This window comes from Entomohabitans teleogrylli (genome assembly GCF_001484765.1).
In the GTDB taxonomy this organism is placed as follows: domain Bacteria; phylum Pseudomonadota; class Gammaproteobacteria; order Enterobacterales; family Enterobacteriaceae; genus Entomohabitans; species Entomohabitans teleogrylli.
The window spans coordinates 1-57,671 of record NZ_LLXO01000031.1; the positions used below are offsets into that span (position 1 = coordinate 1).

General features: G+C 53.4%; 53 protein-coding genes and 1 pseudogene (1 of these 54 running past the window's edge). 20 read left to right on the top strand and 34 right to left on the bottom strand.

Going from position 1 to position 57,671, the window contains the following annotated elements:
- The 3 genes from AQ981_RS22455 to fos all read right to left on the bottom strand — a co-directional run.
- On the bottom strand, nucleotides 1–876 hold an 876-nt coding region (locus tag AQ981_RS22455; protein ID WP_058914003.1), incomplete at its 3' end, for an Rpn family recombination-promoting nuclease/putative transposase.
- 73 nt (nucleotides 877–949) lie between these two features.
- Nucleotides 950–1,120: a hypothetical protein gene (locus AQ981_RS27770; protein ID WP_154675974.1), complete on the bottom strand. Its 171-nt coding sequence runs from the start codon at nucleotides 1,118–1,120 to the stop codon at nucleotides 950–952.
- A gap of 186 nt (nucleotides 1,121–1,306) precedes the next feature.
- On the bottom strand, nucleotides 1,307–1,729 hold the full coding sequence (fos, locus tag AQ981_RS22460) for a fosfomycin resistance glutathione transferase (protein WP_058914004.1): 423 nt from the start codon (nucleotides 1,727–1,729) through the stop codon (nucleotides 1,307–1,309).
- A 206-nt stretch (nucleotides 1,730–1,935) separates the two neighbouring features.
- Between fos and AQ981_RS22465 the strand changes: the two genes are divergently transcribed.
- Complete coding sequence (locus AQ981_RS22465) at nucleotides 1,936–2,799, top strand: MurR/RpiR family transcriptional regulator (protein WP_058914005.1); 864 nt, start codon at nucleotides 1,936–1,938, stop codon at nucleotides 2,797–2,799.
- On the opposite strand, the gene AQ981_RS22470 is transcribed toward AQ981_RS22465, so the two are convergent.
- The 5 genes from AQ981_RS22470 to AQ981_RS22490 form a co-directional block, all read right to left on the bottom strand.
- The gene (locus AQ981_RS22470; protein WP_058914006.1) at nucleotides 2,796–3,404 is read right to left on the bottom strand and encodes a 2-dehydro-3-deoxy-6-phosphogalactonate aldolase; all 609 of its coding nucleotides are present in this window, start codon (nucleotides 3,402–3,404) and stop codon (nucleotides 2,796–2,798) included. The genes AQ981_RS22465 and AQ981_RS22470 overlap by 4 nt on opposite strands.
- Nucleotides 3,391–4,266, bottom strand: coding sequence for a 2-dehydro-3-deoxygalactonokinase (locus AQ981_RS22475; protein WP_058914056.1), 876 nt, complete (start codon nucleotides 4,264–4,266; stop codon nucleotides 3,391–3,393). The genes AQ981_RS22470 and AQ981_RS22475 overlap by 14 nt, the downstream gene beginning before the upstream one ends.
- 5 nt (nucleotides 4,267–4,271) lie before the next feature.
- Complete coding sequence (locus AQ981_RS22480) at nucleotides 4,272–5,762, bottom strand: sodium:solute symporter family protein (protein WP_058914007.1); 1,491 nt, start codon at nucleotides 5,760–5,762, stop codon at nucleotides 4,272–4,274.
- 210 nt (nucleotides 5,763–5,972) lie between these two features.
- Nucleotides 5,973–6,365: a RidA family protein gene (locus AQ981_RS22485; RefSeq protein WP_058914008.1), complete on the bottom strand. Its 393-nt coding sequence runs from the start codon at nucleotides 6,363–6,365 to the stop codon at nucleotides 5,973–5,975.
- Between the two features lie 14 nt (nucleotides 6,366–6,379).
- Complete coding sequence (locus tag AQ981_RS22490) at nucleotides 6,380–7,816, bottom strand: N-acyl-D-amino-acid deacylase family protein (RefSeq protein ID WP_058914009.1); 1,437 nt, start codon at nucleotides 7,814–7,816, stop codon at nucleotides 6,380–6,382.
- Between the two features lie 202 nt (nucleotides 7,817–8,018).
- Between AQ981_RS22490 and AQ981_RS22495 the strand changes: the two genes are divergently transcribed.
- Nucleotides 8,019–9,239, top strand: a complete 1,221-nt coding sequence (locus AQ981_RS22495) for an amino acid deaminase (RefSeq protein WP_058914010.1) — start codon at nucleotides 8,019–8,021, stop codon at nucleotides 9,237–9,239.
- A gap of 96 nt (nucleotides 9,240–9,335) precedes the next feature.
- Here the strand turns inward: AQ981_RS22495 and foxA are convergent, their stop codons facing one another.
- The 5 genes from foxA to AQ981_RS22520 all read right to left on the bottom strand — a co-directional run bounded on the left by foxA (nucleotide 9,336) and on the right by AQ981_RS22520 (nucleotide 15,917).
- Nucleotides 9,336–11,438 carry a ferrioxamine B receptor FoxA gene (gene foxA / locus AQ981_RS22500; RefSeq protein ID WP_058914011.1) on the bottom strand — a complete coding sequence of 701 codons (2,103 nt, stop codon included), beginning with the start codon at nucleotides 11,436–11,438 and terminating at the stop codon, nucleotides 9,336–9,338.
- Nucleotides 11,439–11,580: 142 nt separating this feature from the next.
- Nucleotides 11,581–12,537: a helix-turn-helix transcriptional regulator gene (locus AQ981_RS22505; protein ID WP_058914012.1), complete on the bottom strand. Its 957-nt coding sequence runs from the start codon at nucleotides 12,535–12,537 to the stop codon at nucleotides 11,581–11,583.
- 184 nt (nucleotides 12,538–12,721) lie between these two features.
- A complete protein-coding gene (locus tag AQ981_RS22510; protein ID WP_058914013.1) occupies nucleotides 12,722–13,108 on the bottom strand; it encodes a hypothetical protein in 387 nt (128 codons plus the stop codon).
- A gap of 68 nt (nucleotides 13,109–13,176) precedes the next feature.
- Entirely contained in the window at nucleotides 13,177–14,598 is a 1,422-nt protein-coding gene (locus AQ981_RS22515) for an MFS transporter (RefSeq protein WP_058914014.1), read from the bottom strand.
- 161 nt (nucleotides 14,599–14,759) lie between these two features.
- Nucleotides 14,760–15,917 (bottom strand): M20 aminoacylase family protein, encoded by a 1,158-nt coding sequence (locus AQ981_RS22520; protein ID WP_058914015.1) that lies wholly within the window; start codon nucleotides 15,915–15,917, stop codon nucleotides 14,760–14,762.
- A gap of 204 nt (nucleotides 15,918–16,121) precedes the next feature.
- Between AQ981_RS22520 and AQ981_RS22525 the strand changes: the two genes are divergently transcribed.
- Entirely contained in the window at nucleotides 16,122–18,449 is a 2,328-nt protein-coding gene (locus AQ981_RS22525; protein WP_058914016.1) for a helix-turn-helix domain-containing protein, read from the top strand.
- Between the two features lie 47 nt (nucleotides 18,450–18,496).
- Here AQ981_RS22525 and AQ981_RS22530 read toward each other — a convergent pair whose 3' ends face one another.
- Complete coding sequence (locus AQ981_RS22530) at nucleotides 18,497–19,273, bottom strand: GntR family transcriptional regulator (protein ID WP_058914017.1); 777 nt, start codon at nucleotides 19,271–19,273, stop codon at nucleotides 18,497–18,499.
- Nucleotides 19,274–19,423: 150 nt separating this feature from the next.
- Nucleotides 19,424–19,687, bottom strand: a complete 264-nt coding sequence (locus AQ981_RS22535) for a hypothetical protein (protein ID WP_058914018.1) — start codon at nucleotides 19,685–19,687, stop codon at nucleotides 19,424–19,426.
- A gap of 234 nt (nucleotides 19,688–19,921) precedes the next feature.
- On the opposite strand from AQ981_RS22535, the gene AQ981_RS22540 reads away from it, so the two are divergent.
- The gene (locus tag AQ981_RS22540) at nucleotides 19,922–21,214 is read left to right on the top strand and encodes an MFS transporter (protein ID WP_058914019.1); all 1,293 of its coding nucleotides are present in this window, start codon (nucleotides 19,922–19,924) and stop codon (nucleotides 21,212–21,214) included.
- A gap of 80 nt (nucleotides 21,215–21,294) precedes the next feature.
- On the opposite strand, the gene AQ981_RS27775 is transcribed toward AQ981_RS22540, so the two are convergent.
- Nucleotides 21,295–21,630, bottom strand: coding sequence for a hypothetical protein (locus tag AQ981_RS27775; protein ID WP_154675975.1), 336 nt, complete (start codon nucleotides 21,628–21,630; stop codon nucleotides 21,295–21,297).
- 455 nt (nucleotides 21,631–22,085) lie between these two features.
- On the opposite strand from AQ981_RS27775, the gene AQ981_RS22545 reads away from it, so the two are divergent.
- The 10 genes from AQ981_RS22545 (at nucleotide 22,086) to AQ981_RS22590 (ending at nucleotide 31,178) form a co-directional block, all read left to right on the top strand.
- A complete protein-coding gene (locus AQ981_RS22545; protein ID WP_058914020.1) occupies nucleotides 22,086–22,592 on the top strand; it encodes a LuxR C-terminal-related transcriptional regulator in 507 nt (168 codons plus the stop codon).
- 667 nt (nucleotides 22,593–23,259) lie between these two features.
- A complete protein-coding gene (locus AQ981_RS22550; RefSeq protein ID WP_058914021.1) occupies nucleotides 23,260–23,790 on the top strand; it encodes a fimbrial protein in 531 nt (176 codons plus the stop codon).
- 66 nt (nucleotides 23,791–23,856) lie between these two features.
- Entirely contained in the window at nucleotides 23,857–24,381 is a 525-nt protein-coding gene (locus AQ981_RS22555; RefSeq protein WP_058914022.1) for a fimbrial protein, read from the top strand.
- An 87-nt stretch (nucleotides 24,382–24,468) separates the two neighbouring features.
- Entirely contained in the window at nucleotides 24,469–26,955 is a 2,487-nt protein-coding gene (locus tag AQ981_RS22560; protein WP_058914023.1) for a fimbria/pilus outer membrane usher protein, read from the top strand.
- A 42-nt stretch (nucleotides 26,956–26,997) separates the two neighbouring features.
- Nucleotides 26,998–27,738, top strand: coding sequence for a fimbrial biogenesis chaperone (locus AQ981_RS22565; protein ID WP_058914024.1), 741 nt, complete (start codon nucleotides 26,998–27,000; stop codon nucleotides 27,736–27,738).
- A gap of 33 nt (nucleotides 27,739–27,771) precedes the next feature.
- A complete protein-coding gene (locus tag AQ981_RS22570) occupies nucleotides 27,772–28,359 on the top strand; it encodes a fimbrial protein (RefSeq protein ID WP_058914025.1) in 588 nt (195 codons plus the stop codon).
- Nucleotides 28,359–28,865, top strand: coding sequence for a fimbrial protein (locus AQ981_RS22575; RefSeq protein ID WP_058914026.1), 507 nt, complete (start codon nucleotides 28,359–28,361; stop codon nucleotides 28,863–28,865). Before AQ981_RS22570 ends, AQ981_RS22575 begins: the two co-directional genes overlap by 1 nt.
- Before the next feature lie 46 nt (nucleotides 28,866–28,911).
- Nucleotides 28,912–29,670, top strand: coding sequence for a fimbrial biogenesis chaperone (locus tag AQ981_RS22580; protein WP_071608988.1), 759 nt, complete (start codon nucleotides 28,912–28,914; stop codon nucleotides 29,668–29,670).
- Nucleotides 29,671–29,715: 45 nt separating this feature from the next.
- Nucleotides 29,716–30,237 carry a fimbrial protein gene (locus tag AQ981_RS22585; protein WP_058914028.1) on the top strand — a complete coding sequence of 174 codons (522 nt, stop codon included), beginning with the start codon at nucleotides 29,716–29,718 and terminating at the stop codon, nucleotides 30,235–30,237.
- Between the two features lie 32 nt (nucleotides 30,238–30,269).
- The gene (locus AQ981_RS22590) at nucleotides 30,270–31,178 is read left to right on the top strand and encodes a hypothetical protein (RefSeq protein ID WP_058914029.1); all 909 of its coding nucleotides are present in this window, start codon (nucleotides 30,270–30,272) and stop codon (nucleotides 31,176–31,178) included.
- A 115-nt stretch (nucleotides 31,179–31,293) separates the two neighbouring features.
- Here the strand turns inward: AQ981_RS22590 and AQ981_RS22595 are convergent, their stop codons facing one another.
- Entirely contained in the window at nucleotides 31,294–31,923 is a 630-nt protein-coding gene (locus AQ981_RS22595) for a LuxR C-terminal-related transcriptional regulator (RefSeq protein ID WP_082683253.1), read from the bottom strand.
- Between the two features lie 505 nt (nucleotides 31,924–32,428).
- Between AQ981_RS22595 and AQ981_RS22600 the strand changes: the two genes are divergently transcribed.
- From AQ981_RS22600 to AQ981_RS22610, 3 genes are all read left to right on the top strand, one after another.
- The gene (locus AQ981_RS22600; protein WP_058914031.1) at nucleotides 32,429–33,265 is read left to right on the top strand and encodes a winged helix-turn-helix domain-containing protein; all 837 of its coding nucleotides are present in this window, start codon (nucleotides 32,429–32,431) and stop codon (nucleotides 33,263–33,265) included.
- A complete protein-coding gene (locus AQ981_RS22605) occupies nucleotides 33,262–33,744 on the top strand; it encodes a hypothetical protein (RefSeq protein WP_058914032.1) in 483 nt (160 codons plus the stop codon). The genes AQ981_RS22600 and AQ981_RS22605 overlap by 4 nt, the downstream gene beginning before the upstream one ends.
- Before the next feature lie 168 nt (nucleotides 33,745–33,912).
- Entirely contained in the window at nucleotides 33,913–34,674 is a 762-nt protein-coding gene (locus AQ981_RS22610; protein WP_058914033.1) for an IclR family transcriptional regulator, read from the top strand.
- 12 nt (nucleotides 34,675–34,686) lie between these two features.
- Here the strand turns inward: AQ981_RS22610 and AQ981_RS22615 are convergent, their stop codons facing one another.
- The 4 genes from AQ981_RS22615 to AQ981_RS22630 all read right to left on the bottom strand — a co-directional run bounded on the left by AQ981_RS22615 (nucleotide 34,687) and on the right by AQ981_RS22630 (nucleotide 40,915).
- Entirely contained in the window at nucleotides 34,687–36,303 is a 1,617-nt protein-coding gene (locus AQ981_RS22615; protein ID WP_058914034.1) for a glycoside hydrolase family 43 protein, read from the bottom strand.
- A 10-nt stretch (nucleotides 36,304–36,313) separates the two neighbouring features.
- Nucleotides 36,314–37,693, bottom strand: coding sequence for a glycoside-pentoside-hexuronide (GPH):cation symporter (locus tag AQ981_RS22620; protein WP_058914035.1), 1,380 nt, complete (start codon nucleotides 37,691–37,693; stop codon nucleotides 36,314–36,316).
- 329 nt (nucleotides 37,694–38,022) lie between these two features.
- Nucleotides 38,023–39,990: a YjhG/YagF family D-xylonate dehydratase gene (locus tag AQ981_RS22625; protein ID WP_058914036.1), complete on the bottom strand. Its 1,968-nt coding sequence runs from the start codon at nucleotides 39,988–39,990 to the stop codon at nucleotides 38,023–38,025.
- Between the two features lie 16 nt (nucleotides 39,991–40,006).
- Complete coding sequence (locus AQ981_RS22630) at nucleotides 40,007–40,915, bottom strand: dihydrodipicolinate synthase family protein (protein ID WP_058914037.1); 909 nt, start codon at nucleotides 40,913–40,915, stop codon at nucleotides 40,007–40,009.
- A gap of 468 nt (nucleotides 40,916–41,383) precedes the next feature.
- On the opposite strand from AQ981_RS22630, the pseudogene AQ981_RS28235 reads away from it, so the two are divergent.
- Nucleotides 41,384–41,535 (top strand): annotated as a pseudogene (locus tag AQ981_RS28235) (helix-turn-helix transcriptional regulator); the annotation flags it as partial.
- 22 nt (nucleotides 41,536–41,557) lie between these two features.
- Here AQ981_RS28235 and AQ981_RS22635 read toward each other — a convergent pair.
- The 3 genes from AQ981_RS22635 to AQ981_RS22645 all read right to left on the bottom strand — a co-directional run bounded on the left by AQ981_RS22635 (nucleotide 41,558) and on the right by AQ981_RS22645 (nucleotide 45,294).
- The gene (locus tag AQ981_RS22635) at nucleotides 41,558–42,085 is read right to left on the bottom strand and encodes a YbaK/EbsC family protein (protein ID WP_058914038.1); all 528 of its coding nucleotides are present in this window, start codon (nucleotides 42,083–42,085) and stop codon (nucleotides 41,558–41,560) included.
- A 106-nt stretch (nucleotides 42,086–42,191) separates the two neighbouring features.
- Nucleotides 42,192–42,722 (bottom strand): P-loop nucleotide/nucleoside kinase family protein, encoded by a 531-nt coding sequence (locus AQ981_RS22640; RefSeq protein ID WP_058914039.1) that lies wholly within the window; start codon nucleotides 42,720–42,722, stop codon nucleotides 42,192–42,194.
- Nucleotides 42,723–43,206: 484 nt separating this feature from the next.
- Nucleotides 43,207–45,294 (bottom strand): GmrSD restriction endonuclease domain-containing protein, encoded by a 2,088-nt coding sequence (locus AQ981_RS22645; RefSeq protein WP_058914040.1) that lies wholly within the window; start codon nucleotides 45,292–45,294, stop codon nucleotides 43,207–43,209.
- A 624-nt stretch (nucleotides 45,295–45,918) separates the two neighbouring features.
- Between AQ981_RS22645 and symE the strand changes: the two genes are divergently transcribed.
- Nucleotides 45,919–46,257, top strand: a complete 339-nt coding sequence (gene symE / locus AQ981_RS22650; protein ID WP_058914041.1) for an endoribonuclease SymE — start codon at nucleotides 45,919–45,921, stop codon at nucleotides 46,255–46,257.
- A 173-nt stretch (nucleotides 46,258–46,430) separates the two neighbouring features.
- The gene (locus tag AQ981_RS22655; protein WP_058914042.1) at nucleotides 46,431–46,814 is read left to right on the top strand and encodes a hypothetical protein; all 384 of its coding nucleotides are present in this window, start codon (nucleotides 46,431–46,433) and stop codon (nucleotides 46,812–46,814) included.
- A 221-nt stretch (nucleotides 46,815–47,035) separates the two neighbouring features.
- Here the strand turns inward: AQ981_RS22655 and AQ981_RS22660 are convergent, their stop codons facing one another.
- The 10 genes from AQ981_RS22660 to AQ981_RS22705 form a co-directional block, all read right to left on the bottom strand.
- Nucleotides 47,036–50,284 carry a type I restriction endonuclease subunit R gene (locus tag AQ981_RS22660; protein WP_058914043.1) on the bottom strand — a complete coding sequence of 1,083 codons (3,249 nt, stop codon included), beginning with the start codon at nucleotides 50,282–50,284 and terminating at the stop codon, nucleotides 47,036–47,038.
- Entirely contained in the window at nucleotides 50,281–51,660 is a 1,380-nt protein-coding gene (locus tag AQ981_RS22665) for a restriction endonuclease subunit S (protein WP_058914044.1), read from the bottom strand. Before AQ981_RS22665 ends, AQ981_RS22660 begins: the two co-directional genes overlap by 4 nt.
- Nucleotides 51,660–54,020, bottom strand: coding sequence for a type I restriction-modification system subunit M (locus tag AQ981_RS22670; protein WP_058914045.1), 2,361 nt, complete (start codon nucleotides 54,018–54,020; stop codon nucleotides 51,660–51,662). Before AQ981_RS22670 ends, AQ981_RS22665 begins: the two co-directional genes overlap by 1 nt.
- Before the next feature lie 424 nt (nucleotides 54,021–54,444).
- Nucleotides 54,445–54,687 (bottom strand): hypothetical protein, encoded by a 243-nt coding sequence (locus tag AQ981_RS22675; RefSeq protein WP_249226372.1) that lies wholly within the window; start codon nucleotides 54,685–54,687, stop codon nucleotides 54,445–54,447.
- A gap of 141 nt (nucleotides 54,688–54,828) precedes the next feature.
- The gene (locus AQ981_RS22680; RefSeq protein ID WP_058914046.1) at nucleotides 54,829–55,203 is read right to left on the bottom strand and encodes a TA system toxin CbtA family protein; all 375 of its coding nucleotides are present in this window, start codon (nucleotides 55,201–55,203) and stop codon (nucleotides 54,829–54,831) included.
- Nucleotides 55,204–55,252: 49 nt separating this feature from the next.
- The gene (locus AQ981_RS22685) at nucleotides 55,253–55,612 is read right to left on the bottom strand and encodes a type IV toxin-antitoxin system YeeU family antitoxin (RefSeq protein WP_058914047.1); all 360 of its coding nucleotides are present in this window, start codon (nucleotides 55,610–55,612) and stop codon (nucleotides 55,253–55,255) included.
- Nucleotides 55,613–55,634: 22 nt separating this feature from the next.
- Nucleotides 55,635–55,856 (bottom strand): DUF987 domain-containing protein, encoded by a 222-nt coding sequence (locus AQ981_RS22690; RefSeq protein ID WP_058914048.1) that lies wholly within the window; start codon nucleotides 55,854–55,856, stop codon nucleotides 55,635–55,637.
- 13 nt (nucleotides 55,857–55,869) lie between these two features.
- The gene (radC, locus tag AQ981_RS22695) at nucleotides 55,870–56,352 is read right to left on the bottom strand and encodes a RadC family protein (RefSeq protein ID WP_047058008.1); all 483 of its coding nucleotides are present in this window, start codon (nucleotides 56,350–56,352) and stop codon (nucleotides 55,870–55,872) included.
- A gap of 240 nt (nucleotides 56,353–56,592) precedes the next feature.
- Entirely contained in the window at nucleotides 56,593–57,072 is a 480-nt protein-coding gene (locus tag AQ981_RS22700) for an antirestriction protein (protein ID WP_082683255.1), read from the bottom strand.
- 79 nt (nucleotides 57,073–57,151) lie between these two features.
- Nucleotides 57,152–57,671 carry the 3' portion of a DUF932 domain-containing protein gene (locus AQ981_RS22705; protein WP_058914049.1) on the bottom strand. 302 nt of this gene lie beyond the right edge of the window, so only the last 520 of its 822 coding nucleotides appear in the window; its start codon lies off the right edge, out of view; the stop codon is at nucleotides 57,152–57,154.

Here is a 57,671-nt window from a genome sequence, read left to right on the forward strand (position 1 = left end):
CGCGGCAATTTTCAGCGCTTCTTCCTGACGCCCCTCCTCACGCCCCTCCTCACGCCCCTCCTCACGCCCCTCAGCCCGCCCTTTTTTCTCTCCCAGTTGCATTCCTTTTTCCCATCCTTTTTGCTCCAGATACTCTGCAATGGTCATCATCGTCTCCTCATAATCTGGCGCCCGGCGAGCCAGTTCGTGAAGAAAGGCTTCCGGTTCAGCGGTATTGCCAGTCTGCAGCATCCAGTTCAGCAGCGCCGACACCTGTTCGTTGCCAGTGTACCCGTCCAGCAATAATGTGACCAGTTGGTTGATCAGCTCCGCCATATCGCGCTGGCGGGCGTGTTTCAGCAACAGTTCCAGCATCGCCATCCGCCGGTGAGTCATGATGTCGTCATCAGCCAGCGCCCCGACATCCACCAGTGGAAAATTCCCGCTGTACAGCTGGCGCGCCGCCTCCGGTTCACTGAACAGTTCTATCCAGTTCAACGTCCCACGCCACGGGCTGGCGCGCCCATGGCAGAACAGTACCGGAATCACCAGTGGCAGTTGTTGGTGGCCGTTCTCCAGGTGACTGTGCATGGCGGCTACCGCATAGCGTAACAACCGAAAGGCCATCAGCTTATCCGGGCTGCTCTGATGCTCCACCAGACAATATACGTATCCGTCGCCGCGCGTGGTTTTCAGGGAGTACAGCACATCAGCATAGTAGGCGCGCAGGTTCTCTTCGATAAAAGAGCCGGACTCCAGTTGCAGGGTATTGAGATCGCAGATCTGCCGCAGTGCGTCAGGCAGGTGGATATCAAGAAAATCCCGGGCGGTATCCGGATGAGTGAGAAAAGTTTTAAACAGCCCGTCATGGGGAAGCGGAGCGGCAGATTTCTTCATCGTCCCTGATTCCGAAAGTCAATCTGCGCGCACTGTAGCACGCCACCAGGCTGGCCGGACGGCTGTCTGCCGGCTAAATCTTCAGCGCGGAATACAGCTCGCAGAGGGTATGCAACTTGCCCGCCAGTCCCTGCCATGGCGTGGAACCAATGCACACCCGGCTCCCTGACTGCCTATCCCGGGCATTCACGGTGACCGTATCAGGCTCGGTGAGCACAATCGACAGCGCCCGGGCGCTGTCCATCGGTAACCAGAAATGGTGTCAACATACTCACCCGGGAAGAAGAGGCGCCGTTCGCCGCGCAGCAGGTCATCAGCGCCGTGGAAAAGCTACGCCAGCTGTGGGAGATGCATCAGGCAGGTGTCGATATCAGCGCCGTAGAATGGCACGCCCATTAATCCCTTAGCGCAGGCCGGGTAACGGACGGGGCTATTCCTGGTCGTAAAACACCATCCCCGCATAAGGCGCTGCCCGACAGGCCGCCAACCGCTGGCGCAGATCGCCGACGTGTACCTCCAGCTTATGGCCGTCCGGATCGAGGAAATAGTACGAATCCCCTTCGCTTTTGTTGTCTTTCCACGCGCTAATGCCGGCCTGCGTCAGGCGATCGACAAAGGCCTGAAAGTCCGCGGCCTCGAGGGTAAAGGCGTAGTGGGTATAGTCAACGTCCCGCGCCCGCTGCGGCTGACGCGCCGCATCCTGCGACAAACACAGCCACAGCGACCCGCAGCTCAGATAAGCGCCGCCGTCCCAGCGGGCATGGGCGGTCATTCCCAGCACATCGCGATAAAACGCCAGACTACGCGCCACATTGCTGACCGCCAGCGTCAGATGATTAAGCCCTTTGAGCATATTTCCCCCGCAATGATGACTCCTGCCAGCGCTCACCTTACACTGAATAGCCGCCGCTGGCGCGACTATCTGTCTGTCGCTATCCGCCACGGCCCGACGGCCGGCTGGTCGCGCCATCGGACAGCCCGTCAGCGTTTCCCCTCTGTCCCGCAGGCGGAGCTTATGGTACAAAGTACCAATTCCGTCCATCACTTCTGGTACCGCACATGGCGTACTCTATTGATATTATCTCCTGCATTACCGAGCGCTTTGTCGCTCTGACCGCCACGGAAAAACGTATCGCCCAGTTTATTCTCGACGATGTCGCCGCCGCCGCGGCGCTGCCGATCGCCGAACTGGCGCAGCTCACGGATACCAGCCAGGCCTCGGTGACACGCTTTGCCCGCGCCGTCGGTTGCAAAGATGTACGCGAGCTGAAAGTGCGGCTGGCCCAGTCCCTGGCGGTAGGTCAGCGTTTTATTCTGGACGTGCCGGATCTCGAAGGCGTACAGGGGATTTACGAATCGATCATTAGCGTGCTGGACATTAACCGCCGGGCGCTGGACGCCAGGGCCCTCAGTCAGGCGGTCAACTGGCTGGGCGGGGCACGACAAATTCTGGCCATCGGTATGGGCGGCGGTTCAACGATCTGCGCCCAGGAGATCCAGTACCGCCTGTTTCGTCTCGGCCTGCCGGTTGTCAGCCAGAGCGACGGGCTGCTGGTGAGAATGATGTGTTCCGCCGTCGCGCCGCAGGATGTGGTGCTCGCCTTCTCGCTGGGCGGCTTTACGCCGGAAATCTGTGAAAGCGTGGCGATTGCCCGCCAGTACGGAGCGAAAGCTATCGCTATCACCCCGCCGGAAACCCCGCTGGCCCAACAGGCGGATCTGGTGCTGCCGCTACTGGTGCGGGAAAACGACTATATTTTTAAGCCCAGTACGTCGCGCTATGCCATGCTGGCGATGATTGACGTGCTGGCCACCGAACTGGCGATGGCCAACAAAGGGCAGGCGAAGGATAAAATGCGCCGCATCAAGCTGGCGCTGGACAGCCACCGCGGCGGTGTCGATCGCCAGCCGCTCGGCGATTAAAGCAATGCCTCCCGGGCGGCGATAAAGCGCCGCGCCTGACGGCGGGTACGCTCCACCGTCTGGCCGGCCCGATATAGATCGCTGCCCAGTCCCGCGCCGGCGCAGCCGGCCCGCAGCCAGTCCCTCAGATTGTCCGGCGTCACCCCGCCCACCGCCAGTACCGGCACTGAAGGCGGCAGCACAGCCTTCAGCGCCGCAATGTACTGCGGACCAAAGGCCGAGGACGGGAAGATTTTCAGCCACCGGGCGCCGGCCTCCAGCGCGTTGAACGCCTCGCTGGCGGTCGCGCATCCGGCGCACACCAGCATCCCGGCCTCCACCGCCCGGGCGATCACCCGCGGTTGCGTATTTGGCGTCACCACCAGTTTTGCCCCCGACCGGGCCAGAAAATCTACCTGTTCCACGGTCAGCACAGTACCACCGCCAATCATTGCCTGGCTGCCATAGCTGGCGACCATTTGCGGAATGCTGGTCTGCCAGTCCGGGGAATTGAGGGGAATTTCCAGATAGCGAAAACCTTCCCCGATAAGTACCCGCACATGGGCGCTGGCCTCGTGGGGACGGATACCGCGTAAAATGGCAATCAAAGGTTTAACGTCCTGCATCAACAATACTCCTTATCCCCTGCTGAAAAGCATCGTCGCCGGCCAGAGTGGTTGCGGCAACATCAATGGCGTTAAAAGCGCGCCGGTAGCGATCGTTCAAGGCCGCGCCGGCCACCAGCGTCACAGCGCGGGCGCGATAGCGCTGATGCAGCGCCCGGACCTCGGCGCCAATCAGCAGCCCCGACAGCCACTCGGCGACATGCTGCGCCGCCAGTTGACCCAACACCCGGGCCGCCCGGGCCTCGAACAAACGTTCAATACAGGACGGTGTTTCCAGCCCCTGGGCGAGCCCGCGGGCAAACACCTCATCGTGCGGTTGCTGGGGCGGTAGCCCACGGCCAATCAGGGAGTTGGCCATCAGCAGATGGTGCAGTTCGCCGGTCATGGCGGTATCAAAACCGCGCACTACGCCATCGTCCACGGCCACCCATTTGCAGTGGGTGCCCGGCAGCACGTAGCAGTCAGCCGGCGCCAGGCGCATCGCGCCGAGGATCTGGGTCTCTTCGCCGCGCATGACGTTGCAGCGGCCATCGCGTTCGGTTTTCAGCCCTGGCACAATCCACACGCCTTCCGCCAGCGCGTGCAGCCTGCCGCTCAGCACCTGCGGCGACACCGGGCATGGCAGGTAATCGACCGCATAACCGCCGGCATCGCTGCCAATCATTCCGGCCATCACCACAGGTATCTTTTCCTGCCTGCGCCATGGAGCGATATGGCGGTCGAATACCTCATCACAGCGCAGCTCGCCGAGCTGGCCGATCCCCAGCGGCAGGGATAGCGCATCCACGCACCGCCCGTGATGCCAGCGCCAGGCCCGCAGATGGGTGGACCCCCAGTCCACGGCAATATAGCTATCGACCATTCCCATCACCCCGCGTCCCGGGACACGACGATACTTTCGCTTGTGGCCGCATTTTCCGGTTGGTTTTCGCGTTCCCGGGTAATCAGCGCCAGCGACGCTTCGCGGCTCAACTTGCTGGCCGGCGTCACCAGGGTCACCACCACCGCCAGCGTCAGGCTCCCCAGCACCGATGGAATACACGGATTGCCCCAGTAAGCCAGCCAGCCTTCGTGCATCAGCACCGCTGCGGAGACCGCCATGCCGCTGAACAATGCCGCCAGCGCTCCCTGCCAGTTAAAGCGTAACCAGAAACGCCCGAGGATAGAGCAGACAAACAGGCCGGACATCAGCATTGAGATCATCTTCGTGATATAGCTGATGATGTCATTGGAAGTCAGCGCGAATACCAGCGCCAGGCCGATCACCACCACCAGCATCCAGCGGGAGAGGGTAATCGCCCGGTGCGCGGGGGGCATTCTGCCGGTCACCAGGGTATACAGATCGCGCATCATGATGGCAACGGCGGCGATAGCGTCAGAGCTGGCGGAAGACATGGTGGCGGACAAACCGGCTATCAGCACCACCAGACCGAGGATTGCGGGCAGAAAGCTGGTGGCGAACAGGAACGCGTAATTACTGTTCTCCAGATTCGGGTTCATGGTAAAGGCCGCCATACCAATGATCGCCGGCAGTACCGAGAAGAACAGATACAGGACGCCGGTATAGACAAACGAGCGGCGCACCGACGGCACGTCTTTACCGGAGTAGATACGCTGGCGGTAAGAAGGCGTGGCCAGTACCCCGACGCCGATAACCATCGCCAGAGACAGGGCCGGAATCACCCCCAGCTTATCCACGGCAAACAGGCTCATCGCCCGCGGGTCCATCGACTGTTCGATGGCCGACCAGCCGCCGACGTGCACCACCGCCAGAATCGCCATCAGAATAAAGCCAAAAAACAGAATCAACGCCTGGATAGTATCGGTCCACACCACGGCGGAATAACCGCCGATAATCACATAGATCGCAAAAGCCAGGGCGATAATTATTTTCGCTACCGTGAGATCAATTCCCGTCGCCCAGGCGAGGTACATACTGCCGCCCAGAATATGCGCCCCCAGCCAGCCAATGGATGCGATAAATATCAGCAGACCAACAATATTTTTAATTAAATGACTGGCGCCGGTGTAATAAGAAAGTTCTTCACTCATGGTCATAAAGCGCAGTTTCCGCACCGGCGCAAACCACCACGCCACCAGCAAAATACCCACTGCGCCGCCAACGCCATACAGCATACCGGCCCAGCCATTGCTGTAGCCAAAGCCGACCGCCCCCATGCTGGAGCCGGTCCCCACCATGGTCGCCACCGTGGAGCCAAGGGTCAAAAACATCGGCAGCGAGCGCCCGCCGAGCAAGAAGTCGTCACCATTTTTCTGATGACGCGAAACATACCAGCCGAGCCAAATCATGGCGAGGGCGTAGATAATAAAGCCGATCAGGAAGACATGACTGTTCATAACTCACATCCTGTTAGTATTTACACCCTGTGTGGCTGGCCGGCTGCGGGCCGGATACCGGGGTGTAGAGGGTAAGAAAGATAAAATAAATTCCGCCTGCCCGGCAGGCCGGAATAATGCACGCAATGGTGTTTATTTCCGGCGAACAGTGCGCCGCCGGTTTATTGTGATTAATTCAGATGGCATCAGACGTCTCTGAAGCCAGCCCGCTCACCGGCGGGCAGCATTAAAACAGGTAATATCGACCTCCACTTTGCAATCGACCACCAGGTCGGCGACACAGCACACCCGGGCCGGAGGATGGTCGGCGAAAAATTCGCGGAACACCTTATTAAACGAGCTGAAATAGCGGGCATCGGTGAGAAACACCTTTACATGCACCACATCCTCCAGCCCATAGCCGGCCTCCGCCATAATGTCGAGGCAATTGCGGATAGCCAGCCGGGACTGGTCGATAATCCCGCCGTCCACCACTTCTCCGTCGGTCATCGGCGTCTGCCCGGAAACATACAGCCAACCGTCAGCCTGAACGGCCCGGGCGAAAGGTAAATGCTGTCCTCCGGTCCCGGTACTGCCGGCCACGCCATAACGCTTAATGCTCATTTACCACTCCTTCTCTATGACTGGCGACGCAGGAAGCGCCCTGCCCGCCCGGTGATCTGTCCGTCCCCGGTGTAGCTCATCACGCCGTTAACCATGACCCGCTCAATCCCCTGCGCCGGCTGTTTGGGATCGGTAAAGCTGGCGACATCGCGCACGGTGGCCGGATCGAACAGCACCAGGTCGGCGTAATAATCCTTTTTCACCCGTCCACGCTGCGCCAGCCGGTAGCGCGCCGCCGACATGCCGGTCATTTTGTGAATCGCCACCGTGAGCGGGAAAAGCTGTTCATCCCGGCAGTAATGGCCCAGCACACGGGGAAATGCCCCCCACAGCCGGGGATGGGGCATCGGGTCGTTGGGCAGCCCGTCGGAGCCGACCATGCTGGCCGGGTAGCTCAGCACCCGCCGGACATCCTGTTCATCCATGTTGTAGTAGATTGCGCCGGCAGGCATCAGCCGCTTGCCGGCCTCTATCATGCTCATCCCCCAGCCATCGGCGATCTGTTGCAGCGTTTTCCCCGCTTCTTCAGGATGCGCTTCCGACCAGGTAATCACGATGTCAAACTCGTCGGTGATTTGTTTCAGATCGAGGGTGGAGGAGCTGGCGGAATAGGGGTAACAGTCGCAGGAGATATCCTGCTGCTCGCGCGCCTTATCAAAGAACGCCAGTGTTTCCACGGTGCGCCCCCAGTTCTTCGCGCCGGCGCATTTGTGGTGCGACACCACCACCGGCACCTGGCCGTGACGGCCAATACGGAACGCCTCATCCAGGGCGTCCAGAATCGGCTCAAACTCAGAGCGCAGATGGGTGGTGTAAATCCCCTGTTGCGCCGCCAGCTCTTCCGCCAGCGCCATCACCTCTTCGGTGGTCGCGGCAAACGCGCTGGCGTAAGCCAGCCCGGTACTCAGACCCAGCGCCCCTTCCTGCAGCGCGGCGCGCAACTGGCGGCGCATGGCGGCGATTTCATCCTCCGTGGCGCTACGCAGCAGGGAATCCATATGGTTGTTGCGCAGCGTGGTATGGCCGATCAGCGTGGCGACATTCACCGCCGGCCGGGCCGCTTCCACGGCGTGCGCGTAGGCGGAAACCGTCGGGTAGACGAAGTGCTGCGCCTCCCCCAGCAGATTCAGCGGGTCCGGCACTTCGCCGCTGATGTCGGCGGTCGCCGCGCTAATACCGCAGTTGCCGACAATCACCGTAGTGACGCCCTGGCTGACTTTCGGTAAGTACGCCGGCATACGGATGACGTTGGTATCGTCATGGGTATGTACGTCAATAAATCCCGGCGCCAGCACTTTCCCGGCGCCATCAATTTCGCAGTCCGCCGCCGTAGTGATGCGCGGAGCGATTTCCGCAATACGTTCGCCGCTGACGGCAACATCAGCGCGATACGCCGCACCGCCGCCGCCGTCAATCACCGTGACATTACGGAACAGATAATCAAATGCCATCTCTGGTTACTCCCTTTGTGACCTGACTGAAAGTTAACCATTTACAAGCTGCTAAAACAGTGGAAAACTACGCAAAAATCGCACACAAAAATGATACTTTTATTCAAAAAATAAAACAAAAAACAATAAAAACAATATTTATTAAATATTTATAAGTGATACCAGAAAAGTTTTACGCTGAATAACCTAAAAGGAATCTGTTATGAAATACCAATTCACTACCCTTGTTTCCCACAAAGCGGCGCTGATGTGCTGGCCCGCCCGGGTACTCAATGAAGAGGTTTGCCTGCCGGCGGCGGTGATTAAAAAATCGGCGCTGGAAAACAATATCCTGTGGATGCAGCGATATGCCGACGCCCGCGGCGTCTCTCTGGCGCCCCACGGCAAAACCACCATGACGCCGGGGATTTTTCGTCGCCAGCAGGAGGCCGGCGCCTGGGCTATCGGCGTCGGTACCCCGTGGCAGGCGGGCGTGGCGCTGGCCAGCGGAATCCGCCGCGTCCTGATGGCCAATCAACTGATCGGAGGCGCCAACATGCTGCTGGTCTCGCGGCTGAAACAGCATTACCGGCAAGCGGACTACCTGTGCTGTGTGGATAGTCTGAGCAACGCGCAAACCCTTTCCGCCTTTTTTACGCAGCGCGGCCAGACGCTGGATGTACTGGTGGAGCTGGGAGTGGCGGACGGTCGCTGCGGATGCCGCACCGCGGAGCAGGCGTTGACGCTGGCGGAAGCGATATCCCGGCTGCCGGGCTTGCGGCTGCGCGGGCTGGAGCTGTACGAAGGGGTACTGCACGGCGACAATCCACAGCCCGCGGTAGAGGCGCTACTGGCCGACGCCGCCCGACTGGCCTGCCGGATGGCGGAGCTGGTCGACGGCGAGTTTCTGCTCACCGGCGCCGGCTCGGTCTGGTATGACGTGGTCTGTAATGTCTGGCTGGCGGCGACAAAGCCGGATAATTGCCGGATCGCCATTCGCCCCGGCTGTTACATCACCCTCGACGCCGGTATTTATCAGCAGGCACAGCAGGCGCTGGTGGAACGGGACCATATTGCCGGCGATCTGGGGGGCTCTCTTGCCAGCGCGCTGGAGCTGGTGGCGCTGGTGCAGTCAGTACCGGAAGCCGGCCGCGCGGTCGTGAACATCGGTAAGCGCGACAGCGCCTTTGATGCCGGTCTGCCGCAGCCCGTGGCGCACTATCGCGCAGGGAAAGCGCTGCCGTTAACGCCCGGCAGCGTCGCCAGCGTGGGGATGATGGATCAGCACTGTATGTTGACCTTCCTGCCGGGCAGCGACCTACAGGTTGGCGATATTCTGGTCTTCAGCACCTCGCACCCCTGCCTGACATTTGATAAATGGAAAACCCTGCTGCTGGTGGACGATGACTATTGTGTGATTGAAGAGCTGGAGAGCGCCTTTTAGCGCGCTGTCAGATACTGGCAGCTCCCGGGAAATGGGGGTTGCGCAGGTCAGCGAATAAGCCCGCCGGCACATTCCGACGGGCATTATCAGCGGTTGTCAGAAACGCCAGGAAACGCTGCCGACAATACTGCGCTCGGCGCCGAAGTAGCAATACAACAGCGAATTGCAGGACGCCACGTAGCTTTTGTCAGTCAGGTTATTGACGTTAAGCTGCGCGATCACCCCTTTGAGGCCGATTTTCGACAGATCGTAGCCCACCGCCATATCCACCAGCGTATACGACGGCAGCGTATGGGTGTTGGTGCGATCCGAAGTAATGCCGTTGATATAGCGCACCCCGGAGCCCACAGTCAGACCATCAAGCGGCCCGCGGGTCACGTCATAACTTAGCCAGGCGCTGGCCTGGTTGCGCGGCGCATAGACCGCTCGCTTCCCCTGCTCCTCCGGGCCGCTCTTCTTGTAGCGAATATCCGTGTAAGTGTATGCCGTCTGTAGCCGCAGGTTATCCGTCAGATAGCCGATCGCCTCCAGTTCCACTCCTTCGGATTCGATCTCGCCGATCGAACGGTAAGGATCGGTAGGCTCTTCCTTTGTGGCGATATTTTTCTGGTTGATGCGAAATAGCGACGCGCTGTACTGGCTTTGCGATCCTTCCGGCTGGAACTTTAGCCCCGCCTCCCACTGCTTACCCTTCATCGGCTCCAGCAGATTGCCGTTTTCATCGGTAAAGCTGGTAGGCGTAAAAGCGGTCGAATAACTGACATACAGCGCGAAGCCGTTCTCAAACAGGTACAGCAGCGCGGCACGCGAGCTGAAGTTGCTCTTATCAAGGGAGCTACGCGTGTCACTGATCTTATTGGTATTAGCGATCGACACCCGATCGTAGCGGCCCCCCAGCGTCAGGCGCCAGCCTTCCCAGGACAGTTGATCCTGGGCGTAGATCCCGGTCTGGCTCAGCTTGTGCTTTTCACGGCTGTAGACCGAAATGTAGTCTGGCTGCGCGCCATAAACCGGATTAAAGGCGTCAATGGGCGCAAAGGCGCCGTAGGACCAGGTGACGTTATTGCGGCGGTTCTGGTAGTCAACCCCCAGCAGCAGGCGGTGGTTCACCGCTCCGGTGTCCACGCTGCCGTCCAGTTGATTATCGAGGGTAATCGCCGACAGCGATTCATCGGAGCCGGAGTAACCGCGATTAAGCTCGGTTTCGTTCAGCCAGCCAGCGGCATAGACCTGATCCAGTTGTACTTTGGTATGCAGGTAGCGCAGTTTCTGGCGTACCGACCAGCCGCTGTCGAAGGCGTGCCCGAAGTCATAGCCCACCATGTCTTCACGGCGATCATACTTGTCGTAATCCTTTTCTCCTTCATAGAAAGTATTGGCGATTTTTTTGCCATAGTGCGACACCACGGTGCCTTCATAAGGCAGACCGGAATGGCTGCCGCCCTGCGGATCGCGGTGCAGATAGGCCATCAATTCCAGACGGGTACGATCGGAAATCCGCCACGTCAGGCTGGGGGCGATGGCATAACGCTCCTCTTGCAGCGGCCCGAATTGGGTATCGGCATAGCGGGTCATTCCGCTGAGGCGAAACGCCAGCCGATCGTTGTTATCCAGCGGCCCGGTCACATCGAACGCCGCGCCGCGCTGGCGGTTATTACCGGCGAACAGCTTGATCTGGCCGCCAAAGTCGAAGGAAGGTTTGCGAGAGTTCAGCGCCACGATCCCCCCCGGCGAAGCACGACCATACAGTACCGAGGCCGGCCCGCGCACCACTTCAATACTGTCCAGGAACCACGGATCGACCACCAGCGAACTGTGGGAGTTGGTGTCGCCCATTAATTTCAGGCCGTCAAGATAGACGTTATCCAGACTGCCGTCCGAAAAACCGCGCAGCACCATATAATCAAAGCGATTGGAGGCGCCAATCTGGTTGCTGTACACCCCTGGCGTGTAGCTCACCGCCTGGCGTACGCTGATAGCGCCCTGCTCTTCTATCTGGTTACGCGTGACGATCGATACCGACTGCGGGGTTTCGATATCCGGCGTTTCCAGTTTGGTCGCACCGCTTTGCACCTGAGAGGCGACAACCAGCGTTTCGTCTTTAACGGAAGAGGTTAGTGTCTCCTGTGCTGCCGTGGGTAAAGCCATTCCCCCTGTCATGCAGCTTATTAACAATGCCAGCCGCGTTTTTACCAACATGAACATCTCCAGCGTGGTTTTTATTGTAAATAAGAATTATTACCTTTTTGGCATCCCACACAGTTATGCGTAATGACAATTCACGTATGCGCAGTGACAAAACGGTATGCGGCGCGCCCTAACGGCGAAATCCGCGTCGCAATTAACAGGCGGCCCGTACGTCGCTGGGGGCGATGCCGTAGCGGCGGCGAAAGGCGGTGGAGAAGTTGGTGGCATGCTGGTAGCCGGACATCCAGGCCGCCTGCTGTACGCTGTAGCCCTGGGTCAGATAGCGACGCGCCAGCTCCAGACGGCAGTCGCGCAGGTAGTCGAACACGGAATGGCCGTAGGCGTGGCGGAACTTGCTGCGCAGGCTGCTGGAACTCATTGCCGCCAGTTGCGCCAGTTCATTGAGGGTGTAATCTTTTTCCGGCTGCTGCTCCAGCAGACGGCGAATATTCTCCAGCCGGCGTCGCTCGCCGGAGGCGGCCTGCGCGCGCCCAACCTGTTGCTGCTGACGCAGCGTCAGGCAGTGGCCGAGCAACTGGAGCATCACGCCTTCCAGGATCATCTGGCGCGCCAGCGGTGGTCCGCTGCGGTGTCGGAAACTGTCCAGCCCGCACAGCAGGTACCCCGGCACCGGCCAGAGAAACGTCGGCGCGCCGCTCGCTTGCCACTGCTGTAGCAACAGCGCCAGTATTTCATCCTGGCAGCCATCGCCCAGCCCGACGCCCAGCGACAGGGTCTTTAACCGGCAGTCGGCCTGGTGGCGGGCGTTCATGATCTGCCGCTCCCCGAGTTGCGAGCAGAACGCCATACCGGAGCGCACCACATACTCCTGACCATTGAGGCTCAGCATGACGCAGCCTTCCAGTACCACCAGCATATACAGCGGGCAGCTATGCAGCGACGTGCTCTCATAGGGTTGCAGAACGCGTACGTCGGAGCGGGTCAGACTGATGCCGGATGCCAGCGTCATCTCTTCGACATCCCCCTGCATCACAATATGTTTTTCACTCCCTGAGGCCCGGCACGACGATAGCGCCGGGAAGCGGTAATCGATCCCGTAGCGTTCGCCGAAATGGATAAAATCATCGGTGGAGAAAAATCTTTTCAGCATCGAAGGAGAGCCCGCGTTGCGCCTGACATCCGGTGTCGTGCCTGCCGGCGCGCGACATCCGCCGCGCACCGCAGCCCAAAAGTAACCGGCACACCATATCATCGCCACTGCCGGCCATCAATAGTATTGATAACCATTCTCAATATACTGGTGGCCGATCGCAAAATATCAGCCGCTGCGTCACTCAGAAATGAATGCTGTTCAGGTTATTGGTCTCCGTCTCACCCGGGCAGTGGAAATAGCTGACCTGATAATCGCTATCGAGCTGGATAAGACGGTTGATGTGCTTAATATCGGGGGCGCTGAGCTTATGGAAGTTGGTGGGCATCGCCAGATTGTTGCCCTGACGATCGCGAAAGTGAATTAAGGTGATGTACTTACCGTTGGGGGAAAATTGTAGTCCTTTGACCTGTAGCACCGCGCTGTTGATAGCGCAGGCGCCGGAACTGGTCGCCAGCGCGTCGATAGCACTAATGTGTCCATCGTCGCTCTTCACCACCACCGGCCTGGCGTCCATCACCCCATAGAACCCGATAAGACAGATAATCAATGCAATAACAATGCGCGCCATCGCTCTTTATCCCTGATGAGGGTAACGGAAGAGCGCAGAAGCCCCCCCGATCCCCCCTGCCCGAAAGGTTATGCGAGTTCCGGCTGCTGGCTTTTGTGCTGGCCAGGAATAATGAACAGAATCGCCAGCAGCGCCAGTACCCCGAAGCCGACATTCAGCCACAGCCCGGCGGCGCCGGCCTGGTGAATATCCCCGAACGCCGAGTAAACGGCCAGAGACAGCGCCACCCCCATCGCACCGCCCAGCGAACTGGCCAGCTTGTAGATCCCGGCGGCAACGGCGGCTTTCTCCTGCGGCGCGGCGGAAACAGCGGTATAGGTCGACGGCGTGGCATAGATCCCCAGTCCAAGACCGAACATGGCATAACCCACCATCACCAGCACTTTATACATCGCCAGATCTTCAACGCTGGTCATCGACATCAGCACCACGCCCATAAAAGTAATGATGGTGCCCATGATCATCGGCAGCCGGCCGCCAAAGATGAACAGGATCTTCTGGCCCACCGGCAGTAACGCCAGTACCGCCACCGCGTAAGTAATGGTCATGGTGGCGACATCGCCAGTGCTCAAACCGCGGCCCTGCAACATATAGATATTGACAATCACCATCGCGCCGGCAATCGCGTTAAGCAGGAAGTTCGATAACGTAGCGCCAAAATAACCGCGCGATTTAAACAGCGAGAAATCCACCAGTTGGGCAACGCCTTTACCCGGCGCGCTTTTTTCGACGAAATAGAAACTGATTAAACCAATAATCGACAGACCCATAGTACCGAGGAATTTAATATCGCCATATCCCCAGCTTCTGCCTTTGGATACCGCCAGTACCAGGCAAATCAGCGATGCAATAAATATCGCCGCGCCGCGGGTATCAAATTTCTTATCATTAACTGGCGCTTTCGATTCCGGGGTGCCGAGCATTAACAATAAACCAAGAATCGCCACCCCGGCGCTAATCCAGAAAATAGCCTGCCAGCCAAGAGAAGGTTCAATCAGCCCCACCAGAATGGCGCAGAAACCGGAGCCGCCCCATGAGCCTACCGACCACCAGGTTAATGCCGTCGCCTGCTTTTTACCTTCAAACCAGGTTTTCATCAGCGCAATGGTGGACGGCATGATACAGGCGGCGGAAATGCCCTGCAGTCCGCGGCCAATAATCAGCATCTCCACATTGGGAGACAGCGCGACAATCGCGGAGCCCACCACGCTTAACACCACCCCGATAAACGAAAAACGCATTCTGCCAAAGCGGTCCGCCAGCCCCCCGGCGGCCACAATACAGGCCGCGGAAAATAGCGGAGTAATCGAAGCGGCGAAATTTAATAAGTCCATTTTCGCCGGATCGTCAGTAATACCAAAATCTTTGGCGATAATAGGAATTAATGCCGCCTGCATCGATTGCGCAAACATCCAGAATGTTAACACCAGTAGCACAATACCAAGAATGAGACGTCCGTTGCCCTGATAATTTGTTTTTTCCGAACTCATAGAATTCTCCTTTGCCTGATATCCATCAATCACCAGACATGACATAACAGCCATTAGTAACCCAGGCGCAGTGCAGGTGTTTTATAGCAATACAGAAATGCGATTATTATTACTGGCGGTTACCTGTTTTATTTATGATGTAATGGCGTGCCCCATTACTATTACTTAAGAAACCGTTCGGTCAGTGTTGCCCAGAATGCCACCGCCGGTTTCATAATTTCATCATTAAAGTCATAACCGGGGTTATGTACCGAACAGCCCTCGCCGGCGCCGACAAAGAAATAAGCGCCTTTCGGGTTCGCTTCCAGCATAAAGGCGAAGTCTTCACTGGCCATGGCGGGGGCGGCGTGGGTATCGATCAGCGATTCATCAAACAATTCGCGGGCGACGCTGATAGCGAAATCGGTCATTTCACTATCGTTAAGTAACACCGGGCTGCCGTGAACGTGATGGACCTCAGCTTTAGCGCCAAAACTTTGCGCCTGACTGACGGCGATTTCGCTGATGCGTCGCAGTACCTGAGTGCGAACCTGCGGATCCAGCGTACGCACGCTGAGCTTGAGCGTAGCGCTAGCGTTGATGATATTCGCGACGCTGCCTGACTGAATGCTGCCGACGGTGACGACCGCAGGCTGGAAAGGCGTGATGTTACGCGAGACGATAGTCTGCAGGGCAGTGACGATATAGCAGGCCACCACCGCGGAATCGATGGTTTTTTCCGGGATCGCGCCATGGCCGCCCACGCCGGTGACATCAATCTGCAGCGTGTCCGAGGAAGAGAGCATCGCTCCTTTGCGGAAATTGAAGCTCCCCTGCTTCAGTCCCGGCATATTATGTAGCGCAAAGATGGCGTCACAGGGGAAGTGGCGAAACACCCCGTCATCAAGCATCACTTTGCCGCCATACAGCAACTCTTCCGCTGGCTGGAAAATAACGTGTAGCGTACCGTTAAAACGGCGGGTCTTCGCCAGCCACTCGGCGGCAAACAGCAGCGTGGCGGTGTGGCCGTCGTGACCGCAGCCGTGGAACTTGCCGGCGATGGCGCTTTCCCAGGCTTTGCCGGAATTCTCCTGCATCGGCAGCGCGTCCATATCGGCGCGCAGTCCCAGCACCCGGTCGCTGTCGCCGACCCGTAGCGTGCCGACTACGCCGGTTTTCGCCATCCCGCGGTTAACCTCATAGCCCCAGCTTTCCAGTAAATTGGCCACAATATCGCTGGTGCGGGTTTCCTCGAACCCGATTTCGGGATGCTGGTGCAGGTCCCGGCGCAGCGAGGCGTAGTGTGAAATGTTGCTGTCAATAAACTCCTGTAACGACATAAAGCCTCTCCTCAACCCCTGAATGACTATTCGACCATCTCATGTTGATACATGGCCAGGGCGTAAAATAGGCATACTCATGATGAAATAGTGGTTTTTTTACGGGCATTTTCTGGCTGTTATTTCACCCATATCAAAAAGGATCATGATCATTTTTGATATCCTGGCCGGCAAATTACGCCCCCGGGACAGGGACTTAAGTCAATGAAGGAACAGCCAGAAGCATTTTCCGTTCAGTTTCTCAATGTCATCAATTACCGGTTTAGCCGCGATAATCGCCTGTATCTGATGCTGGTACTGAAGGGCAACGTCAGATTGTCAGTGGCAGGCGCCACGCCGCTGAAGGTTAACAAAGGCCAGGTACAGGTCATTAACCGCAACAGCGACTGGCAACTCGACGGCGACCAGGACAATATGGTGATTGTGGTGGCGCTCTCGCCGCTATGGTTGTTTAGCGGCGGGGAAGGGCTGGCCCACAGCCACTTCAGCCTTGGAAATACCCCCTCGCCCTGGCAGGCGTCGCGGCTCAACCAGTTGATTAGCCATATTGCGATACTGTGGCTCAAAAAAAACAACGACACCTGGCGGCTGGAGGTCAACAAGGCCCTGCTCGACATTTTGTGCATTCTGACCCAGCACTTTAGCTGCGCGCCGCCCGCGGTATCCGCGACGGGTTTCAGCCCGCGGGTGAGCAAGGTGATTGCTCTGATTGAAGAGCGTTACCGGGAAAAACTCGCCCTGCAGCAGGTGGCGGCCCAGTTGCACATCACGGTGTCGCACCTTTCCAGGCAGTTCGCCAGTGAGACCGGGATGAATTTTCGCGCTTTCCTGACCGGGGTGCGTTTCAACCACGCCGTACGGGAAATCGCCCTGACCACTCAGCCGATCGGCGCGATTGTCAGCGACAGCGGTTTCAGCTCTTTCCGGCGCTTTTCAGCGCTGTTTCGCCAGCGCTACGGCACTCACCCCAGCGCCTGGCGCCACGACGTTAAAGCGGGCAATATCCCGTTTGCCGGGGACCAGAAGTTACTGGATCAGGGCACCAGCGACACCCGCCAGATAAGCCCCATGGAACTGTTTTCCCTGCTGTCCGCCAACCCTGGCAATGCCCCGCTGACCCCGGCGCTGAAAAATGATCTGCGCAGCGAGCAAATTCATCTGCAGCCCGGCGCCGCCAGCGGAACGGTAGCAGCCCGCCACTATGTGATCGCCGTGGGCAGTTTTGACGAGCTGCTGAAACAACATATTCAACAACAGCTGATTTGCCTGAAAGAACGCTTTCCGGATTTTCAGGTTGAGGTCGGCGATCCGCTTTCCGACACCTTTATTCCGCGCAATATCTATACCGGTGAGATCAGCCCCACCTGGTCGCCGTGGAGCAACCTCGACATTGCCTGTAATTTTCTCAAGCGTCTTGGCATCAGCCCGATGATCCGCCTGGCGCCGGAAGCCGCCTCGCTGCTCAACAGCGAACATCTGGTGCAGCTAAGGGAATTTATTACCCACAATATTCTGCTGCTCGGCAGGGAGTATGTGCAGAGCTGGTCGTTTATCCTCGATATGCGATCGCTGAAGATGCTGCAAACCGCGAAACGGCTGACGCTCAGCCAGACGCTGCTGGATATGGTGCGTCACCTGTTGCCGGCGTGCCGGATTGGCCTGACGCTGTGCCAGCGCGAAGATTATGAACAGTTGTTGTCCGGCGAACTGATCGAACAGATCGATTTTATCGGCCTGTCGGTTTCCCCCAACGAGCAGCACGATTTCAGTAGCGCCCCCGACTATACGCCGCCGGAAAATCACTATGTGATCCGCCAGCAACTGGAAGGGATGATCCGCCTGTTCCGCAAACACGGGGTTCACAGCCCACTGTATCTCCAGTCGTGGAGTACGCTGACCGGCAACACGCTGATGACCAACGGCCTGTTCTTTCGCGGCGCCCTGCTGATGGATATGCTGCTGTCGCTGCCGGAAGAGGTAAGCATGCTCGGGCTGTGGCTGAACTCCGAATTACAGAACGAGGTCTCATCGGCGCAAGTGATCGAAAATAACAGCCTGTCGCTGTTTTTTATCGCCACCACCAAACGGCCGATTTTCCATATCATCACCCTCAAGGAGCGCCTGCAGGGTGCGGTGTTCTCTTCCGGCCCCAACTGGGTGGCGACCCGCGAAGGCAATACTTATCGCCTGTTGCTACTGAATCCGGTGACCATCAACCCGCTACTGTCGGTTCAGGAGCACTTGCTGAATGACTACGGCAAGCGCTTCAGCGTGCGTTTCTCGCTGGAGCAGACGGGGATCTGGCGCATTAAGCAGTGGATGTTCGATCAGAAAAATGGCGCGCTCTATTACCAGTATGGACTGCACCCGACCCTGTACGATCGGGATGAAGAGACCATGCACTACATTAGCCAACGTTCGGAGCCGACCCTCAGCGTGCGCGATGAACGAATCCCCGGCCACTGGGTCACGGATATTGTAATGGATATTAATGCGGTCTGTTTTCTGGAACTGGTCAGGGTGGCGGACTAACGCGCCGGCACGGGCCGCCGGCGCTCAGCAATACCCTATAGCGCGGGTTACTGGCTGACTTCCGGCAGCGGCCATGACTCAAAGAGATAGCCGTCGAAGTTAATATCATCGGTATCAGAGAGCTCCAGCAGGCGGTTTTTAACATTCTCGAGGTGCTGCCACATGGCCAGTTTGGCGGCGGCGGGATCTTTTTTAATCAGCGCCGCGAGGATTTGCAAATGGTCGGTCAGCCACTCATTGCGGTAGTGGGTATCTTTCAGGTGGCTGTGCAGTTGGATCCACATCGGGTTGTTTTCACGCCACTGCCAGGACTGTTTGAACAGCTCCACCAGCAGGCTGTTATGGGTCGCCTCGGCAATCGCCAGGTGAAACAGCATGTCGCCGGTTTCGTGGTTTTCGCTAATCAGATCCTGCTCCTGAATCTGCAGCGCGCTGCGCATTTTGGTGATGTCATCGCGGGTCGCCTGCAACGCGGCAAACTCGGCAATATTGCTTTCCAGCAACTGGCGGGCCTGCAACAGTTCAAAAGGGCCGGCGCCGTTGCACTGGGACATTTTTTTCCCCGCGCCGTCGCCGCTTCCGGCAACATTCTGCGGCATTTCAAGGACAAATACCCCCGCCCCGCGACGCACTTCAACAATGCCTTCAATCTCCAGCATGATCAGCGCTTCGCGCACGATGGTACGACTGACCGCCAGCCGATCGGCGATCTCGCGCTCCGGAGGCAGCCGGCTGCCAACGGTATAGTTATCCTGAACGATCATCGCGCGCAGTACCGCGCCGACTTCCTGATAAGGGCGTTGTTGAGCTGGGGTTGGTTTCATAGCAATACCGGTTTCACTAAAGTCAAAGGCGCTGAATGTAGGAAGAATTTTTTGACTATAGCATAACTTGTCAGTCAACTATACCTCTCTGAGAGATGCCATAAAAACCAGAAATATCAAACAGAAAGACAATAAAAACGCCACTTTTGCTCATCGATTTTCAGCAGCACCGCAAAATTGGTTAATCAATTCTCCGCTGATCTGCCCTTCCACAGCAGTCTGGCGTAATATTTCCTGCCCCGATACGCCACACCCCGGCAATTTCTGCCCCTGAAACAGGCGTTTGTTACGGCTACCCGCCAGCACGCTTTCGGCCCGCGCTTCTGCCGATACCACGCCCCGCCGGCGCGCAACCTGATACTCCTCCTGCACTGTCCGCGCCGTTTTGATATCAGACCAATTGATACTATGCATTTCATCCATTGCTTAAATTGGTCAACCAAATTGTCATTTATTTGCGCATTTTGGGATACCAATTGAAGAAACCAGAGACTAATCACATAAATATGCGCTTTTTTATGCAGAATGACAGCTACATCCTGATGAGACCGGGAAAAGTTGCATAACGCCTTGATGAATTGGTACACCACCCGGTTTAACGCTAACATCAGCAGACGCCAAACGAACCCTACAGGAATGGCTAACTACATGAAAAAGATAAAAAACTTTCGATGGTACATGATACTACTGGTGTGCTTCATTACCATTATTAACTACTTAGACAGAACCGCACTGGGCGTTGCCGCGCCGACCATCATGGAAACCACCGGCATCACCAAGGAACAATATTCGTGGATCGTCAGCGCCTTCCAGCTGGCATATACCATCGGCCAGCCGATCATGGGGTTCTTTATTGACACCATCGGCCTGAAACTCGGCTTCTTTATCTGCGCCATCATCTGGGGACTGGCCACCATGGGGCACGCCCTGACTGGTACCTGGCAGGGGCTGGGCTTCATGCGCGCCATTATGGGGTTCAGCGAAGCCTCCGCGATCCCGGCCGGGGTGAAAACCGCCTCAACGTGGTTCCCGGCCAAAGAGCGCGGTATCGCCACCGGCGTATTCAACATGGGCACCTCGTTCGGCGCGATGCTGGCGCCGCCGCTGATCGCCTGGTGTATTATGTTCCACAGCTGGCAGTTCGCGTTTATCGTTTCCGGTAGCCTGGCGATTATCGCTGCCTTTATCTGGCTGTTTTTCTATAAAGATCCGAAAGATGCCAAACGGCTTTCCGACGAAGAGCTGGCGTATATTGAAGCCGGGCAGGAAAAACACCTGCAGTCGACCACCAAAGAGAAAACTTCGGTACTCAATATCATTCGCCAGCGTAACTTCTGGGGTATTGGTATCGCCCGCTTCCTGGCGGATCCGGCCTGGGGAACCATTAACTTCTGGGTACCGATTTTCTTTGTCGAAACCCTGCACTTCAGCCTTAAAGAGATAGCCATGTTTGTCTGGCTGCCATTCCTGATGGCCGACCTCGGCTGTCTGGCCAGCGGCTTTGTCGCTAAGTTCTTCAATGACCGCGGCGTCACGCTGATCAACTCGCGGCGTATCACTTTTACCATCGGCGCGGTGATCATGACCACCATTGGCCTGGTGAGCATTGTCGAAAACCCTTACCTGGCGGTGTTCCTGATTAGTCTGGGCGGTTTTGCCCACCAGTTGCTGTCCACCGTTGCCGCCACCCTCGGCGCCGACCTGTTCAAAAAGAACGAAGTGGCTACCGCGGTCGGTATGGCTGGCGCCTGCGCCTGGTCAGGACAGTTGATTTTCAACTTATTTATCGGCGCCTTTGTCGGCATCATCGGCTTCGGTCCGTTCTTTATTGCACTGGCGGTCTTCGACCTGATTGGCGCCGTCGCGCTGTGGGTATTTATTAAAGAAGAGAACAATCAACCGGGCTCTGATCACGACGCCCCGCTGGTTACGTCTCACTAGAGATGTTTGTATGGGTATGGCCTACAGCCATACCCGGTTTCCAGGGGATAACGCGCTGCGCCGTCATGGCGCAGCGTTTTTTAGCGCCAACTTCCGGAGTAACCGAGCCCTCCAGTCTGTAACCGCCTGACATTACGCCACAACGACCTTTCCATTGGTACAACCCCCGAAACTACCCCTGTTACCCTTTTTTCCGCCGCCTGAGTCGCCCCGCCAGCCACCTTAAAACCAGCCCCCGGCGTTGATAGCGTATAAACCACCAGCGCAGATCGCTGATGAAACGATACGCCAGCCATAATCGGCCTGGTTACGTCGATCAGATTATGCGTTTTTACCGCAAGATAAATAAAGTGACACTCTGGATACAGATCAATTTCGCATTTTTTCACCACCAATAATCGTGGTAAATCACTCATCAATACAACCATATATTAACACTTACAAAACAACCTATCTAAATACATCTTTAACGCCCCCTGCCATAAAATTATTTTTTGTGCATTTCGTGCTATTTTTCGACGCTATTTCCGGTAAATTGACAAGCAAAAGTCCTGGAGTGGTCGAGAATATTCCTGGAACATAATGCTGCAGACAAGAGACTTATCCACATCAATGGCTGCCCTCTAATCTAACCCAGCGTCAGACAGCAGCCTGACGTAAATGACATCATCAGAATTTTCTGCATCCCCGCGGCAGACCGGAACTCAAAATATGATTTGCTAAAAAAAATATGATCCATAAAATCTCATGAAAAGATTGAAATGAACATTTCCTCATTCAGGATTGATGCACCAGAAACACATATCACCTCGACTGACATAATCGGCATTATTTAATCGCTTTACCTTTGTACCCAAGGATTCAGAAGACAATGGAAAGTCATCCTGTTATATGGCCCAATCATAATCTTTTTTTAGAGATCGGATTCACCAGTCTTTTAAAAAACAGATTTTGCAACCACCAATTCAACGAAGTGATTTTCGTCGACTTTTCTATATACAACATAAAGCTATTCACCAACGATGAATGGATAACCTTTCTTGAGAAGACCGCGATGCGTATCGTATTAATTTATGATAAGCATATGGAGGCGTTAGCGAATTACTGGCTACGGGTTTCACTGCGAATAACCCGGGCGATTGCCATTCGCGATAGCTACCGATTCCTGAGCATTGAACATAGCCGGGATTACTGGCGCCCGTCTGGTAAAAAAAAGCTGACCGAAACGGAACTGCTGATACTGGATTTATTCCTCGCAGGAAACTCCGTGAGAGACATATCATATCGCCTTGATTTTAATGAAAAAAGAATATACACCCTGCAATACTCATTAGAAAAGAAACTGGGTATTCGCATGAAAGCTATTCTTACCATTTAAAAACGCTGCTTATCTGTTTAACATTTACCAAAAAACAAATATCATTACATTATTTTTCACAGCCCTTCATAAATAAACAATCACATCCGCACTGCTAATATCCTGGTGATTTAATCAACTACCTCCCCCCGTAAATGTCACGTTTCCGGGGGTTTTGTGTTTTATTATTTTTGCTTCCCTCGCCTCCCCTGACGCCCTTACATCACCCTATTCAGAGTGATAAAAGAAGATGGGCATACTTACTTTCAGCAAGGTAATCATCTTATTAGCCAGGAGTTTTTTAATTACCAATAAAAATCAACGAAAAATTCTTATACAATATATCGGAATTTTGCCATTAAAAAGATAAAAAAACCATATAAAAAGCCAAAATATAGATTATAAGTTCAAGTTACAAACAAAATACACACATAAAAAACCACAATAAACGAAGCAACAAGCAGTTAAATCCATATTTACTTCAAAATGCAATTTTATATTCCAAAATAAATTATCTGTAGATATTATCTGTTCCAGACGCAAAGCTAGTCTAATGGAAGTGAAATAACTTACTTTATTATGACAATCAATCCCATGTTCATCAGGGATAGGTGCGTCAGGACGTTGTAATAAATAACTCTTTGGATATGTTGGACATATCCTGTGCTGCACTAAAAAGGAAATTAATATGAAACTGAATAAAATTGCTTCCGCTATCGCACTGGTTGCAGGCATCGCTGCTTTTGGCGCTAATGCCGATCAGGGTTCAGGCACTGTCACTTTTAATGGTTCGATCATTGATGCGCCGTGCTCCATCAACCCGGTATCTTCTAACCAGACCGTAGACCTGGGCCAGGTTACCGTGGCAGAACTGAGTGACAGCAAAACGTCCACTCCGCGCAATTTTAACATCCTGCTGGAAAACTGCGTGCTTGATGCAGAAGGTAATGCGCCTTCCGTAAGCCTGACCTTCGGCGGCGCAACGGCTGATACCGCTAAGAAACTGCTGGGCATCACCGGCACTGCTAGCGGTGCTGGCGTTGCGGTCACTGATGGTGCCGGCACCCAGATCACCTTCGGCACCGCGACTCCGGTTCGTCAATTGATCGTTGGCAACAACACCCTGGCCTTCTCTGCTTACATGCAGGGCCTGAGCGGCGCAACGCCGACCGAAGGTAGCTTCATCAGCGTGACTGATTTCACCCTGGACTACCAGTAACAGATTCGTTTTTAGCTTCTGTCATGCCCCGGCTTAATCGGCCGGGGAGTTACTCAGGGAAATAATATGAATATCCGTTCATGTTTTACGCTGTTTTGCATATTTTTTATTCCCTTGAAAATTCATGCCGGTTATGCCGATCGCGGTGAAGTCACTTTCCCCGGGCAAATCGTTGCCGCGGCTTGTAGTCTGCACACTGATGATATCTGGCAAGAAATAGATTTTGGCATATTGCCGCTCAGCGCAATCCGCGATGGCAATAGCATTCAGGAAAAACCCGTTAACCTGAGATTAATGAATTGTTTCCTGGATACCGACCACAATACACATAACGTAGACGTGATGTTTGAGGGCGAGAGCGACAAGAAAAACCCTCAGTTATTTAAAGTCACCGGGAGCGCACGCGGCGTTGCTTTAAAACTTACCGATGCTGGTGGAAATATGGCATCGCCAGGCAGGATAACCAACTGGCTGGTTGAAAATCCCTATGAACAACGCCTGAATTACAACTTAAGTGTCGTGAGAAATGGAAATACATTTGCCGTGGGGGACTGGAGCGGAGTAATCCGTTTTGTTATGCAATATCAATAATTGCCCACCCTTACCCGCCTCCACGCTTGATGTTTTCTCATTACTATCAATAACCTGCATTATATGGAAATAATCACTGGTCGCGAAATGGAAAAGCCTGTTTTGATCAACAAATATAAGCTGTTGCTTAGCCTGCTGATTCTGTTCAGCGGAGTGACGCCGGCATGGTCCGATGAGTTTAATACCGATCTGCTTGATGCAGAAGATAAAAATAATCTCGATCTCAGCCGCTTTTCAACAGCAGGTTATGTCATGCCAGGCAGCTATACCCTGTCGCTGTTACTGAATAATAAATCAGTCACTAATCAGGAAATAACCGTTCGCGCCAGTAACGACCAGAATAATGAAAATGCCATCGATATCTGCCTGACCAAAGAGCAAACCGGGCTGTTGGGTTTAAAAGACAGTGCGCTGGCGAAAGTGATTTTCGACGCCAATGGACAATGTGCAGATTTTTCGGCCCTTGAAGGCCTTACACTGCGTGTCGATTTGACCAGCACATCGCTGTATATATCGGTACCGCAAATCTGGCTGGAATATCAGGACGCCAGTTGGCTCCCGCCTTCGCGCTGGGAAGATGGCCTTGCGGGTGTATTACTGGATTACAACCTCAATTTCGATACCACCCGCTATAGCCGGGAAGGCCAGACACAGAATATCAGCGGCAGCGGTACCTTAGGGGCTAACCTCGGCGCATGGCGTTTGCGCGGCGACTGGCAGGGCCGCTACAACCATGCCAGCGGCGGCAGCGACAGCAGCCAGCGTAATGTTGACTGGAGCAGGATTTACGCTTACCGGGCCTTACGGGATATCGGTGCGAAACTGACGCTGGGCGAGGACTACCTCTATTCCGATCTGTTCGACTCGTGGCGCTATACCGGTGCGTCGCTGATGAGCGATGAAACCATGCTGCCGCCGAAGCTGCGCGGCTATGCGCCGGAAGTGAGCGGCATCGCCCGTACCAATGCCAAAGTGATTATCAGCCAGCAAGGGCGAGTGATTCATGAAACCACGGTCGCCGCCGGTCCGTTCCGTATTCAGGATCTTAACAGTGCGGTGAACGGGCAGCTCGATGTACGGGTTGAAGAACAGGACGGCTCGGTACAGACCTTCCAGGTCACCACGGCGACAATCCCGTACCTGACGCGCCCGGGACAGGTACGTTACAAAGTCGCGGCCGGTAGACCGGGCTCTTACGACCGTCATATGGAAGGGCCGATGTTCGCTACCGGCGAGCTTTCCTGGGGGGTCACCAACAGTTGGTCGCTGTACAGCGGAGGGATCTTCTCCAGCGATTATTTGAGTATCGCTGCCGGGGTGGGACGCGACCTGTTCCGGTTTGGCGCCCTTTCAGCCGATGTCACCCAATCGGTGGCCAAAAAGCTGGATGACGGCACTAAGCAGGGGCGCTCTTATCGGGTGAGTTATTCGAAGCGTTTTGAAGAGTTTAACAGCGATATTACTTTCGCCGGCTACCGTTTTTCCGAGCGTGATTATATGTCGATGTCAGACTACCTGGATGCCCGCTATCACGGGGGCCTGCACGGTAATAACAAAGAGCTGTATACCATCACCGCCAGCAAAAACTTTACCGATGCGCGTCTGTCGGCTTATCTGAGCTGGTCGCATCAGACTTACTGGGATTTAGAGGATACCGACCGCTATAGCTTCTCGGTCAGCCGCTATTTTGACCTGGGCGACTGGCGCAACATGGCGGGGTCTTTATCCGTCAGCCGCAGCGAATACAAAGGCAAGCGTGATAATACCGCGTGGCTGAACCTGAGTATCCCGTTCGGCAAAGGTACTGCCAGCTACAACGGCAACTGGAGCAATGACCGCTACAGCCAGACCGCCTCCTGGTACCAGCGCCTGAACGACAAAGGCGACAGCTATCAGCTGACTGCCGGCTCGCGCACCGGCGGTAATGGCGAAAGCGCGACCTCGCAGGCCAGTGCCTGGTATAGCCATAACGGCGCGCTGGCGGATGTTACCGCTAATATCAGCTGGCAGGAGAGCAGTTACACCGCGCTGGGCTTGACGCTCAACGGCGGCGTCACGGCCACCCGGGAAGGGGCGGCGCTGCATGGCGGCTCGAGCCGCGGCGGCACGCGCATGATGGTCGGCACCAACGGCGTCGCCGGCGTACCAGTGGGCATCAGTTCGCAAACCAACCGCTTCGGCGTGGCGGTGATCCCATCGATCCCCAGCTACTACCGGACCAGTACCGAAATTAATGTCAACCGCCTGCCGGATGATATTGAAACCGCGGGTTCGCCGGTTAGCGAATCAGCGCTGACGGAAGGGGCGATCGGGTTCCGCGAATTTAACGTGCTGAAAGGGCAGAAAGGCATTGCCACCATCGGCAAAGCGGACGGCAGTTTCCCGCCTTTCGGCGCCAGCGTCCGCAACAGCAACAATATTGAAACCGGCATGATTGGCGATCATGGTTCGGTATGGTTATCCGGTATTAGCCCCGGCGAGAAATTAACTATCTGGTCTGGTGATAAGCAGCAGTGCGAAGTGGTTTTACCTGAGCAGATTTCACATAAACCGATGACCTTAATATGTCGGTAAATACGTCGTCACTTTTAATTATTTAATATTTAGGTATAAAACATGAAAATCATCGTCAATAAACTGAATAAAGTCCTGATTACCAGCGGCGTACTGTGCTGCACATTTATCGGCGCCGCCAACGCGGCGATTGCTCTGGACCGCACCCGGGCTATTTTTCCCGGCAGCGATAAAAGCATCACCATGACTATCCGTAATGACAGCCCGGAAAAAGCCTATCTGGCTCAGGCGTGGCTTGAAGACGCCAATGGCCGCAAGATAGCTTCTCCGCTGGTGATTACCCCAGCTTTACAGCGGGTTGAGCCGGGCACCAAAAGCGTGGTTCAGGTAAAAGCGGCGCCGGATATCGCCAGCCTGCCTCAGGACAGAGAGAGCCTGTTCTATTTCAGCGTCCGGGAAGTGCCGCCGAAAAGCGATCGTTCCAACGTGATGCAAATCGCGCTGCAAACCCGCATTAAATTGTTCTATCGGCCTGCCGGGATTATTCCCGATCGCTTCAGCCAACTGGAAGAAAATTTAATTCTACACAGCATACCGGGCGGCTATCGGGTTGAAAACCCCACCCCTTACTACATGACGATTATCGGTATTCGTAATAGCGAAAAAGAGGCGGTGCGCAACGATTTTAAAGCGCTGATGATCGCGCCGAAATCATCGGCGACGGTGATGAGCGGTAGTTTCGCCCGGCCTTATGTCACCACCATTAATGACTACGGCGGTAAACCGGGACGTTATTTCAACTGTAATGCCGGCGTGTGTAAAGCCGAGCCTGTGAAGAAGTAACATTTTCTTGCTGCTACGGCCCGAGGAATAAAGATGAAAATAGCCCCCCTTCTGTTGATGCTGGCCTGCGGCATACTGTCCCTGGCGGCCCGTGCAGACCATGAAAAAGCCAGCGTTCCGGTGTTAAACGGCGGCATCCTGGCGAAAGGTAGCCTGGTGGAAGGACCATGCGTTCTGGCTCTGGAGTCAACGGAGCAAGACATTGACCTCGGTAGCGTCTCTCTGGCGCAACTGCGCCAGGCGGGCGATGTCACGCCTCCGGTGATGATGGAGCTGGTCCTGGATAACTGCCCGGGGGATGTACAGGCCATTGCCAGCCCCAGCCAGCTGCGCGGCGCGACGTGGGTAAATCAGCAAACGGCGGTCAAAATGACCTTTAGCGGCGTCGCAGAGCCGACGGACAACCACTATTTCCGTCTTGCTGGCAGCGCCAGAGGCGCGGCGATACGTTTGGAGGGGCCTGGCGGCGCGCAGGTGTATCCGGATGTCATCGGTGAGCCTTATTTCCTGAATCCGGGACGCAATAGTGTGGCGCTGAAAGCCCAGTTGTGGAAAACCACAGAGCCGCTTGAGCCTGGTGATTTCCGTTCGACCATCAACATCAGCCTGGACTACGAATAATGACAAACAACATCGCATTGCTGGTATCGGCATTATTGATTGTCCCGCTGTCGGCGAGCGCCGGTACCGATGTGGAATTCAGCGGCACCCTGGTCGGCGAACCCTGCGTGGTTTCGATGGATTCTGAAGAGCAGACCGTGTCATTTGACGGACTGTCGGTGCAGCAATTTGCCAGCGCCACGCGTTCCGAAGCCCGGACTTTCGCCATCAAACTGGAAGATTGCGATTTGTCTGTCGGCGACCAGGTAAGTGTGCGTTTTATCGGGACAGAAGACCCCTCCCAGCCCGGCGCCTTTCAGGTTAACGGCGACGCGACCGGGGTGGCGATTGCCGTGGAAGACGCCAGTGGCCAGGCGGTAAAGCCGGGAATTTTAACGGCTAAACAGCCATTACAGAGCAATGAGACTATCCTCAATTACAAAGCCTGGGCGCAGGTTATCGATCGCTCTGCGCTGCAGGAAGGGTCTTTTACGACCACCGTGTCGTGGGTGCTGGAGTATGAATAATCCACAGCCCGCCCCTGTGGTATTTGCCTGGTGGAGCCAAAGCGCAATGAAAAAGACAGGTCGCGTAACAAAGATATTCCTGACTGGTGTGATTCTCAGCATCGCTACGTGCAACGCCGCGCTGGCGGCGCTGACCATCGATCGTACCCGACTGGTTTACGACGAAGGCACTAAGTCACTGAGCCTGAATATCACGAACCATGATGCCGCGGCGCCCTACCTGGCGCAGGGCTGGGTGGAAGATGAACAGGCGCAAAAAGCGGCCGAGAAATTCGTCACCATTCCACCGCTGCAGCGCATTGATGCCGGCGGGAAGTCCATTGTGCGCATTGAAGCCATGCCGGATACCGCCTCATTACCGAAAGATCGTGAAAGCGTGTTCTGGTTCAACCTGCGAGAAATCCCGCGCAAAAACCAGCAGGGCAACGTTCTGGTGCTGGCGCTGCAAACATCAATAAAAGTTTTCTGGCGCCCGAAAAACCTGGCGGTTGATCCCTCAGCCCAGGTGTTACCGGGCGCGGATAAATTAACGCTGGAGATGAAGGGCAACAGCATTCGGGTCAATAACCCCACGCCCTACTATTACTCATTTGTTGATATCCGGCGTAGTGAAAAACAGAAAGGCGTACCGGGGTTCGAAGCCACTATGGCGGCGCCGTTTTCCAGCATCGATCTGCCGGTTAACCCCGCGGCGGTAGGCCAGACGCCGGCGCTGATCTACGTCAACGACTACGGCAGCATGAAAGTCCTGTCGTTTAAATGTAGCGGCGCCACCTGCCGTAGCGATGGCAAGAACAGCAAATAAGTTATCCGGCGGGAAAAACACCGGAACATAGCAAAGGATGAACGAATGATGGTTTCAATCGGGAAGACGCGACATTACTGCCTGGGCCTGCTTGCCGGACTCTTTGCGCCATTACTGCTCGCGGCGAATAACGGCTCGGTTACCCAGGTGACGATTTCCGGCGTCATCATTGATACGCCAGCCTGCACCATTAACAACCAACAAACCATCCATGTTTCGTTTGGTAGGGTGGGAGTCAATAAAGTGGAGAGCGGTGATTTTCGCCAGCCGATACCCTATAACGTTAGCTGCGATCAGGGCGACACTACGGGTATGACGCTGAAATTAATCCTTACCGGCAGCGCTGCGGATTTTGATGCCGACAATGCCACCATTGTCTCTACTGAACGCAGCGATCTCGGCATCAAAATTTATCAGGATGGCGAGCCTTTTAAACTTAATGAACCGGTCGGTATCAGTGCCGATAACATTCCGCAACTGGAAGCCGTACTGGTACAGAGAAGCGGCGTTACGCTGAATGAAGGGGATTTCAGCGCCACGGCAACATTAAAAGCAGAATACCAGTAACGGCGCGCCAGCAGGATAATCAGGCAATCACTATGAACATATTCACTGTTATTAAAAAACGTTTCGTCTGGCCTCTCGTCGGCGCTCTATTATTGCTGAGCGGCTTTTCCGCCAATGCAATTCTGACCTACTCATGGCCAGTGCCCGCCTATATCGTCGGGTTTTATTTACAAAACATCAGCGGCGCGGTCTGGTATAACCCACGCGGCGCCTTCATCTCACAGACATTTACCGCCTGGGACTGGGATGAAAACACCACGGTACAGGAAGCCTTTGCCAGTCGTGGCCTCAATGTCGGCACACGAATTTATTACGGCCCCTATCATATCTGGGATGATACTTATTTCATGGGAGAAACCAGCTTACGCTATTTTGATACCTCTCAGACATTTAAGTCTTTTGCCGCCACTGTCAACTCACAATATGGTGGTTCCTTTGCCATACAGAATTACAGCAATGTGGGACAGCGGAATTTTGTTTGCTACGGGTTTGGCGTCAATACACCCGCCAGCGGTGCGGGAGCATGGTCGACGATTAAAACCACCATGTGGGATGGGTACCCGAACAGCGCTATCGGCAGTCCGGAATGCGTGGGTTATTCCGGCGTTGTTTCCCAGTGGTGCGCAATGGAAACAGCGAATATTGATTTCAATTTCGAGACGCTAAACAAAAGCGAAGCGACCAATAAGGTATTAACTAAACCGATTGAGGTTTCCTGTACCGCTAACGTTGCCTTTAAGCTCGAACTGGTAGACGGGAATGCTATTGCGCTGTCAAACGGCATGATCGCGAATCTGAAAATAGACGGTCAACCATTAGGCGGGACGTTATCCGGCGTGAGCGGTATAAATCAATATCAGCTTTCGGCGCAGCTTTCCGGAGAGCCGACCTCTACCGGGACATTTACCGGTAGCGGAATTATTGGGGTTCGTTACCCATAGTGAGAGCAGTTGTACTGGATGAAAACTTTTATACCTTTTGCCATTCTCCGGAGTGGCTTTTTTTTTACAAAAAAGGGACTCATTATGAGTCCCGCATGTTTGGATCAAAAATCCATTAATTAACCTGGTGTTTAAAGCGCAAATCCCCCAACCGCGCCAGCCCACCAAATTTTTTACATAGTGAATACTGGCTGCTGTAAATGCTTTTATTACTGCACTCAAGGGTTCTGGCCATATCAGCCACCGATTTGCCCTGCGATAAATAGCGCAGTACTTTGACTTCCCGCTCCGAAACCATCTGGCTTTTGGGCAGCGGGACAAATTTAAGCTGCATCACCTTCCGAATTCCTCGCGCCATTTTGTCCGTTCCTTCCGTCACATCCAGCACACTGACAATTCGCCACTCGCGATTAGCCCAGTATTTTGCCAGCGGCAACATTTCTTTATCGGCAAGCAAAATAATGCGCATATTGTGTTCGGATAAAAACTCGATCCATTCATCGTGAATAAAGTAAAGCAGATTGTCGATAGAAAAATCCACAAAAATGATCCCGTAGTGGCTATCGACAGAAATGCTATTACCGAGGATATCATTTAGCGCCATTTTAAAAAATTGATTATCCTCCGGCCAGATAGCGGTCTTTGTCCGGGAACAATTCATATCACGTACAGAATTACCTTCCACATCCCGGCATTGGGATTGACAGCCAGCACAATTGAGCGATGAAAAAGTTGTAAATTTCATAGAATAATAGTCCTGATAATTTAAATTCACGGTCAGACTTAAAATAAGAACTTAAAATACCCACGGTCCGTTCCGGTTACCCTTCTCTCTTTTCATGTCATCACGTCTGATACTGAGCAGGCGATGAAAAAAGCGCACAATAAAAACCCACTATGTTAATCGGGCATTAAGGCGCTGACATCTCAGTACAATCGTGATGGCTTTATGGGGCGCGTTCTATGGCCAGTAATTTACGGGATGGATATTTTTTTGAGAACATTTATCATCTTAAGTCGCGAGATCAACATATCAACCTGTTGATTTAAAAGCATATGATAAGAGAAATGTGATCCAGGTTAAGGCTGGCAAAACCGAAAAATCCGCTTGAGAAACGGTCCGAAAGGTGATAAATGCGACCTGGTCTCAGCTGATAAAAAGTGCTTTTATCGGTCCAGATAAAGAGTCACAGTATTGGTTTTCCACGGATGGCTGAACTATACTCGGTAGCAAAAAGAGGCCTGCCTGCATGATCTACCAGTTCGTTATCGATAATAAATTTTTATTCACACCGCAAAAAAACTCTATTAAAAATATTGAGACCGGGCAGGAAACAACACTTAATTCACCGGCAGCACGCTGCCTGGAAACGCTGGCGCGCAACCGCCGGCTCGTCACCCACGATGAGTTATATATCAGCGGCTGGGGTAATTCAGAAAAAGAGCCAGCGCCTAACACACTTTATCAGAACATTCTGTTAATCAGAAAAGCCTTTAAAGAACTCTCGGGAACGAGTAAAGATTACGTTATTACAGTACCACGGAAAGGGTTTATTTTTGACGAAGACGTTCATATTGAAGTACTGGAAAATGTCGGGCAGGCCAGCGCTCCCCCGTCTTTAGCGGAGGAGGTTGATGAAACGCTAATAAAAGAGGCTGCAGACGAACCAAAGTCCACCACAATTTCCCGGCCAGCCATTGCACGTAACCAATACCTGATCCCCGGACTATTTTTTCTGGCCACCCTGCTGTTGCTGGGCTGGTTGATAAAAAATATGTCATCTGGTAACGAACGCACCATTTTTAAAGATGGCTTCGTCTACTATAAAGAACTGAATGGCTGCACCTTCTATGTCGATAAAACCATCACGCTCAACCTTCTCAATAAAAGCTCAGACACCGCGGCGGTTCAGTCATTGTGGAAGAAAGCCAGCGAGGACAATAATTTCTCCTGTTCCGCCTATCCGTATCGCTATGTGGTGTTATTTAAACAAGAAAATGCGGTGCGCGTTCTGGCATGCTCCAGGGCGGGAGATGCCGATGAAGAGCAATCCTGTATCACCCTATATAAGAGGAGCTCACAGTGAACAGTAGAAAGTTGACCCTTTTCAGCGGCGGTCTGTTTCTGATTGCTCTTGGCTTGTGCCTGTTTCAGTATTTTTCTAAGGATAAGCACGAGTCTGATTTCACCTGTCGGGCAAACTTCAGTATTTTCTATGATGAAGAATACTATGTGGGCGCGGTACAGCTTTCCAGCGTCAACGATAAAGGCGTCATCACTATGCTGGGGATTTACAGTGATAAGAACGGAAATAAAACGCCGGTCAGGCTGTACAATGACCTGAACGTTAAACGTAACGAGAATTTATTTACTTTCCTGTTCCTGTCTTCTCACGTCGAGCCGGTGGGGCTTAGCGATAACGCCAACTTTACCCGCATGTTAATGCCGTACTTTATGAAAGGCGGGAAAAGCCAGGCGATTTACCACATCTACACCCTGCCAAACGGTCATAAGGCGATCAGTATCGGTAAACTCCCGGTGGTGCTGTGCCATCGTATTGATTGAGACCGATTGCGGACGCTTCAACACACAGCTTACGAAGCCGCTGAAGCCGGGTAGCGCTGTGTTTATCCGGCCCGAAACGTGCGTCCGGCAAGGGCATCTGCCATTGCTTTTCCCCACCGAAAATAGTACGGTCACACAAGGAGAATTCTTCGTGGACGGTAATAAATTATGCCAATAATTCAGTCTGTTGAACGTGCTTTGCAGATCCTCGACCTGTTCAATGAGCAGGCGACGGAACTCAAAATCACTGAAATCAGTAAACAGATGGGATTGAGCAAAAGCACCCTCCATTCGCTGCTTAAAACCCTTCAGCTTCATGGCTATATCGATCAGAATCCGGAAAACGGCAAATACCGTCCGGGGATGAAACTGGTCGAACGCGGCCACTTTGTTATCGGCACCATGGATATCCGCCAGAAGGCGAAAAGCTGGCTCACCGCGCTCTCGCAGGAGACCGGGCAGACCACCCATCTGGGGATTCTGGACGGCAATGAAGGCGTCTATATTGAGAAAATCGAAGGGAAGCAGGCGGCTATCGCCTATTCACGCATTGGTCGCCGTTTGCCCGTGCACGCCACCGCCATCGGTAAAGTCCTGCTCGCCTGGCTTGGCGATGAAGAACTTGCCGCTGTGCTGGAAGGCTATCAGTTCACAGGCTTTACGCCCGCGACGATTACCGACCGCGCCGCGCTGCTAGCGGCGCTGAAAGCAACCCGCCACAATCATTATGCACTGGATAATGAAGAAAACGAGCCGGGCGTTCGCTGCATCGCCGTGCCGGTGTGGAATCACGAATCGCGAGTGATTGCCGCCCTCAGTCTCTCCACTCTTACTTCCCGCGTGAACAACGACGAGCTGGACACCTATCGCCAGATGCTGATGGACGCCGGGCTGGGGCTGTCGAAGACGCTGGGCTACCGCGAGCGCTAGCCCAGCCTGCCGTTAACTTTCTGGCTGATAAGAGAATGAGGCGAAATCGGCGTAACAGCCGTCGCCGCTGATATCCTCGCAGTGCAGGCCAACAAACGCCCCGGTAAAGAAGCCCCTGCCGCCGATATAATCATCGGAGAGTTTCCACGCTTCGAACGTCAGCGGAATAGTCTGCCAGTTGTCGCCATCAAATGAATAGCTGTAGCGGTACATCAGATTATCCACATCCACCCGCAGCCAGACGTTTTGCGCATTCTCCGGCACCAGAATCGGATTATCGTAGAGATGCCAGTGCGCCACGTTGTGGTCGAGCTGGATGATCTTCAGCGTTCGCCCGCATCCCTCCTGCCAATCCATAAAGCAATAGGTCCAGTTTTTGCTGTTGTAGTAACAGGTTAGCCCGGCACTCTGCTGGAAATGGCGCGGCGCAAAGGACATCTGCGTTTGCGCATGAAAACGAAAATGCTGCCAGCGCCGGGCAACCGTCGACTGGGTAAAAGTGGAGTTCAGCGAATCGTTGCCGTAGAGGCGTAAAAATCCCGGTCGCGCAGTCAGCGAGCCAAGCTGGTCATCAAACGGAATGCGCAGAGTCTGCAGTTCCTGGTCGAGCCTTTCGCTGTCAAAGTCAGTACGCCACGCGCCGCTACCTGCGGCGGCCTGTTCCGTCATTCGCGGCCCCGGCACCGTCAGCGCCGCGTGTTTGCCGCCTGCAACATATGGCCAGCCGTCGCGCCACTCAATACGGGTAATCCCCGTCTCGCGTCCGAGCGGGCAGTATCCGCGCCCGCCGGCCGCTAATCGCGGGATACCCGGCAGATGCAGCGGTCGACTGGTCAGGTACGCCATGTACCATTCGCCCGTATGAGTCTCGAGCAGCGAACCATGGCCGCTCTTTTGCAGCGGATTTTCCGGCAGATGCCAGCTGGTCATCATGGTCACGTCAGGATGCAGTTCATAGGGTCCATCGATGTTTTTCGCCCGCAGCACCACGACCGCATGTTCGTAACTGGTTCCCCCTTCCGCCACCAGCAGATAGTAGTAACCGTCGCGGCGATAAAGATGCGCCCCTTCGGTATAGCCGAGCGGCGTGCCGGTAAAGAGCGTAGTACGCTGCGGCGAGAGGGTTTGGGTATCGGCAAAAAATTCCTGCATCACAATGGTGTTATGCGGGTTGCTGTGGTGGCGCGGCCCCCACGGACGATAGAGGTAATATTTGCGGCCATCGGTATCATGGAATAGCGAAGGATCAAATCCGCCATTGCCCATCGCAATCGGCGCACTCCATGGCCCTTCAATCGATGGCGCGGTCACCAGGAAATTGCGGCCATTTTTCCACGGCGAATCGACAACTTTCACGTCGGTGTAGAGTAACCAGAATTGGCCATCGGCGTAGCTCAGGCAAGGTGCCCAGATACCGCCAGAGTCCGGGTTCCCTTTCATATCCAGTAGCGCGACGCTGTCGAGCGGCGTACTGACCAGCGACCAGTTTTTCAGATCGCGGGAGTGATAAATACGCACGCCGGGGAACCACTCAAAGGTCGAGGTGGCGATGTAGTAATCCTCTCCGACGCGGCACAGCGACGGATCCGGGTTGAAGCCGGTCAGGATCGGGTTTTCAATCTGATACATGGTGCTCTCCTCAGTTCACCGCCGCAGCGGCATCGGCAGGGTGTGTTTCAGGCTGCGCGGTGCGCTGGCGTTGCAGTTGCTGGCTGATCTCTTCCACGCGTTTGCTGCTCAGTTTGTAGAACGACAGCAGCGTAAACATACCGACGTAAAGCACTACCGGCACGATGCAGAAGAGAATTTTGATGGTCGTCAGGACGTTATCCGGCTGCACAGCGCTGCTTGCCGAGTAGCTGGAGAACGCGAGGATCCAGCCCACCAGCGCGCCGCCAATCGCCAGGCCGATTTTCAGGCTGAAGAGATACGTCGAGAAAACCAGGCCGTCGAGGCGGCGCCCACTGCGGCTCTCTTCGTAATCCACCACATCAGACGCCATCAGCCATTGCAGCGGCGTGGTGGTGTTAAAGACAAACAGGAACAGAATATTGAGTGCGAAGATGAGTGCGATATTGTCCGATGGAATAAAGAAAATACTCAGGCTAATCAGCGAGTAAACGCCGATAATCCACTTAAACGAAGTGACGCGGTCAAAGCGCCCGAGCAGGCGGGACGAGCAAAGGGAGCCGAACATGGTTGCCAGGCTACCGTAGAGCAAAAACTGCGTTGCCAGCTCGGGATGATCCATCACGTATTTCACAAAGTAGAGCGTTGCGCCGCCGCGCACCACGTTTGAGCCGGTCGCCATCATTTTGAAGGCGCACATGATTCGCCACTGGCTATTACCCATTAATAGCTTCAGGTCTTTCTTAACAGAAGCGCCAGGTTGAACATCGAAGGTATAACGCTCTTTCGTGGTAAAGAAACAGACAAACAGCAGTACCACGCCGCAAACGCCCAGCACACACATTGCGCCAAAATAACCCACCTGTTCGTTACCTTTGCCGATAATATTGACCAGCGGCAGGGCAATACCGCTGATCGCTAACGAACCGGCGGCGGCGAGGAAAAAACGCCATGACTGTAAGGCATGGCGCTCTTTCGGATCGGCGGTAATGACGCCAGGCATGGCGCAGTAAGGAACATTAACGAAGGTATAGACCAGGGTCAGTAAAATATAGGTAATGGATGCGTAAATAATTTTCCCCTGGGCGGAGAAATCTGGGGTATAGAACGTTAATACGCAGACGATACCAAACGGAATCGCGCCCCACAGCAGATAGGGGCGGAACTGGCCGTAGCGGGTGCGGGTACGATCGACCACCAGCCCCATCAGCGGGTCGGTGACCGCATCCAGTACGCGCGAAATCAAAAACAGGGTACCCATCACGCCCGCTGACAGGCCGAAGACATCCGTGTAGAAGTACGCCAATAAAAACATTGTCGCCTGCCAGACAAAACCGCAGGCGGTATCTCCCAGCCCGTAGCCGATTTTATCTTTCATGGTTAACTGCATTTCTACCTCCAGGTCATATGAGAGGGATTCATTGCGAATGGCCGGGACCTACAAAATAAAATGCGTGAACGTGCACTTTGTGAGGAATACACCCTTTACTCGTATGTTTATTAGATAACGCTGACAATCTGGATTGTAGAAAGCAATTATACGCAGCAACAATTATCTTTTTTGTTTTCATAATTACGCTTTTTAACTTATGTGATAGCAATTCACTTTACCTGGAAACAGAAACGGATATTCCTCCCGCAAGGGATAATATATTTTGAAATAACATTATTAGTCGCCGAAATATCTATCCGGCGACCAGGAGAATTTATTTTAACTGTTCAAAGGCCGAGTGCTTTTTTCCCGGCATTAAGCACCTCAATAATTTTATCCGTATCATAGATGCACCCTTTCCAGGTACCACCGCTTACCGCCTGCAGCGCGGCCCACAGGCGCGTATCGTCGGGCAGGTAGTCATGGGCCTTCAGGCCGGGATGCAACTCGCGCTCCGCCAGTACCGCGGCCCCCTCTTCCGGCGTCAATCGCGCCTGCGCGCTGCCGATAAAGTTCACGCTGCCTTTCAATGACAAGCGATCGACCACTATCTCAATCACATCGCCATTGCGTAGTTTGCCAATTGGCCCGCCCGCCAGCGCTTCCGGCGCCACGTGCCCCAGGCAAGCGCCGGTGGAAACGCCGGAAAAACGGGCATCGGTAATCAGCGAAACCGTTTTCCCCCACGAGATATGCTTCAGCGCCGAAGTGAGCTGGTAAGTCTCTTCCATCCCGGTGCCGGAGGGTCCGCCGCCGATGACCACCATGATATCGCCCTGTTGGATCAGCCCCTGTTTGATGGCTTTGATCGCCGCCTCTTCCGAAACAAAAACGCGCGCCTCACCGGTATGGCGATAAACACCATCCTCATCCACCACCGACGGATCGATCGCCGTCGCTTTGATCACCGAGCCTTCCGGCGCGATGTTACCCACCGGGAAAGCGACTGTTGAGGTCATCCCTCTGGCTTTTGCCCCTTCCGGCGACAAAATCACCTCATGCGGCGCCACGCCGTCCCGATCGCGCAGGCACTGGCGGAACTTCGCGCGGCGTTCAGAGCGCTCCCACCAGTCAAGGTTTTCACCAAGCGTCTGCCCGGTTACGGTCATCACATCTTCATGCAGCAGTCCCAGCCGACGCAGATGTAACATGACCTCCGGCACGCCGCCCGCCAGGAAAGCGCGCACCGTCGGATGATAGTCCGGCCCGTTGGGCAGTACGCTCACCAGACGCGGCACCCTGCGGTTGATGGCGCTCCACTGCGCGACATCCGGCAGGCGACACCCGGCGGCATGGGCGATAGCCGGTATGTGCAGCAACAGATTCGTGGAACCGCCAAAAGCGGCATGCACCACCATCGCATTCTCAATCGCTTTATCGGTGAGGATATCGCGGGCGGTAATGCCCTGATCATCCAGCGCCATCACCGCGCGCGCCGACTGGCGGGCGATCTCCAGCCAGACGTCCTGGCCTGACGGCGCCAGCGCCGAGTGCGGCAGCGCCAGCCCTAACGCTTCGGCCACGACCTGCGAGGTACCCGCGGTGCCAAGGAACTGGCAACCGCCACCGGGCGACGCGCAGGCACGACACCCCAGCTCAGACGCCTCTTTCAGGCTCAGTTCATTGTTAGCGTAACGCGCGCCGATGGTTTGTACCTTCCCGGCATCTTCCCCGAAGGTGGGCGGCAGTGTCGCCCCGCCCGGCACGAGGATCACCGGCAGATCGTGCATTGACGCCAGCGCAATCATCGTTGCGGGTAATCCCTTATCGCAGGTGGCCACGCCGATCACCGCCCGCCGCGTCGGCAGCGAACGGATCAAACGACGAAAGACGATCGCCGCGTCATTCCGATAAGGCAGCGAATCAAACATCCCGTGCGTGCCCTGTGAACGGCCGTCGCACGGATCACTGACAAAGGCCGCAAAGGGAATGCCGTTCAGGCGGGTAATCTCTTTCGCCGCCGCCGACATTTGCAGGCCAATCTCCCAGTGCCCGGTGTGATAACCGAGCGCAATCGGGCGGCCATCTGAATGGCGAATACCGCCCTGAGTACCAATCAGCAACACCTCTCTGCCAGTGAGCTTGTTAGCATCCCAGCCCATTCCGGCATTTTGCGTCATGCCGAACAGATTGCCGCTCGGCGATTCCAGCAGCATCTGCGGTGTCAGCGGCAGCGCGCCCTGCGGCCCGGCGGCGTGGGTTTTCACCGCATAAAACTGTTCATCCTGCGGCGTAAAAATGGTGTTGATGGACATCTTTTCGCCCTCCCGCTCAGCAAAGTTCAAGGCGTTTCAGCAGCGCTTTCAACTGCTGGCGACGCACGTCATCCAGCACGCCGGCAGGCGGCATCGTCCAGGTCGACATCTTACGCCCGCACAACACCATCGCCTCTTTAATCACATTCACAAACGGCGTATCCAGTTGATAAATTTGCGGGACCTGTACCAGCTTCCGGTGAATTTTCGCCGCAGTGCTGAGGTCGCCCTCAAGGAATGCGCGCCACAGGTTTACCGACAGTTGCGGCGCAAAGTTTACGCTCGCTGAAATCGCCCCGTCGCCGCCCATCATCAGGGTATTGAACAGGTGATCGTCAAAGCCGCACAGCACGCTGAAATGCGGATGTTCCGCCTTGACGGTGTTAATCATGCTGCGGATATGGGCGATGGAATCGATAGTATCTTTAATGCCAACAATATTTTTGCGTGATTCCACCAGCCGTTTAACGATGGCCGGCGTGAGATCCTGCCCGGTCAGCGCCGGGAAGTTGTAGAGGATGACCGGCAGCGTGACGCTATCCGCCACCTGCTGGTAGTAGTGCACCAGATTCTGTTCCGACACTTTCCAGTAGTAAGGGTTAATCACCACGATCCCGTCCGCCGCGCACGCTTGCGCATGCTGGCTGAGGACTATCGTTTCGCGCGCGCTGGTGCCGCCAGTGCCAATCAATACCGGTACGCGCTTATTCACATGGCCCGTCACAAACTGTGCCACCGCCTGGCGTTCATCAACCGAAAGTTGGGAAAACTCACCACCGCTACCCAGGAAGAAAAGTCCATCCACGCCCGCGTTGATAAGGTCATCAATCAATACACCGGTGCTTTGCGGGTCGAATTGCCCGTCAGACGTAAAAAGCGTCGAGACCGGGGGAATGATGCCTGAGAACTGCACTGCTGGTTGCATGGAGACTCCTTATTTGTCTTTTGTTCTATATTATAGAACAACGTTCTTATATATAAATTCACTGTAATCCAGGCAGTGTGTAGAGGTAAATCAGACAGAGAGGCAGGCTGCGCTTTTTTTAGCCTTGATCACAAAATGGGCAGCAACGGGATGTGACCCTGACCTGAAAGCGTGCTTCGCTCAGAAACAGAACTCCGGCATGATGAATATTCCCCTGAACGGAGGTGGCGGCAATGCAATAGTCACGATTCACCGAAGCGCAGATTGTCATTGCCAGGTACGCCAGCGGCGTAAGCCAGAGCTCTCCGGTGCCACCTTTAACATGTGACGCCAGAAATATGGCGGGGTTTCGCCTTCAGGACTGAAGAACATGTGGTGGTTCCCTAACGATTGCCGGAAACAGGTAGCCAGGTGGTAACCGGCAATCAACCATCAGCTCACGTCAATCCCACGATGGAAGACAGCATCATGACAGAACAAATTTCTTTGCCTGATGACCAACGGGGGATATGCGATTCATCACGGGGTTTACGGATAACGGGTTCTATAAGCTGATCAAAAACGGTTTATTCCCGAAGCCAATCAAACCGGGACGCAGCTCTCGCGGGAAGAAAGAAGAAAAGTGCAGTAGCATACCGGCTATCAGAGCGCATCCGTTGTTCGCGCGAGTAGCAGGGGCATTCCATCAGTCTGAGTATCTGCGGGGACATAACCGTAAAATGCCAGTAGTCGCAATAAATCCTTTTTAGCAATACAGACTGAGGCCGTATTGACCAGTGGGTGAAAGCCCAGTAACTGACTCGCTGATACAGAGGGATCGATAACTACCCGAAGATCGCTTGCTTTATTATGTGCAATAGCGAAAGGCGTCACCCCGCCGGCTTCCACACCCAGTATTTCCATTAACTCATCTGGTTTCGCGAAAGACAGCCGTGATTCGTTAAGCTGGCGCGCTAATCCACGAAGATCTGCCTTTTTATTACCATCAAGAATATACAGGTAGAAATGCTTTCCCGGGCTATTTTTTAATAACAGATTTTTGAGCAACTGCGCAGGAAATTCTGTTTCAAAACTCGCGTGATCAGCGACCGTTTTCACCTCCGGATGTGAGATATACTGATAAAGTATATTCAGCTCGGTGAGTAATTTCAGAACCTCATTCTTTTCCATATTTTCTCCTGAGCATTATCACAGTAACGGCCTTATGTCGTATACGATGGCTACCCACCACGCTTTGAAATCCTTCAGTTGGCGACCCCGACTACCGGACGTATATTTATGTACTTGCCGGGGAGTCAGCGTTTCGTGAAACGATATGGTAAATGATCGTGTCTACCGCCTCTTCTGCTGTCTGTACGGATGTATCAATTGTCAGTCTGGCAGATAGCCAGGGGTCGTATTCACGGGTAATGACCTTTTGCCAGTCCGGCAAAATATGCCCGCTAATATCTGCTTCGCGATTTTCAACACGATACCGGTGCTGCGTTAGATCGGAACAGATAAATTCTATCTCCAGAAAAGGCACGGCATTATCAGTCGCCACTTCTCTCCATGCCTGTCGGGTAATGAGTATGGGATTAACCGAATCGGCAATCACGATATTGCCCAGCCTGATGTTATCCACAGCAATGGCCCAGGCCACCAGATATCCGGCAGGCCCCATATCGTGCATGTTGACAGTCTGCGCACGAATCAAAGACTGCTCAATAGAATCAATACGTAACCAGACGGCCCCCAGCCTGGCGGCCAGCAGGCGGGCAATGGTTGATTTCCCGGTGCCGGGCAGTCCACCAAAAATGAGTAACATATCTATCCTTTTGATAAATAATGATTAATGAATGAAAAAATGCAAACGATTACGGTAGTGGATTGTCAATGTCATCATATCGCCGGGACCCGGAAGCTGGAGATATAGCATAAAAGGGCGATACCTCAATTTAATCGTGTTCAATAAATTAATCTGGCTTTGTCATAAGTCACCTCTTACTTGAGAGTTTACTCACTCAGTTGCGTGTCCACTGTTGCTGGTTTCTTTTTACCTTTTGCTAAAGCGATAAAGAATATGCGACTTCCTGCAGATTGCCGCTGACATCCCTGTCAGTGGCCCTCACATGCAACGAGATATATCGGGTATTAAGAGGATGAATACCGCTTACCCTTCATTAATCACCTGATACAGCGGGATCATCACCGCGCCGCGTAAGGCGCTCTGCGCCCCCATTGAAGATGCCACCAGCCTCATTTTCGGGCGGTTAATGATGGCCCTTTTTTCCTGACATTTGCCCCGAAACTCAATTATCCATTTGCCGGTCAAATGCCTGAGTGATCAGAAACATGACATAAGGCAGATCGTCCAGCGTCGTGAAGCCGACCTCTACATCGCCATTACCCCAACGCCCCACGCTGGTGACATCTTTGCATAATCCGCGTGGATCGTTGATTTCGGCAAAGGGGATATTCAGCGTCAGGCGCAGTCGCCTGGCCTGCGGTACGACATCAACAAAGTTTACTTCTGCTTTATAAGCAATATAAAGCTTCAGAAATACTTCGGTGACACACGGGTCAAGCGCCAGTATGGCTTTGCGTAATTCCTCAAACAGCACATTTATGTGTGCTTTTGCCAGATGTGGATGATCATCAAACCCGTAAGTCACATTCTCTGCGTTTTGAGGCCGGTAACATTGCAGGATATCATCCGCAAGCTTTGCATTCGGCCAGACAGTGCTCGCCTGTTCAGCCATGTGTCTCGCCCGCGCCACAATAGCCTCTTCATTCCAGGTTTCCAGACAGGAAAGCCCATTATTGAGACGTAAATGACTGTGTCGGAATCCGCCATCCATATCGCGTTTTTCGGCAAAAGAGCGATTACTGTATTCCGGGTTATAGCCCGTCAGTGTCAGATTCCCCAGCGTATGGCGCCAGGTTTCCCAGACGCGCTGCCATTCATCGCCCAGTTCCGCACGCCAGACTCCCGGCACTTTTTCGGGCTGATTTTCACACTGCGGCATAATGTGTTCGATGGTGTATTCATCCACCTGAATGGGTTCTTTGTGCTTATCATTTTCCAGCCGTCTTAACCAGTAACTGCGACTCCTGAAGTTATACAGGTCCCGGGTCTGGATATCCCGTTTAAATTCTTCATCTGACGGGAAACGACGGTACGATGGAAGCAGCATAAATGCCGCTTTCAGGCTTTCCAGATAACGGCTCTTGTCAAAACTTTTGCTCAATCCGGCAAAGGTTTTGTTCATTGAGTTGGTCGGAATCGCGCATACCGCACGGCGGAATACGTAGCTTTCCATCAAACGCAACGCTTCAGCAAAATCACTGAGCGACAATATCTGTTGCTGGTAGTCCTCATACAGTTCCAGCATCAACGGGTACGCGACATCCATTCTCAGTTCGCGGATGTTGTGGAATATCTCTTTAAGTTGTTTATTTTTTTCAGTCCCTAATGCAATAGCACAATAATAAACCGCATAGCGGTGAATATCTGCCACTACCGTCTCGACCGTCTGATTGCGGCGGTAAAAATATTGCTTAAACGCCTCATAGGTGTCATCTATTTTCGGGATATCCCCGGTTTTTACCGTCAGATAATGGCGCATAAAGGCATCGAACTGTTCAGAATAGGCTTCCTGACCAAACAGAAGCTCCATCCTGCGCCAGTGATCGTTATACAGCGCGGTCTGACGCTCGCTTTCCAGTCCCATCAGGATATAGTTGCGAATAAGATCGGCCTGGCTCAGTTTTTTGCCCGTCGAGTTCATACTTTCAAAAATGAGCTGCGGATTGTCATGGCCGCGCTGCAGGGAGATATCCACGACAATCAGTTTGCCAAGCCCTTTACAGACCGTTTCCAGCAGCGCGTTATTTCTCAGCTTTTCGCAGAAAAAATCAAAGTTCTCCTTCACCCGCACCGAGTACTGTTCCGGCAAGGGAAGCCCCTTAATAATGGTGCGCAGCGTTTCGTTATCGGTTTGAGAGAGAATTAACTTATAATGCTTCTCGCCGGATAACAGCAGATTGGTGAGATAAAAGCCGCGTAACTGTGTCTGGTTAAACCCTTCGATAAATTCCCGATCGCCAACGGCCTCTGCCAGAGCGGCAATCAGCAGCGACACGGTCGTCACGCGCTGCTGACCATCAATGATTAACAACGGGGACTGAGCTGTCACCGAATAGAGTCCGTCCTCGATATAGACGACAGAGCCGATAAAATGCCCGTGATTGTTGTCATCCTGCCCACAGCGAATAATATCGTCCCACAGTTGTTGGCATTCCTTAATTCCCCAGGAGTAAACCCGCTGATAGATAGGAATCACCAGTTGAGGCGCGGTCTGGAGGAAATTGAGCAATCTGGTTTCTTTGGCCTTCATCAGAATAGTCCCTTGTTAACAAACTGATTTCAGTACAATAACTATAATGTACGTGCTGGCGAAGAATTTGGCGAAGGATGATTAACCGGAATGCTATTTTTGATCACTTTCTTTGTACCACGACTCAAAACCCCGCGGCCTGATACCCCCATTGACCCCTGGTACGCTCCGGATAGCCCGTGAATTATCGCTCATCAGTGATAAATACTGGTACACTGCCTGTAAAATAAAAACAGGGATTAACTGCCTGCTGATACCTTGCGGCATCAGCTTAATCTGGTGGTGAAAAAACGCAGTAAAACTGATGTTCTTACCATGGGAGAAGCATTTTCCTTTATACAGAAAAAATCTCTGGCACTGATAACAACATCAGATAAGAAACCACAGAAGCTATTTCCCGGGATTTAGAATTTCGATCCCTGATTATTTATACTTTATGATTCTGGTTATAAATAATCTGAATATTTTTGTGAAATATCTCCCGAGTCCGTTAGTTACATTATTTTCATGTGGCTTTTTTATTGTTTACTGGTTAGGTTTACAGGTGTTATTTAGCGCGATGCGGATGTGCGACAACACACCCGCACCGCTCATCACAATCACTATTTACAAGGAATAGTAACCATGACTAATGTCAATTGTATTGCAGATTCATTTGAACCAGAAGTATCCCCGGCAAATAACCGCCATCTGAAGGTGGGTTATGCGAGCCGTCATCCGGATTACGCCCGTTTCCCGGCGATTATGATTAAAGGCCAGTGGCTGGAGACTGCCGGGTTTACCACCGGTACCGAGGTGGATGTGCGGGTGATGAATGGCTGTATTGTGCTGACCGCCCGGACGCCGGCACCGGAGGTGTCTGAGCTGATGAAGTCGCTGCGTCTGGTGGATAAGCTGTCGGTAAGAAAGCAGAAGCAGGTGCTGGAGTTTATCAGCGTGATAGCCGGGAAGCGGGCGGCGTGAGGTGGGCGCTCCCGACGGGAGTCGGGAGCGTCTTTCCGTACTTAACTGAATCCAGATGCCCAACCGATTGTCCGGCTACCGGGATAAATCCTGACAAATGCCCCCTGTCCTGCATTTACCAGATTAGTTAAAGTGGGAGTTAATTTTATTTTTGATATAATTGAGGAATTAGCATGGATGCCCGAACATTATTTTTAAAAAGTGGGTTTAATTTTCGGGATACCCTGGCGTTATTCCACGCCTTTAAACGAGCCAGTGTGCAAAAGCACGAGCGATATGCTTCACACGATTTTTTCGATTTTGTCGCAAAGCGGGGGCATGATATTGCCGGGGGATTAATCCTGTTCAGCGGCGTTTTTCTGGTTCTCATTATCGTGATGGCTGTTACGGGCGATATTCAGGGCATCCCACTTATGATAGGTATCTATGTGGTTTTACTTTTTGTGTGCATATGGGGATTGAGCCGCCTGAATTACTGCTCGCTGCCTGTGGGTATTAAGCTATCGATTTATTTTTTCCGTTATAAGATCATGAAATCAGATTATTCATCCTGGTAATGACCTTTCATCTGCTCATAAAGCAGATACCCTTTATAGCCACTACTGGTTGCCTGTAGTGTTAAGATTGATTTAGATTTAAAGCGGCTCATCGCCAGCCGCCAGTTCTGGATCGGCATACTCCATTTTTTCGATGCATCCGTGATGACAGATCGATCACCCAATGAGCGCCGACGGGTATATCAAACCACAGACGTGGTTTTCCCCGATCGGCCTGAAAATCAAGCCCCTTTCAACATATCAAACACCACGCGGGCAAAGCCTTTTGCCAGTTCAGGGTTAGAGAGGTACTGCATCATCATATCCTGTTGGGCGTCGTTGCTGTCCATGACGGCATCATCAATGGCTTTCGGGAAATCCCCCAACATCGCCTGCTCGCGCGTATTGTTCGCGATCTGGGTCATCACCGCCTGGTTTTCTGACAGCTTGTCGCGCACCGCGAAGGCATAGTTGATCATGTCTTTATCGGTCAGATTATCGGTGACGAACAGCTCATTCAGACGCGCCAGAATATTCGACAAAAATTCTTCTTTCTTGTCCTTCGGTTTCGCCGTACCGATATCATTACCCGGTTTGATTTTGTAATCCTCAGCCTCTTCCTGCAACTTGAGGTGCTGTTCGTGAAGCTTCGACAGACGATAATGGCTCATCTCGACGTTGCTTAAATCAATCTCATCTTCTTCGATACGCTGTTCATGCAGCAACGGACGCAGGTGGCGGGCAAACAGACTCAGCTTTTCCAGGTTCTTGTCGTCGTAATCGACGATTTGCGACATAAACTCGTAAAAGCGGACAAAGCTGCCGAGATCTTTCCTGAAGATATCCAGCTTACTTTTTTCTTTCTCGCAATCCTTAAAGGTGTTTTCCGCATTGGTGATCAGCACAACATCGCCGGTCTTTTTGGTGCGTTCAAACATCTCTTTGGCCAGCACATACGCATCAATCGCTGAGGTGTAGCGGTTTTTCCAGCGCTCCACCGCAGGTTTACAGATATTACTAATGGCCGCGTTGGATTTGTTTTTACTGAAGAACGCCTCGCAGAACTGCTCCACTTCGTTCCACAGGAAAATGCCGCTGGTGCGCAGCTTTTCATAAAGCTCAAAGACCAACTGTGGATCGCTGACATCCGTCAGCTCTGCTGTCTGGTAGTACGGCTGGAAAGCCCCCAAAATCTCGTCGGGTTCGTTGTAAAAATCGAGCACAAAGGTGCCGGATTGCGCCTTCCCGGGATAGGTACGGTTCAGGCGCGACAGGGTCTGTACACACTCCACACCCCCCAGCTTTTTATCCACATACATGGCGCACAGCTTAGGCTGGTCAAAACCGGTCTGGAATTTGTTGGCCACCAGCATCACCTGGTAGTCGTCGGTATCAAACGCTTTACGCATATCCCGGCCTTTCAGCCCTGGGTTCATATTGATCTCGGTGAACTTCTGGTTAAGCAGCGCAAAGCTGTTGTGGTCATCTTCATGGAATTCCACTTCCCCGGAGAACGCCACCAGCGCGCTTATCTTGTCGTACTTTTGCTCGGCGATATATTTATCGAAAGCCAGCTTGTAACGAACCGCCGCCTTACGCGAACTGGTCACCACCATTGCTTTCGCCTGGCCGGCCAGCAAGTGCATCACATGCTTGCGGTAGTGCTCAACAATCACCTTCACTTTCTGCGACACATTATGATCGTGTAGCGAAACCCACTGGTTCAGTTTGATTTTCGCTTTCTTGCTGTCCACTTCCCGGTCAGGATCGTCCAGCTTTTGCAGCAGCTTATACGCCACCTTATAGTTGGTGTAGTTCTTCAGCACATCAAGAATAAAGCCTTCTTCGATGGCCTGACGCATAGAGTAAACGTGGAACGCTTCTGGCTTGTTGGTTTTCGACGCCGGTTCCTGCGGATCAGGACGGCGACCAAACAGCTCCAGGGTTTTAGCTTTCGGCGTGGCGGTGAAGGCGTAATAGTTGAGGTTGTTGCTGCCTTTACGCGCGGCGACGGTGGCATCCAGAATATCTTCTGAAGACATTTCCACATCGTCATCTGTTTCTTCGGTCATCAGCACTTGTTTCAGTTGTCGTGCCGTAGATCCGCTCTGCGAGGAGTGCGCTTCATCGGCAATCACCGCGTATTTACGCTGCCTGAGGCTGACGCTGTTTTCAATCGCCTTCAGGACAAACGGGAAGGTCTGGATGGTGACGATAATGATCGGCTGCGAGTTTTCCAGCGCACTGGCCAGCTTCTCCGATTTAGAACCATCGCCTTCTTTGTTATTGATACGCCCGACTACGCCATCCTGATGTTCAAACTGATAGATAGTGTCCTGCAGTTGATCGTCCAGCACGGTGCGGTCCGTCACCACAATCACTGAGTGGAACTGCTTTTCGCCATTTTCATCGTACAGCCGGGAAAGCTGATGGGCCGTCCAGGCGATAGAGTTCGATTTGCCCGACCCCGCACTGTGCTGAATCAGGTATTTATTACCGGTGCCCTCCACCGTGGCGGCAGTGATCAGTTTGTTCACCACATCCCACTGGTGATAGCGCGGGAAAATCAGGCTCTCGCTTTTGTACTTCAGGCCAATGGCGTTTTCTTTTTCGACGATTTGCAGATGCACAAAACTGGCGAGAATTTTCAGCAAATTGTCCGGCAGCAGCACCTCATTCCACAGGTAGCTGGTGGCGTAGTCGTGGGCATCTTCCGGGATGTCGTTCCCCGCGCCGCCGTCATGGGTGCCTTTGTTAAACGGCAGGAAGAAGGTTTTATCGCCATCGAGTCTGGTCGCCATAAACACTTCGTACTGGCTGACGGCAAAGTGCACCAGCGCGCCACGTTTAAAGGTCAGCAGCGGCTCAGGTTTATTGGTGCCAGGGTCCTTCGGCAAACGCGTTTTCTTATATTGCGTAATGGCGTTTTGCACCGTCTGCTTAAATTCAGACTTCAGCTCCAGCGTCGCTACCGGCAGGCCGTTGACAAACAACACCAGGTCGATACGCCACTTCTTCGCCTTTACGCCCGTTTCTTCGAATGCGGCGTTCGACGCATGCGGGCTGTAAACCAGCTCCGGCACGATGCGGCAGATATTCTGTTTGTAGCGCGTCAGGGTTTCCGGATTGAGGTTATGTTCCGGCTTAAACTGGCACAGGGAAAAACGCGCATTATGGCTTTTAATACCATGGCGCAGCACGCCGAGCGTGCCGTAAGTACGAGACAAAATATCGGTGGCGTTGATATCCGCTTTTTTCAGCTGCGCCACCAGCGCATCGAGGAAATGACGCTCGGTATCGGAAGGATAAATTTTGGCAAACTTCTCCCACTCCTGCGGCTGAGTGGTTTGCACAAAGGTCAGCACATCCTGCGAGTACAGCGCACGTTCGCGATCGTAGGCGTCAGTTTTGCCGCGAATCCAGCCTCGATCGATCATCTGAGCAATCATCTCATTCTGGAAAATCAGCTCTTTGGTGCTGTCCATGCTCATGCGGTAGCCTCCTGAATTGCCTCAATGTCCTGGGTGTCACGGGCAACCCAATCGCGGACGTCAATTTTCCCGGTGACGGCGGCGGAGATCAGGGCTGTGCGGCGTTCTTGCATTAAATCTATTGCAGATTCCGCTTTACAAATTAAGGACTCAAATTGAACAAACTGCTTTTCTATTTCTATGCATATAGATGCAAGTTCATCTTGTTCTGGAAGTAAAATTGGGATATTCCCAAGATCTTCCATTGATAGATTCGGCTGCGCAGCCTGAACCGCGCCCATGCCTATTATCCTCTGGATGATATCGGTCCCAAGCCAGTAATAGATCCAATCGGCATGATTAATATTTTTAGTGCGAATAAAACTTACTGCCTGATTTGTGTTCGCAGGCAGTATCTCTTTTTGAAGAACTGAAGCCATACCAGTAGTTGCACCAGCGATTATAACTAAGACATCCCGTTCTTGAAGGCGACTTCTTGAGATTTGTTTATCTACATCATTAGAAATGTAGAATTCTGGCAATGAATTAACAAACTTTGACTTACCAATATTTTCTGCTTTTAAAAAGCGAATACCTTCATCAACAAAATCACCACCAATAGTGCTCGGCGTTGTACCTTTAGATATTTGTTTTGATAATTGCTTAATGCGGCATATTTTCCAATGCTCCGGAACTTCCCCCAACCACTCAACACCAGAATCTTTCATTGGCACATCAGGGTTTAGCCCTTTGGTGACGGCATGGCTAATCACTGCCTGACGTTTTTCTTTCAGCAGTTCAATGAGTTGCTGTTGTTTCTCGATCAGATTATCGATCTTTGCGGTTTCGTGATCGAGAAAGTTTGCAATCCTTAATTGCTCAGTCAATGGCATATTAGGGACAGGTATATTTACTAGATCTGAAGCATTAATTGCTGGATAACTCACACCAACAGAACGAGCAACTACTTCCTTTATGAATCCACTAGCACGCAGACAATATGCGGCAAAAGCATGATTTAATCCTATAGAAGGTCTGATTACCGCAAAACCAGTGGAAACGACCATATTATCAGGAGGATTAATTATTGGAGAAATAGCCTCTAGATAGGTTCTAACTGTGGAAATAATTACGTCACCATCTTTTACCAAACGTCTCGCCCTAGACGGTGCTTTGGACAATAACATGGTTTCTGTTTTTGTTATGCCCTGTGATGAGTTCACACTTCCAATATCAACATATTCAATTTCGTAATCATGTCCTGCTGATTCAGAAATAACCTGATCATTGAATGTGCAAAGAAATTTCAAAGACTTAGCATTCCAATGCTTAGGAACTCTCCCCAACCACTCAACCCCAGAGTCCTTATACTCCGGATACGCCTTATATTTCGCCATCAGGAATGTACCTCCTGCAGCAACTTCATAATCTCGGCACTGACCGCATCCAGATCGGCATCAATCTCTTCCAGCGGGCGCGGCGGCTGATAGACGTAGAAATGGCGGTTAAACGGAATCTCGTAACCGACAATCCCTACCTCGCCATCTTTCGCATCGCGCTTATCGGCGTTGATCCACGCGTCATTCACATGCGGCAGTACTTCGGCTTTGAAGTAGTTTTCAATCAGGTCGCTGGTGGACAATGCTGGGTTCAGCGGCACATTTTCGTTATCACGCAGCTCGCCGTCCTGTTCAAACTCGACCACTTTGCCTTTGTATTCAAACGCGCCATACAGCGGCTGAGCGGCTTCTTTCAGCGCTTTCTTCACCACCGGCTCGGCTTCCGGGTTTTTCGTGGTGATAGCGTCGATAAACTGCTTGTTCTCTTTAGCGTCCAGCTTGACGCCAGCGGTTTTGATGGCCCCTTTCAGAGTCAACTGGAACTGGTTGAAGTCATTACTTACCAGCGTCTTGCCACCCGCCTGCGCACCCAGAGCCGTCTGAATCTGCTGTGCTTTTTCCATTAACCCGCGCTGCGCCAGCCACAGTTTGCTGTCGAGCAGGTCTTTAATCTGCTTCTCTTTCAGCTCGGCAAATTCGGCTTTGATGATGGCGCGCGCTTCTGTTTCCAGTTCGGCGAAATCACCGTAGGTGTCTTCCTGCCATTGGGATGCGAACTCTTCATACAGACGTTCCATCGGCGCGTTAAACGGCTTCGGCGCAAAGCGCAGAGTCGCCATCGCCTCATCCGTCACCTGCGCGGATAAACGCAGCGGGCGCTCAATGGTCAGGCGACGATAGCCAAAGTCGGTGCTGTTAAAGATTTTGCTGGCGAAGGTTTTCGGCGCTTCGCTTTTGGCGGTGGCAGGCTGACGACCACGGCTGGATTTTTGCTCGGCGGCTTTTTCCAGCCCCAGTTCTTCCAGGGTTGTGGCATCCACCACTTCAAACTCACCGAAGGTCTGGGTGATCAGTTTGATATCGTCTTCGCCCATCAGGTTACGCTTGGAACCCAGCGATTTACGCATTTTTCCGCACAGGTTGGTGCCATCAATTAGCTGCACTTTACCTTTACGCTCAGGCGCTTTCTTGTTGGAGAGGATCCAGACGTAGGTGGCGATGCCGGTGTTGTAGAACATGTCCGTTGGCAGCGCGACAATGCCTTCCAGCAAATCGGCTTCCAGAATGTAGCGGCGGATTTCACTCTCACCGCTGCCCGCACCACCGGTAAACAGTGGCGAACCGTTAAGGATAATCCCGATACGCCCGCCATTACTCACGTTGCCATCCACATTGTGGTTGTCGCGCATTTTGCTGATCAGGTGCATCAGGAACAGCAGCGAGCCGTCGGAAACACGCGGCAGGCCCGGGCCAAAGCGACCGTTAAAGCCTTTCTGCGTATGTTCGTCGTTAATCTCGCCCTCAATCTTTTTCCAGTCCACGCCAAACGGGGGATTAGAGAGCATGTAGTCGAACTGATCCAACGGCAACTGGTCGTAAGAGAGGGTGTTACCCAGCTTAATGCGGCTGACGTCCTGACCTTTGATCAGCATATCGGCTTTACAGATAGCGTAAGATTCCGGGTTCAGTTCCTGGCCAAAGGCGCGCATCACCGCGTTAGGGTTCAGCTCGTGCATATATTCCATGCCTGAAGAGAGGAAGCCGCCGGTCCCGGCCGTCGGGTCATAAATGGTGCGGATGATACCATCCTGCGTCAGCGCTTCATCATCTTCCATAAACACCAACGAGGTAGTCAGACGCACAATATCGCGTGGGGTGAAGTGCTCACCAGCGGTCTCGTTGGAGCTTTCCGCAAAACGACGGATAAGCTCTTCAAACACCAGCCCCATCTCGTAGTTGGAAATCGCTTTCGGGCTGAGGTCAGTAGTAGCGAATTTCTTCACCACTTTGAACAGCAGGTTGGCATCTTCCAGCAGGCCGACAAACTCACTGAATTTGAAGTGTTCGAAGATTTCACGCGCGTCCGGTGAAAACGCCTGTACGTAGCTTTCCAGGTTGGCTTTGATGTCGTTCTGCCCCATCTTGCCCAGATCCATCTTCGAGGTATTGAAGAAGGAAAGCTCGCTGGCGCGCAGCAGAAACTTTTCCTTGGCATCTTCCGGCAGCGGGCTGGTTTTTAATTCATCGTATTTCGCCAGCACCGCGTCTTTAGTCTCCGCCAGCACACACTCAAGGCGACGCAGCAGCGTAAAGGGCAGGATCACGCGTCCGTACTGAGACTGTTTAAAATCACCGCGCAGCAAATCAGCCACCGACCAGATAAACGCAGCCGTTTGAGAAAAGTTAGTGTTAGTCATGAAACCCTCGGGGAGATCACAGCCATACTGCAAATATGCAGAGGCAAAATTCAGTTTTGGAATGCACCTGGCAAAATAATACCCACAATGAAAACTATCGCAAACGATACGGGGCAAAGAAATGAATAGCCACCGCTATAACCACATCAGCAAGTTGATGGGAAGCAAATCAAGAGGTAAGGCCTTACATTGCGCGGATTTCAGACACAAAAAAAGCCGCCTCAGGCGACTTGATTGCATATCGTTGTTGGTGCGAAGGCCGGACTCGCACATTACATTCAACCTCATGATTTAAAATAGTTAATAAAGAACACTTTCAATTTATACCAACACAGATACCAACACGAAAATTCATTGTTTTTCGGCATCGAACCCGGACAAACATGACTGAGCTAATACAACTGAGTTAATATGCCGAAATCTGTTACGCATCACCTTCCTCGACAGACTCCAAAGCATCAAGATCTATTCGGACCATCGCAATAGAGCCAATACGGATGAAAGCATCTTCTCCATCTATATCGGGTAACTGATATCGCTCTGTTGATTCCGCCTCTGATTCAAGAATGTCAAAAAATGCATTCAATTGACCCACATCATCGATTTCGTCATCTTCCGAAACCTCGGGCTCACAGTACAGCCCAATAACTGGGCCACCGCTCACCATGGCGATATAGACATTCCCATAGCTATCTGAGCGAACATCTGTATCAACTGATGGAGACGTGATAAAAGCGCCAGTCGTTGTACTGGCGCCTGAGAGGCAGACCGCTGATGGTGTCGGCTTCAGCGATCAGGACGAGGGTCATTATTTCCTGCCGCTGAATCTGCTACTGGTGATGTCAGTAACGGTTTTATATCCCTTGCGGGTCATCAGCCCGGTAGCCTTGCGGGCGCGGAGCATATCAATGCTGCCGATAAACGGAGACTGCTCTTTCACGCTGAAACCGTGACGGTCAGTACGTACCAGGTCGTACTTTTCCAAGATAGAATTCACCGCGTCACACAGTGAGATTCCCGCATCAATGTGTTTCTGGATCACACTGTCGTTGCCAAACGGCGTGTCGTTGAGGGTAAGGCCGTAGTGTTGCTCCAGCAGATACTCCAGTAATTTTTGCCAGATTTCGACTGATGACAGACGTGACGATGCCGCCCTTTGAGGGGGCAGGGATTGTATTTGCATGGTTTGCGCTCTTTGTTGGCTGGTTTGATTAAGGAAAAGCGTTTGGGATTTATGCGGTTATTGCAGATGTCGGATAAATTACGATATACAAATAGCCACAGGAGCCGAGCGTATCAGCCTCACATATCAGCCCTTTTGCGTGGAGCGTGATGCAGCGCTGAATGTGGGGCGTGAGTTCGCTGCTGGCCAGCATAAGCTCCATCTGCTTCATCAGTACCGGAAATGCTTGGTCCAGATGGCGTAAATCTGTGTCATTAAATGTCCCGGTGGTGCTGGCGCGGTCAGCAAGGTAATGCAGGCGGTTACCCTCCTGTACCAGCCGGGCACCAAAACATGGCGTGACGTTGCGTCTGAGGCCCCACCAGGGTTCCGCGATGTTATGGTTGATTACACGGGTTGCTTTCTGCATGTAAGTACTCCTTAACGGTGAGTTAATTCAGGGTGACGCTGCGCAGGATCACATACGGACCGTTGCGGTCCTGTCGGTGTTCAGCAAACACGGCCAGTACACCCCGGATATCCTGCACTTCCCTGCCGTAGTAATGGCAGATACTGCCGGACCACTTATATTTCCCGGTACAGAAGCGAAACAGCCGGGACTCAGAATGCTGGCGGTATATCGCCATTGCCTGACGTTTGCTGATGATTTTCATCGTTATTCTCTCCCTAAAGCCAGCCACGCTCGGCAAACGAGACGATGTCCATGCCTCCCACTACCAGGTGGTCCAGCAGACAGATATCCACGAGTTTAAGTGCCTGCTTCAGATGGTCAGTAAGCAATCTGTCGGCATGGCTGGGTTCGGCATAACCTGACGGATGATTGTGTGAAAGCACGATGGCAGCCGCGTTGTATTTCAGTGCTGCCTTTATCACTTCACGGGGATGTACCTGCGTATGGTTGATGGTGCCGGTGAAGAGCGTTTCATGGGCAATAAGACGATGCTGGTTATCGAGGAAGAGCACCATGAATACTTCACGCTCCAGTGTGGCGAGCTGCAGGCGAAGCCAGTCGCGAACTGCATGGCTGGAGGTAAATGCCTCGCCGGGCTCGCGTAACTGGCGTTCCAGCAGGGTCAGAGCGCGTCTGATGGTGCGCTGCGCGGTGGGAGATATTCCCCCGCTGTCAGGGGGACACGTGGTGATATTCATTTGCTTTTCCTGTCTGTTGACGCGTTGGGAGGAGATGTGTTGTACAGTTTTTCGGCAACGACGAACTCGTCGTGCAGGGATTCAAACCATCACCAGATATGGAAGAGAGGGGTACCCGTCAGGAAATGCAGGAAGGGTTCGTCGGTCACAAGGTCACCGTCCTCATCCCTGACCGTTGTATTCCTCAGCGTATCCCACAGGGCATTAAGGTGAGACAGTTCATACGGCATGGCGGGATGCTCAGTCGATAATGCGCATGATGGCGCTGCATTCTGCGTGGTTCAGCGCATAGTCACGCAGACGCCAGTAATGTTCCGTCATGGAGTCGCATTCCGTGCGGCAAGCGTGATGACTGTAAGCGATAAGACAGACTGCAATCCCTGCAGCTTCGGCGCTCATGTCTGAGGAGTTGCCGTTCATGGCGTTGAACAGCGACCAGAAGACATCGTTGTCCGTTTCCGGAACCATGAAGGCCCCGCCGTTGCTGAGAGTATAAAAATTCCAGACACCGCCGCTGTAGTCAGCGCAGAACCGATCCATCCAAGCAAAGACCTGCGGTTCAAGGGTTATCCACTGCGGGATGTTGCCAAAGTGCTGCGGCCAGAACTCCACACGCTGTTCGTCTGGTACGGGTGCGGCTGTCAGAGCATGTGCAGAACCGTTATCGTCAGCCTGCAGAGGTAGCTGATTTTTATCGTTAATATTAATCATATCGGTCATGTTAATTTTTCCTTATGCATGGAGATGTTGAATGGAAGACTCGGGCCGGGGATTGATTTCGATGGCGGGGCGCGGGTTATTACCCGCCCAACAGGCCCATCATGTTTTCGGCCATCACCCAGAGCGCACGGTTTAACTTAACGTCGCCATCAATCCCGTTTACTGCGCGGGTATGGGTACGTTTACCCTGCGCGGTACGGCCACTTAGCCCGCCTTTCAGCAGGTTTTCCTGAATGCGCTGGTAGGTAGTCCACAGGTCATCGCTCTCGTCCTGCCAGCGGCGAGGTGCAAGGATTTGCGATTCAGTCACTGGCTGGTACTCTTCCCCAAAACGGTAGGCCAGCGCCGCTTTAGCAAGTGCATGCTGTGCTGGTGACGGGAGTTGCAGGGACTGCATAGCGTCACGTTTCTCTTCCACCCGGTCAAAGACGCTGAGCACCTCATAGGCACCCTCAATCACCTTCCCGACGACATCCCCCCTGTGTGGCACGCGGATCTCGCCAAACGACTGTCCGCAGACGAGCGAATTAGTGCAGACACTTCGGAATATCCCCGGCAGTAACTGAAAACTCGACGCGCCATCGTGCGAATTCAGAATG

Coding starts and splice junctions, on each gene's coding strand:
- AQ981_RS27770 (WP_154675974.1), bottom strand. CDS start 1,120: ATGGACAGCGCCCGGGCGCTGTCGATTGTGCTCACCGAGCCTGATACG.
- fos (WP_058914004.1), bottom strand. CDS start 1,729: ATGCTCAAAGGGCTTAATCATCTGACGCTGGCGGTCAGCAATGTGGCG.
- AQ981_RS22465 (WP_058914005.1), top strand. CDS start 1,936: ATGGCGTACTCTATTGATATTATCTCCTGCATTACCGAGCGCTTTGTC.
- AQ981_RS22470 (WP_058914006.1), bottom strand. CDS start 3,404: ATGCAGGACGTTAAACCTTTGATTGCCATTTTACGCGGTATCCGTCCC.
- AQ981_RS22475 (WP_058914056.1), bottom strand. CDS start 4,266: ATGGTCGATAGCTATATTGCCGTGGACTGGGGGTCCACCCATCTGCGG.
- AQ981_RS22480 (WP_058914007.1), bottom strand. CDS start 5,762: ATGAACAGTCATGTCTTCCTGATCGGCTTTATTATCTACGCCCTCGCC.
- AQ981_RS22485 (WP_058914008.1), bottom strand. CDS start 6,365: ATGAGCATTAAGCGTTATGGCGTGGCCGGCAGTACCGGGACCGGAGGA.
- AQ981_RS22490 (WP_058914009.1), bottom strand. CDS start 7,816: ATGGCATTTGATTATCTGTTCCGTAATGTCACGGTGATTGACGGCGGC.
- AQ981_RS22495 (WP_058914010.1), top strand. CDS start 8,019: ATGAAATACCAATTCACTACCCTTGTTTCCCACAAAGCGGCGCTGATG.
- foxA (WP_058914011.1), bottom strand. CDS start 11,438: ATGTTGGTAAAAACGCGGCTGGCATTGTTAATAAGCTGCATGACAGGG.
- AQ981_RS22505 (WP_058914012.1), bottom strand. CDS start 12,537: ATGCTGAAAAGATTTTTCTCCACCGATGATTTTATCCATTTCGGCGAA.
- AQ981_RS22510 (WP_058914013.1), bottom strand. CDS start 13,108: ATGGCGCGCATTGTTATTGCATTGATTATCTGTCTTATCGGGTTCTAT.
- AQ981_RS22515 (WP_058914014.1), bottom strand. CDS start 14,598: ATGAGTTCGGAAAAAACAAATTATCAGGGCAACGGACGTCTCATTCTT.
- AQ981_RS22520 (WP_058914015.1), bottom strand. CDS start 15,917: ATGTCGTTACAGGAGTTTATTGACAGCAACATTTCACACTACGCCTCG.
- AQ981_RS22525 (WP_058914016.1), top strand. CDS start 16,122: ATGAAGGAACAGCCAGAAGCATTTTCCGTTCAGTTTCTCAATGTCATC.
- AQ981_RS22530 (WP_058914017.1), bottom strand. CDS start 19,273: ATGAAACCAACCCCAGCTCAACAACGCCCTTATCAGGAAGTCGGCGCG.
- AQ981_RS22535 (WP_058914018.1), bottom strand. CDS start 19,687: ATGCATAGTATCAATTGGTCTGATATCAAAACGGCGCGGACAGTGCAG.
- AQ981_RS22540 (WP_058914019.1), top strand. CDS start 19,922: ATGAAAAAGATAAAAAACTTTCGATGGTACATGATACTACTGGTGTGC.
- AQ981_RS27775 (WP_154675975.1), bottom strand. CDS start 21,630: ATGAGTGATTTACCACGATTATTGGTGGTGAAAAAATGCGAAATTGAT.
- AQ981_RS22545 (WP_058914020.1), top strand. CDS start 22,086: ATGGAAAGTCATCCTGTTATATGGCCCAATCATAATCTTTTTTTAGAG.
- AQ981_RS22550 (WP_058914021.1), top strand. CDS start 23,260: ATGAAACTGAATAAAATTGCTTCCGCTATCGCACTGGTTGCAGGCATC.
- AQ981_RS22555 (WP_058914022.1), top strand. CDS start 23,857: ATGAATATCCGTTCATGTTTTACGCTGTTTTGCATATTTTTTATTCCC.
- AQ981_RS22560 (WP_058914023.1), top strand. CDS start 24,469: ATGGAAAAGCCTGTTTTGATCAACAAATATAAGCTGTTGCTTAGCCTG.
- AQ981_RS22565 (WP_058914024.1), top strand. CDS start 26,998: ATGAAAATCATCGTCAATAAACTGAATAAAGTCCTGATTACCAGCGGC.
- AQ981_RS22570 (WP_058914025.1), top strand. CDS start 27,772: ATGAAAATAGCCCCCCTTCTGTTGATGCTGGCCTGCGGCATACTGTCC.
- AQ981_RS22575 (WP_058914026.1), top strand. CDS start 28,359: ATGACAAACAACATCGCATTGCTGGTATCGGCATTATTGATTGTCCCG.
- AQ981_RS22580 (WP_071608988.1), top strand. CDS start 28,912: ATGAAAAAGACAGGTCGCGTAACAAAGATATTCCTGACTGGTGTGATT.
- AQ981_RS22585 (WP_058914028.1), top strand. CDS start 29,716: ATGATGGTTTCAATCGGGAAGACGCGACATTACTGCCTGGGCCTGCTT.
- AQ981_RS22590 (WP_058914029.1), top strand. CDS start 30,270: ATGAACATATTCACTGTTATTAAAAAACGTTTCGTCTGGCCTCTCGTC.
- AQ981_RS22595 (WP_082683253.1), bottom strand. CDS start 31,923: ATGAAATTTACAACTTTTTCATCGCTCAATTGTGCTGGCTGTCAATCC.
- AQ981_RS22600 (WP_058914031.1), top strand. CDS start 32,429: ATGATCTACCAGTTCGTTATCGATAATAAATTTTTATTCACACCGCAA.
- AQ981_RS22610 (WP_058914033.1), top strand. CDS start 33,913: ATGCCAATAATTCAGTCTGTTGAACGTGCTTTGCAGATCCTCGACCTG.
- AQ981_RS22615 (WP_058914034.1), bottom strand. CDS start 36,303: ATGTATCAGATTGAAAACCCGATCCTGACCGGCTTCAACCCGGATCCG.
- AQ981_RS22620 (WP_058914035.1), bottom strand. CDS start 37,693: ATGCAGTTAACCATGAAAGATAAAATCGGCTACGGGCTGGGAGATACC.
- AQ981_RS22625 (WP_058914036.1), bottom strand. CDS start 39,990: ATGTCCATCAACACCATTTTTACGCCGCAGGATGAACAGTTTTATGCG.
- AQ981_RS22630 (WP_058914037.1), bottom strand. CDS start 40,915: ATGCAACCAGCAGTGCAGTTCTCAGGCATCATTCCCCCGGTCTCGACG.
- AQ981_RS22635 (WP_058914038.1), bottom strand. CDS start 42,085: ATGGAAAAGAATGAGGTTCTGAAATTACTCACCGAGCTGAATATACTT.
- AQ981_RS22640 (WP_058914039.1), bottom strand. CDS start 42,722: ATGTTACTCATTTTTGGTGGACTGCCCGGCACCGGGAAATCAACCATT.
- AQ981_RS22645 (WP_058914040.1), bottom strand. CDS start 45,294: ATGAAGGCCAAAGAAACCAGATTGCTCAATTTCCTCCAGACCGCGCCT.
- symE (WP_058914041.1), top strand. CDS start 45,919: ATGACTAATGTCAATTGTATTGCAGATTCATTTGAACCAGAAGTATCC.
- AQ981_RS22655 (WP_058914042.1), top strand. CDS start 46,431: ATGGATGCCCGAACATTATTTTTAAAAAGTGGGTTTAATTTTCGGGAT.
- AQ981_RS22660 (WP_058914043.1), bottom strand. CDS start 50,284: ATGAGCATGGACAGCACCAAAGAGCTGATTTTCCAGAATGAGATGATT.
- AQ981_RS22665 (WP_058914044.1), bottom strand. CDS start 51,660: ATGGCGAAATATAAGGCGTATCCGGAGTATAAGGACTCTGGGGTTGAG.
- AQ981_RS22670 (WP_058914045.1), bottom strand. CDS start 54,020: ATGACTAACACTAACTTTTCTCAAACGGCTGCGTTTATCTGGTCGGTG.
- AQ981_RS22675 (WP_249226372.1), bottom strand. CDS start 54,687: ATGGTGAGCGGTGGCCCAGTTATTGGGCTGTACTGTGAGCCCGAGGTT.
- AQ981_RS22680 (WP_058914046.1), bottom strand. CDS start 55,203: ATGCAAATACAATCCCTGCCCCCTCAAAGGGCGGCATCGTCACGTCTG.
- AQ981_RS22685 (WP_058914047.1), bottom strand. CDS start 55,612: ATGCAGAAAGCAACCCGTGTAATCAACCATAACATCGCGGAACCCTGG.
- AQ981_RS22690 (WP_058914048.1), bottom strand. CDS start 55,856: ATGAAAATCATCAGCAAACGTCAGGCAATGGCGATATACCGCCAGCAT.
- radC (WP_047058008.1), bottom strand. CDS start 56,352: ATGAATATCACCACGTGTCCCCCTGACAGCGGGGGAATATCTCCCACC.
- AQ981_RS22700 (WP_082683255.1), bottom strand. CDS start 57,072: ATGACCGATATGATTAATATTAACGATAAAAATCAGCTACCTCTGCAG.